The sequence below is a fragment of the Streptomyces sp. NPDC037301 genome, assembly GCF_055602785.1.
Window position 1 is genome coordinate 139,069 of record NZ_JBVJWD010000013.1, and the last position, 51,577, is coordinate 190,645.

General features: G+C 69.1%; 65 protein-coding genes (2 of these 65 running past the window's edge). 19 read left to right on the top strand and 46 right to left on the bottom strand.

Annotated features, from left to right (window positions below):
• A protein-coding gene (locus tag ACZ7IB_RS21895) for an NACHT domain-containing protein (protein WP_470914746.1) crosses the window boundary here: on the top strand, positions 1 to 256 show its 3' end. It extends 1,919 nt beyond the left edge of the window; 256 of the gene's 2,175 nt are visible here — the last part of the coding sequence; its start codon lies off the left edge, out of view; the stop codon is at positions 254 to 256.
• A 75-nt stretch (positions 257 to 331) separates the two neighbouring features.
• Here the strand turns inward: ACZ7IB_RS21895 and ACZ7IB_RS21900 are convergent, their stop codons facing one another.
• From ACZ7IB_RS21900 to ACZ7IB_RS21950, 11 genes are all read right to left on the bottom strand, one after another.
• Positions 332 to 706 (bottom strand): hypothetical protein, encoded by a 375-nt coding sequence (locus ACZ7IB_RS21900; protein ID WP_470914748.1) that lies wholly within the window; start codon positions 704 to 706, stop codon positions 332 to 334.
• A complete protein-coding gene (locus tag ACZ7IB_RS21905; protein WP_470914751.1) occupies positions 703 to 1,290 on the bottom strand; it encodes a hypothetical protein in 588 nt (195 codons plus the stop codon). Before ACZ7IB_RS21905 ends, ACZ7IB_RS21900 begins: the two co-directional genes overlap by 4 nt.
• Positions 1,281 to 2,024 carry a hypothetical protein gene (locus tag ACZ7IB_RS21910; RefSeq protein ID WP_470914753.1) on the bottom strand — a complete coding sequence of 248 codons (744 nt, stop codon included), beginning with the start codon at positions 2,022 to 2,024 and terminating at the stop codon, positions 1,281 to 1,283. Before ACZ7IB_RS21910 ends, ACZ7IB_RS21905 begins: the two co-directional genes overlap by 10 nt.
• 62 nt (positions 2,025 to 2,086) lie before the next feature.
• Positions 2,087 to 2,803: a hypothetical protein gene (locus ACZ7IB_RS21915; protein WP_470914755.1), complete on the bottom strand. Its 717-nt coding sequence runs from the start codon at positions 2,801 to 2,803 to the stop codon at positions 2,087 to 2,089.
• 2 nt (positions 2,804 to 2,805) lie between these two features.
• The gene (locus tag ACZ7IB_RS21920) at positions 2,806 to 3,390 is read right to left on the bottom strand and encodes a hypothetical protein (protein ID WP_470914758.1); all 585 of its coding nucleotides are present in this window, start codon (positions 3,388 to 3,390) and stop codon (positions 2,806 to 2,808) included.
• A gap of 1,076 nt (positions 3,391 to 4,466) precedes the next feature.
• A complete protein-coding gene (locus ACZ7IB_RS21925) occupies positions 4,467 to 5,459 on the bottom strand; it encodes a glycosyltransferase family 4 protein (protein ID WP_470914760.1) in 993 nt (330 codons plus the stop codon).
• Between the two features lie 14 nt (positions 5,460 to 5,473).
• Positions 5,474 to 5,917 carry a hypothetical protein gene (locus ACZ7IB_RS21930; RefSeq protein WP_470914761.1) on the bottom strand — a complete coding sequence of 148 codons (444 nt, stop codon included), beginning with the start codon at positions 5,915 to 5,917 and terminating at the stop codon, positions 5,474 to 5,476.
• The gene (locus tag ACZ7IB_RS21935) at positions 5,917 to 6,453 is read right to left on the bottom strand and encodes a hypothetical protein (protein WP_470914762.1); all 537 of its coding nucleotides are present in this window, start codon (positions 6,451 to 6,453) and stop codon (positions 5,917 to 5,919) included. The genes ACZ7IB_RS21930 and ACZ7IB_RS21935 overlap by 1 nt, the downstream gene beginning before the upstream one ends.
• A 122-nt stretch (positions 6,454 to 6,575) precedes the next feature.
• Entirely contained in the window at positions 6,576 to 12,194 is a 5,619-nt protein-coding gene (locus ACZ7IB_RS21940) for a hypothetical protein (protein ID WP_470914764.1), read from the bottom strand.
• Positions 12,195 to 12,224: 30 nt separating this feature from the next.
• Positions 12,225 to 12,692, bottom strand: coding sequence for a hypothetical protein (locus tag ACZ7IB_RS21945; RefSeq protein ID WP_470914990.1), 468 nt, complete (start codon positions 12,690 to 12,692; stop codon positions 12,225 to 12,227).
• Between the two features lie 5 nt (positions 12,693 to 12,697).
• Entirely contained in the window at positions 12,698 to 13,552 is an 855-nt protein-coding gene (locus ACZ7IB_RS21950; protein WP_470914768.1) for a cupin, read from the bottom strand.
• Positions 13,553 to 13,837: 285 nt separating this feature from the next.
• Between ACZ7IB_RS21950 and ACZ7IB_RS21955 the strand changes: the two genes are divergently transcribed.
• Complete coding sequence (locus ACZ7IB_RS21955) at positions 13,838 to 14,437, top strand: hypothetical protein (RefSeq protein ID WP_470914771.1); 600 nt, start codon at positions 13,838 to 13,840, stop codon at positions 14,435 to 14,437.
• Between the two features lie 84 nt (positions 14,438 to 14,521).
• Here ACZ7IB_RS21955 and ACZ7IB_RS21960 read toward each other — a convergent pair whose 3' ends face one another.
• The 25 genes from ACZ7IB_RS21960 to ACZ7IB_RS22080 all read right to left on the bottom strand — a co-directional run bounded on the left by ACZ7IB_RS21960 (position 14,522) and on the right by ACZ7IB_RS22080 (position 33,396).
• On the bottom strand, positions 14,522 to 16,156 hold the full coding sequence (locus ACZ7IB_RS21960) for a major capsid protein (RefSeq protein ID WP_470914774.1): 1,635 nt from the start codon (positions 16,154 to 16,156) through the stop codon (positions 14,522 to 14,524).
• A 337-nt stretch (positions 16,157 to 16,493) separates the two neighbouring features.
• On the bottom strand, positions 16,494 to 16,655 hold the full coding sequence (locus ACZ7IB_RS21965; RefSeq protein ID WP_470914776.1) for a hypothetical protein: 162 nt from the start codon (positions 16,653 to 16,655) through the stop codon (positions 16,494 to 16,496).
• Entirely contained in the window at positions 16,655 to 20,086 is a 3,432-nt protein-coding gene (locus ACZ7IB_RS21970) for a phage minor head protein (RefSeq protein WP_470914779.1), read from the bottom strand. Before ACZ7IB_RS21970 ends, ACZ7IB_RS21965 begins: the two co-directional genes overlap by 1 nt.
• A complete protein-coding gene (locus tag ACZ7IB_RS21975; protein ID WP_470914781.1) occupies positions 20,079 to 20,291 on the bottom strand; it encodes a hypothetical protein in 213 nt (70 codons plus the stop codon). Before ACZ7IB_RS21975 ends, ACZ7IB_RS21970 begins: the two co-directional genes overlap by 8 nt.
• Entirely contained in the window at positions 20,284 to 20,547 is a 264-nt protein-coding gene (locus tag ACZ7IB_RS21980) for a hypothetical protein (RefSeq protein WP_470914784.1), read from the bottom strand. Before ACZ7IB_RS21980 ends, ACZ7IB_RS21975 begins: the two co-directional genes overlap by 8 nt.
• Positions 20,540 to 20,785 (bottom strand): hypothetical protein, encoded by a 246-nt coding sequence (locus ACZ7IB_RS21985; RefSeq protein ID WP_470914786.1) that lies wholly within the window; start codon positions 20,783 to 20,785, stop codon positions 20,540 to 20,542. The genes ACZ7IB_RS21980 and ACZ7IB_RS21985 overlap by 8 nt, the downstream gene beginning before the upstream one ends.
• Positions 20,782 to 22,476, bottom strand: a complete 1,695-nt coding sequence (locus ACZ7IB_RS21990) for a hypothetical protein (RefSeq protein WP_470914790.1) — start codon at positions 22,474 to 22,476, stop codon at positions 20,782 to 20,784. The genes ACZ7IB_RS21985 and ACZ7IB_RS21990 overlap by 4 nt, the downstream gene beginning before the upstream one ends.
• A complete protein-coding gene (locus ACZ7IB_RS21995) occupies positions 22,473 to 22,811 on the bottom strand; it encodes a DUF1360 domain-containing protein (RefSeq protein WP_470914792.1) in 339 nt (112 codons plus the stop codon). The genes ACZ7IB_RS21990 and ACZ7IB_RS21995 overlap by 4 nt, the downstream gene beginning before the upstream one ends.
• A gap of 118 nt (positions 22,812 to 22,929) precedes the next feature.
• The gene (locus tag ACZ7IB_RS22000; protein ID WP_470914794.1) at positions 22,930 to 23,709 is read right to left on the bottom strand and encodes a hypothetical protein; all 780 of its coding nucleotides are present in this window, start codon (positions 23,707 to 23,709) and stop codon (positions 22,930 to 22,932) included.
• A 137-nt stretch (positions 23,710 to 23,846) separates the two neighbouring features.
• On the bottom strand, positions 23,847 to 25,406 hold the full coding sequence (locus ACZ7IB_RS22005; protein WP_470914796.1) for a hypothetical protein: 1,560 nt from the start codon (positions 25,404 to 25,406) through the stop codon (positions 23,847 to 23,849).
• The gene (locus ACZ7IB_RS22010) at positions 25,403 to 25,786 is read right to left on the bottom strand and encodes a hypothetical protein (protein ID WP_470914798.1); all 384 of its coding nucleotides are present in this window, start codon (positions 25,784 to 25,786) and stop codon (positions 25,403 to 25,405) included. The genes ACZ7IB_RS22005 and ACZ7IB_RS22010 overlap by 4 nt, the downstream gene beginning before the upstream one ends.
• Positions 25,787 to 26,197: 411 nt before the next feature.
• A complete protein-coding gene (locus ACZ7IB_RS22015) occupies positions 26,198 to 26,920 on the bottom strand; it encodes a DNA-methyltransferase (RefSeq protein WP_470914800.1) in 723 nt (240 codons plus the stop codon).
• A gap of 258 nt (positions 26,921 to 27,178) precedes the next feature.
• Complete coding sequence (locus ACZ7IB_RS22020) at positions 27,179 to 27,589, bottom strand: DUF6221 family protein (RefSeq protein ID WP_470914802.1); 411 nt, start codon at positions 27,587 to 27,589, stop codon at positions 27,179 to 27,181.
• Positions 27,590 to 27,796: 207 nt separating this feature from the next.
• Positions 27,797 to 27,958, bottom strand: a complete 162-nt coding sequence (locus ACZ7IB_RS22025) for a hypothetical protein (protein WP_470914804.1) — start codon at positions 27,956 to 27,958, stop codon at positions 27,797 to 27,799.
• Between the two features lie 14 nt (positions 27,959 to 27,972).
• Entirely contained in the window at positions 27,973 to 28,125 is a 153-nt protein-coding gene (locus ACZ7IB_RS22030; protein ID WP_470914805.1) for a hypothetical protein, read from the bottom strand.
• 77 nt (positions 28,126 to 28,202) lie between these two features.
• Positions 28,203 to 29,102: a hypothetical protein gene (locus tag ACZ7IB_RS22035; RefSeq protein WP_470914807.1), complete on the bottom strand. Its 900-nt coding sequence runs from the start codon at positions 29,100 to 29,102 to the stop codon at positions 28,203 to 28,205.
• Complete coding sequence (locus ACZ7IB_RS22040; RefSeq protein ID WP_470914810.1) at positions 29,099 to 29,608, bottom strand: hypothetical protein; 510 nt, start codon at positions 29,606 to 29,608, stop codon at positions 29,099 to 29,101. The genes ACZ7IB_RS22035 and ACZ7IB_RS22040 overlap by 4 nt, the downstream gene beginning before the upstream one ends.
• A complete protein-coding gene (locus ACZ7IB_RS22045; protein ID WP_470914811.1) occupies positions 29,605 to 30,204 on the bottom strand; it encodes a hypothetical protein in 600 nt (199 codons plus the stop codon). Before ACZ7IB_RS22045 ends, ACZ7IB_RS22040 begins: the two co-directional genes overlap by 4 nt.
• Positions 30,201 to 30,452, bottom strand: coding sequence for a hypothetical protein (locus ACZ7IB_RS22050; RefSeq protein WP_470914813.1), 252 nt, complete (start codon positions 30,450 to 30,452; stop codon positions 30,201 to 30,203). The genes ACZ7IB_RS22045 and ACZ7IB_RS22050 overlap by 4 nt, the downstream gene beginning before the upstream one ends.
• Positions 30,453 to 30,511: 59 nt before the next feature.
• Positions 30,512 to 31,708 carry a hypothetical protein gene (locus ACZ7IB_RS22055; RefSeq protein ID WP_470914814.1) on the bottom strand — a complete coding sequence of 399 codons (1,197 nt, stop codon included), beginning with the start codon at positions 31,706 to 31,708 and terminating at the stop codon, positions 30,512 to 30,514.
• 11 nt (positions 31,709 to 31,719) lie between these two features.
• Positions 31,720 to 31,857 (bottom strand): hypothetical protein, encoded by a 138-nt coding sequence (locus ACZ7IB_RS22060; protein WP_470914816.1) that lies wholly within the window; start codon positions 31,855 to 31,857, stop codon positions 31,720 to 31,722.
• A 55-nt stretch (positions 31,858 to 31,912) separates the two neighbouring features.
• Positions 31,913 to 32,137: a hypothetical protein gene (locus ACZ7IB_RS22065; RefSeq protein ID WP_470914818.1), complete on the bottom strand. Its 225-nt coding sequence runs from the start codon at positions 32,135 to 32,137 to the stop codon at positions 31,913 to 31,915.
• A 73-nt stretch (positions 32,138 to 32,210) separates the two neighbouring features.
• The gene (locus ACZ7IB_RS22070) at positions 32,211 to 32,363 is read right to left on the bottom strand and encodes a hypothetical protein (RefSeq protein WP_470914821.1); all 153 of its coding nucleotides are present in this window, start codon (positions 32,361 to 32,363) and stop codon (positions 32,211 to 32,213) included.
• Positions 32,363 to 32,998, bottom strand: a complete 636-nt coding sequence (locus ACZ7IB_RS22075) for a hypothetical protein (protein WP_470914823.1) — start codon at positions 32,996 to 32,998, stop codon at positions 32,363 to 32,365. The genes ACZ7IB_RS22070 and ACZ7IB_RS22075 overlap by 1 nt, the downstream gene beginning before the upstream one ends.
• Positions 32,998 to 33,396, bottom strand: coding sequence for a hypothetical protein (locus ACZ7IB_RS22080; RefSeq protein WP_470914826.1), 399 nt, complete (start codon positions 33,394 to 33,396; stop codon positions 32,998 to 33,000). The genes ACZ7IB_RS22075 and ACZ7IB_RS22080 overlap by 1 nt, the downstream gene beginning before the upstream one ends.
• 213 nt (positions 33,397 to 33,609) lie before the next feature.
• On the opposite strand from ACZ7IB_RS22080, the gene ACZ7IB_RS22085 reads away from it, so the two are divergent.
• The 4 genes from ACZ7IB_RS22085 (at position 33,610) to ACZ7IB_RS22100 (ending at position 36,279) form a co-directional block, all read left to right on the top strand.
• Entirely contained in the window at positions 33,610 to 33,858 is a 249-nt protein-coding gene (locus ACZ7IB_RS22085) for a helix-turn-helix transcriptional regulator (RefSeq protein WP_470914828.1), read from the top strand.
• Between the two features lie 98 nt (positions 33,859 to 33,956).
• Complete coding sequence (locus tag ACZ7IB_RS22090) at positions 33,957 to 34,307, top strand: hypothetical protein (protein ID WP_470914832.1); 351 nt, start codon at positions 33,957 to 33,959, stop codon at positions 34,305 to 34,307.
• A 314-nt stretch (positions 34,308 to 34,621) separates the two neighbouring features.
• On the top strand, positions 34,622 to 35,479 hold the full coding sequence (locus tag ACZ7IB_RS22095) for a hypothetical protein (RefSeq protein WP_470914835.1): 858 nt from the start codon (positions 34,622 to 34,624) through the stop codon (positions 35,477 to 35,479).
• 2 nt (positions 35,480 to 35,481) lie between these two features.
• Entirely contained in the window at positions 35,482 to 36,279 is a 798-nt protein-coding gene (locus ACZ7IB_RS22100) for an ATP-binding protein (RefSeq protein ID WP_470914837.1), read from the top strand.
• 27 nt (positions 36,280 to 36,306) lie between these two features.
• On the opposite strand, the gene ACZ7IB_RS22105 is transcribed toward ACZ7IB_RS22100, so the two are convergent.
• Both ACZ7IB_RS22105 and ACZ7IB_RS22110 read right to left on the bottom strand, forming a co-directional pair.
• Entirely contained in the window at positions 36,307 to 37,398 is a 1,092-nt protein-coding gene (locus ACZ7IB_RS22105) for a hypothetical protein (RefSeq protein ID WP_470914839.1), read from the bottom strand.
• Between the two features lie 456 nt (positions 37,399 to 37,854).
• On the bottom strand, positions 37,855 to 38,685 hold the full coding sequence (locus ACZ7IB_RS22110) for an IS5 family transposase (RefSeq protein ID WP_470914842.1): 831 nt from the start codon (positions 38,683 to 38,685) through the stop codon (positions 37,855 to 37,857).
• A 230-nt stretch (positions 38,686 to 38,915) separates the two neighbouring features.
• On the opposite strand from ACZ7IB_RS22110, the gene ACZ7IB_RS22115 reads away from it, so the two are divergent.
• Positions 38,916 to 39,053: a hypothetical protein gene (locus tag ACZ7IB_RS22115; protein ID WP_470914844.1), complete on the top strand. Its 138-nt coding sequence runs from the start codon at positions 38,916 to 38,918 to the stop codon at positions 39,051 to 39,053.
• 283 nt (positions 39,054 to 39,336) lie between these two features.
• Here ACZ7IB_RS22115 and ACZ7IB_RS22120 read toward each other — a convergent pair whose 3' ends face one another.
• Entirely contained in the window at positions 39,337 to 39,486 is a 150-nt protein-coding gene (locus ACZ7IB_RS22120) for a hypothetical protein (RefSeq protein WP_470914847.1), read from the bottom strand.
• Positions 39,487 to 39,627: 141 nt separating this feature from the next.
• Between ACZ7IB_RS22120 and ACZ7IB_RS22125 the strand changes: the two genes are divergently transcribed.
• From ACZ7IB_RS22125 to ACZ7IB_RS22140, 4 genes are all read left to right on the top strand, one after another.
• Positions 39,628 to 40,266, top strand: a complete 639-nt coding sequence (locus tag ACZ7IB_RS22125; RefSeq protein WP_470914992.1) for an HAD family hydrolase — start codon at positions 39,628 to 39,630, stop codon at positions 40,264 to 40,266.
• A gap of 53 nt (positions 40,267 to 40,319) precedes the next feature.
• The gene (locus tag ACZ7IB_RS22130; protein WP_470914848.1) at positions 40,320 to 41,504 is read left to right on the top strand and encodes a helix-turn-helix domain-containing protein; all 1,185 of its coding nucleotides are present in this window, start codon (positions 40,320 to 40,322) and stop codon (positions 41,502 to 41,504) included.
• Between the two features lie 489 nt (positions 41,505 to 41,993).
• A complete protein-coding gene (locus ACZ7IB_RS22135) occupies positions 41,994 to 42,134 on the top strand; it encodes a hypothetical protein (protein ID WP_470914851.1) in 141 nt (46 codons plus the stop codon).
• Entirely contained in the window at positions 42,134 to 42,292 is a 159-nt protein-coding gene (locus ACZ7IB_RS22140; RefSeq protein ID WP_470914854.1) for a hypothetical protein, read from the top strand. The genes ACZ7IB_RS22135 and ACZ7IB_RS22140 overlap by 1 nt, the downstream gene beginning before the upstream one ends.
• Before the next feature lie 127 nt (positions 42,293 to 42,419).
• Here ACZ7IB_RS22140 and ACZ7IB_RS22145 read toward each other — a convergent pair whose 3' ends face one another.
• A complete protein-coding gene (locus ACZ7IB_RS22145) occupies positions 42,420 to 42,749 on the bottom strand; it encodes a hypothetical protein (RefSeq protein ID WP_470914856.1) in 330 nt (109 codons plus the stop codon).
• Positions 42,750 to 43,083: 334 nt separating this feature from the next.
• Here ACZ7IB_RS22145 and ACZ7IB_RS22150 point away from each other — a divergent pair, with 334 nt between their 5' ends.
• The 3 genes from ACZ7IB_RS22150 to ACZ7IB_RS22160 all read left to right on the top strand — a co-directional run bounded on the left by ACZ7IB_RS22150 (position 43,084) and on the right by ACZ7IB_RS22160 (position 45,039).
• The gene (locus tag ACZ7IB_RS22150; RefSeq protein WP_470914860.1) at positions 43,084 to 43,413 is read left to right on the top strand and encodes a hypothetical protein; all 330 of its coding nucleotides are present in this window, start codon (positions 43,084 to 43,086) and stop codon (positions 43,411 to 43,413) included.
• A gap of 51 nt (positions 43,414 to 43,464) precedes the next feature.
• Positions 43,465 to 43,605 (top strand): hypothetical protein, encoded by a 141-nt coding sequence (locus ACZ7IB_RS22155; RefSeq protein ID WP_470914862.1) that lies wholly within the window; start codon positions 43,465 to 43,467, stop codon positions 43,603 to 43,605.
• Positions 43,606 to 43,917: 312 nt separating this feature from the next.
• Entirely contained in the window at positions 43,918 to 45,039 is a 1,122-nt protein-coding gene (locus ACZ7IB_RS22160; protein WP_470914866.1) for a PP2C family protein-serine/threonine phosphatase, read from the top strand.
• Between the two features lie 117 nt (positions 45,040 to 45,156).
• Here ACZ7IB_RS22160 and ACZ7IB_RS22165 read toward each other — a convergent pair whose 3' ends face one another.
• Positions 45,157 to 45,348, bottom strand: coding sequence for a hypothetical protein (locus ACZ7IB_RS22165; RefSeq protein WP_470914996.1), 192 nt, complete (start codon positions 45,346 to 45,348; stop codon positions 45,157 to 45,159).
• Between ACZ7IB_RS22165 and ACZ7IB_RS22170 the strand changes: the two genes are divergently transcribed.
• From ACZ7IB_RS22170 to ACZ7IB_RS22180, 3 genes are all read left to right on the top strand, one after another.
• Positions 45,343 to 45,480, top strand: a complete 138-nt coding sequence (locus ACZ7IB_RS22170; protein WP_470914994.1) for a DUF6233 domain-containing protein — start codon at positions 45,343 to 45,345, stop codon at positions 45,478 to 45,480. The genes ACZ7IB_RS22165 and ACZ7IB_RS22170 overlap by 6 nt on opposite strands.
• Positions 45,481 to 45,506: 26 nt before the next feature.
• Entirely contained in the window at positions 45,507 to 46,373 is an 867-nt protein-coding gene (locus ACZ7IB_RS22175; RefSeq protein WP_470914867.1) for an ATP-dependent DNA ligase, read from the top strand.
• Positions 46,374 to 46,455: 82 nt separating this feature from the next.
• On the top strand, positions 46,456 to 46,686 hold the full coding sequence (locus tag ACZ7IB_RS22180) for a hypothetical protein (protein WP_470914869.1): 231 nt from the start codon (positions 46,456 to 46,458) through the stop codon (positions 46,684 to 46,686).
• Positions 46,687 to 46,702: 16 nt separating this feature from the next.
• Here ACZ7IB_RS22180 and hemC read toward each other — a convergent pair whose 3' ends face one another.
• The 3 genes from hemC to ACZ7IB_RS22195 are packed head-to-tail and all read right to left on the bottom strand — an operon-like array spanning position 46,703 to position 49,205.
• The gene (hemC, locus tag ACZ7IB_RS22185; protein WP_470914872.1) at positions 46,703 to 47,635 is read right to left on the bottom strand and encodes a hydroxymethylbilane synthase; all 933 of its coding nucleotides are present in this window, start codon (positions 47,633 to 47,635) and stop codon (positions 46,703 to 46,705) included.
• Positions 47,636 to 47,653: 18 nt separating this feature from the next.
• Entirely contained in the window at positions 47,654 to 48,229 is a 576-nt protein-coding gene (locus ACZ7IB_RS22190; protein WP_470914875.1) for an O-methyltransferase, read from the bottom strand.
• Positions 48,222 to 49,205: a hypothetical protein gene (locus ACZ7IB_RS22195; RefSeq protein ID WP_470914877.1), complete on the bottom strand. Its 984-nt coding sequence runs from the start codon at positions 49,203 to 49,205 to the stop codon at positions 48,222 to 48,224. The genes ACZ7IB_RS22190 and ACZ7IB_RS22195 overlap by 8 nt, the downstream gene beginning before the upstream one ends.
• 223 nt (positions 49,206 to 49,428) lie before the next feature.
• Between ACZ7IB_RS22195 and ACZ7IB_RS22200 the strand changes: the two genes are divergently transcribed.
• A complete protein-coding gene (locus ACZ7IB_RS22200; RefSeq protein WP_470914878.1) occupies positions 49,429 to 49,641 on the top strand; it encodes a hypothetical protein in 213 nt (70 codons plus the stop codon).
• A gap of 225 nt (positions 49,642 to 49,866) precedes the next feature.
• Here the strand turns inward: ACZ7IB_RS22200 and ACZ7IB_RS22205 are convergent, their stop codons facing one another.
• Both ACZ7IB_RS22205 and ACZ7IB_RS22210 read right to left on the bottom strand, forming a co-directional pair.
• Complete coding sequence (locus tag ACZ7IB_RS22205) at positions 49,867 to 50,301, bottom strand: type II toxin-antitoxin system VapC family toxin (RefSeq protein WP_470914880.1); 435 nt, start codon at positions 50,299 to 50,301, stop codon at positions 49,867 to 49,869.
• Positions 50,298 to 51,107, bottom strand: coding sequence for a hypothetical protein (locus ACZ7IB_RS22210; RefSeq protein ID WP_470914883.1), 810 nt, complete (start codon positions 51,105 to 51,107; stop codon positions 50,298 to 50,300). Before ACZ7IB_RS22210 ends, ACZ7IB_RS22205 begins: the two co-directional genes overlap by 4 nt.
• A 207-nt stretch (positions 51,108 to 51,314) precedes the next feature.
• On the opposite strand from ACZ7IB_RS22210, the gene ACZ7IB_RS22215 reads away from it, so the two are divergent.
• Positions 51,315 to 51,577, top strand: the start of a protein-coding gene (locus ACZ7IB_RS22215) for a protein-L-isoaspartate O-methyltransferase family protein (protein WP_470914885.1). It continues 748 nt past the right edge of the window; 263 of the gene's 1,011 nt are visible here — the first part of the coding sequence; the start codon lies at positions 51,315 to 51,317; its stop codon lies off the right edge, out of view.

The window sequence follows — 51,577 nt, forward strand, 5'->3', positions numbered from 1 at the left end:
TTCGCAGCTGCCCCTCAGCGGCTTAATGTTCGGGCTCATGATATTTAGCATCCCTGTCGCAGGCGGCTCGGCAGCCCTGCGGTATTTCACGCTCCTCCTGCACACGCGCAGGAAGCTGCCGTGGCGGCTGGGACGCTTCCTGGACGCCTGCTACGAACTCGGCATCCTGCGCGTGTCTGGGACGGCATGGCAGTTCCGCCATCGTGAACTCCAGGACCATCTCGCCACCCGCCCCGCGCCACCACCACGCTCATGAAGGAGCGTTCCGACGCGGGACTGGCGTGGGTTCACCAGCAACCCAAAAACAGGCAAAGAATCACAAACCGCCCTCTCAGAGTGCCTCGCGGAGCGCCTTGCCCAAAAAGTCGTTCGCCTGTGTCCCCGGGTGCCGGACCACCTTCGCGAACACGGTCCGGCCGCCGACCTCGAACCGCAGGGCCTTGCCACGCGCCCGAATGAGGTGCGGGCGCGTTCCGTTGATCACCCAGGCGCTGGCGGGGTGCGTGCTCGTGATCACGGCGGCCATGCCGCGGCCGGTGCCCTGGACGCTGAGGGTGATCCCGCGTCCCATGCTTCCGGGTGCCAGCTGCTCGGCCCGTCGTACGACCGGTGCGGCCCGGCGACGCAGGATGCGTTCCCCGATCCCGCCCGGCCGGCGCAGCGCGCGTTCCAGCCGGGTCGCGTCGATACGGACTTCCACGCTCATGGTGAGACCTCCTCCGGGCACGGGGCGCACCCGGGCAGGGCGACGATGACGCGCTGCTCGATACCGACGCATCCGCCCTGCGGGCCGATGACCCGTTGCTGTCCCATCACGAAACGCCGGCCGCGGCGTCCGGCGGTATGCGGCAGGCAGCACATGAGGCTGTTGTAGACGGTGACAGCGTCGATGTGGGTCACCCGGGCCGCGGCCGACAGTTCCTCGCAGGTGGGCGGGCAGCCTTGTTCGTTGACCATCGGGGCGCACCGCAGGAGCGTGACGACGAGCTCCGCGGCCGTCGTAGGCGGCGGAGTGCATCCACGTACCCCACGCACCTCCTGGTCCTCGTCGGGGAACCGGGTCGAAGGGTAGATCCGGGCGACTGAAACGGACAACTGGCCCCCGGCCATGTTGCCGCTGCACGGGTCGACGCATTCGTCCCATGCCGGTGCCCCCGGCACGACGCAGGCCCGGCAATCGGGGCAGCCTGGCTGTTCGGGGATCGCGATGGCGGTCTCGTCGAGTGCGGCGCACACGCAGCCGAGGACGGCCTCAGTGAGGTCGTGGAGGGCGAAAGGGCTCAGGGCCATTGCTGCACCCTCGGGCGTCGGAAATCGACGCTGTAGACCCTTGAAGGCGACGCCTGGTGGTAGGGGTTGGTCATCGTGAGCCACAGATCGGCGAGCGGGAGGCCGGTTCGGCCTTCGGAGTAGATGAGCGTTGGGTCGGCTTTCTCCCACTGGACGCCCTGCCGCGTCATCTTGGTGATGTTCGGATTCGGCCGGCATCCGCACGAGCCGGTTCCGGTCCCGCAGCCCTTCATCAGGTGGCACGTCAGCTCGGAGACCGCTGCGATCGCCGCGGCGTCCAGAGGGAGGCCGGTCCTGTACGTGACGCAGAGAGTGCCGGGGGTGCCGCAGGGGGCGGCCATGTCCTGGCACGTCGGCCAGCACTCGCCGTCCGTACGGACCAGCATGTTCGGGGAGTCGACCCGGTACGCCTCCGGCACCAGGATGTTCTCGCCGTCCTGGACCGACACGATGTCGTACACCGGGCCGTCCAGGCGGATCTCGCACAGCTCACCGCATGAGCAGTCCGAGGTGCAGCCGCAGACGCTCGCGTTGCGCCACTGCCCATCCGCGCCAAGGTACGGAATCCACCCCCCGCTGCTCTGCACCCCGACCGGGAACGAGTAGGTGTCCAGGCACGCTTTGCGGCAGGGGCGGACGGTGACGGGGCAGGACGGCCCCCACCTGCGCCCGGACAGCGCCCACAGGATCTGGGAGGCGACGAGCGCCCAGCGCTGTACCTGGTCTTCGGGCATGTCCTCCGGGACGTCGCAGCACAGGTCGACCGGCCACGGCTCACAAACCGCTCCAATGGCCATCAGCGCCGCCCCCGCGCCTCGTACTGGCACGGCTCTGGGAACCGGCTACGGATGAACGCGCCGACCTGGCCGTGCGCGAAGGTCTCGGGCATGGTTGACAGGAACGACGCTTCCTTCGGGAAGCGGGGGCCGCGGGTGAGGATCTTCGGGTCGGTGATCTCCTCGCCGCCGAGCCCGTGCAGCGCCCCGTACAGGGTCCGCTTGTGCAGGACGTCCAGACGGGCACCAAGGTCCAGGGTCTCCAGCAAACCCGTCTTCGTCATCGTCATGGGTACGTGGAGCTCGTACGACAGCGGGTCCGGATGCCCGAGGCCGGCGAGGAGCGCCCGTGTCTCGCGCAGCCCGCGCAGGTACTTACCGTTGGCGCGCGAGGCGTAGTACGCCTCGACCCGGCCGACCAGGCCCCGGTGCAGGACCGGCATCCGGTCGACGGGCTGCATCGTGAAGAAGTCATCGTTCAGGTAAAGGACGTCCTCGGCGACTTCCGGGTGTTCGGCGGCGGCCCGCAGGTTCGCCGTCGAGTTCTGGTACTTCGTTCCGAACTGGGCGACGGGGATACGGCCGACATCGGGCCCGACCCATGTCGGGCAGTACCCGGCGATCCACACCCTGCGGTGCGGAAGGTTCGCCAGGGTGCGCAGCGAATACCGCAGCTGCTCGTTGTGGTTCCCCGGCCGCACCACGTAGACGATGTCCGGCTGCTCCCCGTCGCCCATGGTCAGGACACCTCGCAGAGTTCGCCCTCGACCGGCAGGTACCCGGTCGACGACTCCGGCGGCTCCACTGTCGTGATGAACGCACGACGGTGACAGGTCGGCCCGAGCGGGGTGAGCATCGGGCCCGGGGTGCCGGCCTTGTCCTGGCCCATCACGTCGTACGGGCCGGCGCCCCACCGTCCGCCGCTCCTGGTCGACCCGGTCAGGGTGAAGTTCACCGCCTCGTTGGCGAGTTCGAGGTCCCCGATGATCCCGTTGGAGACCCACGGCATCAGGAAGTACTGCCAGACCCCTTCACCGGTGTCCTCCTCCGGACATACGTCCTCGCCGAGGATGTCCGCCCACAGCTCCAGCGCGAACCCGGCACGGCAGGGGATCGAGCAGGAGTCGAACCCGATCGGCTTCCCGGCGTAGTCGTAGAAGACCGGCGACCCGGTCATGATCTCGATCAGCTCGGGCGACGCCTGGAAGAAGACGAGTTCGATGTCGTACCCGTTGAGGGTCGGGCAGCCCTTCTTGTAGCCGCACTGGCGGCCGTTCGCCGCCTTGAAAGTGATGTCCTCGCCATCCTCAATGTTCGCGTTCATCGCGAGGGAGGCGAAACAGTCGGTGACGTAGGCGTTGTCGGGGCCGCAGACAGGGCGTCCACAGCCGTCGACGCGGGTTACTCGGAAGGTACTCGCGTTAGCGAGAAGCGGGGCGGACACGGGGCCTCCAACAAGGGTTGGTCGGCCCGGCCCAGAACCAGCGGCTACACAGGAAGTCTAGCCGTGCAGGCAGGGCTGCGCGGGGGCACTCATGGCTGAGCGCCCCCGCCGATACAACGTCTGCGGCCTTTGCCGCTAACGGCTCGCTCGGGGCACTGCCGCCACCACGCCCATGAGCGACAGAGCTGCCGTCACCCACTCAGGGCTCACACCCGCGCAGGCGAGCACGACGACAACCACCAACACAATGATGACGATTTCGTACCCCCACTGAGCGCCGTGGGGAACAGGGATTGGCTGCGGTACGGTCACAGGGACCACCTTTCAGGTTCTGCCTGGGTGGATGCCCGCAGCGTGTTGGTTGGGAAGCCTCCGCTGCGGGCTTCTTGCTGCCTTCACCGTAGCTATCCGAAGCATGCGAAGCACGAACTCGATCGGGGCACAGCAGCACGGGGGGCGCAGCGCGCATCCCGGTGTCTGCCCGACAGGAAGCCGGTCCGCGCAGATCGCCGCGTACATGGCCGACTACCAGCGAATAGTCACCCCCCGCGACTCAGCGTCGCTCACAACCCCCGCGGCGGGCTGCGACGGCCATGGGATGACGATGGCCTCGCCCCCGGCTGGAGGCTCGCCCACTCATCAGCGGTGATCTCCTCGAAGCCGTACGGCACACCGCACACTTAGCGGGTGCGGGTTGCGCAAAAGTCCGTACCCGTTCTCCTCGCCCCCGCTGCGGGGGATCCAGCAGGCGCCCGCCTACGGGGGACAGTGCGCGATGCCGCCGGGACGAGCCGACGGCGCCGCGCAGTCCGGGTGGACTGGACCTACCGGGGAGCAGGCAAGGTGATCGTGCCCGCCGCTGTGTTGTACTCGTCCTCGGTGACCTGCGGTAACCATCCGGCACGCCTCCGAACGCGAGCGGGCACTGCGGCAGCAGTTCGTCATGTGACGGATCGTCAAGAAGGGATTGTTGGGGTGTGCACGGAGCGGCGCGCGCGCCGGGCGAGTGTCGGAGGCATACGGGACCGCAGGCTGATGCACGCAGCCTCGAACTCGGCGAGGTTCCCGGGGTAGTCGAGACGCCCGGCGTGGGCTGTAGTCCTGGCCGACGCTGCGGCGTAGGTCGCCGGATCAGACAGCCGGCGGATCTCGCTGACCCAGCGGGCGGTGTCCGGCCGTGGGATGTACGTGGCCGCTGTGCCGAGCGCTTCGCGTATGCCTGGCAGCGGGGCTGCGAGTACCGGGATGCCCGACAGCATCGCCTCGACCCCGGCTCGGCCGTACGACTCCGTGGTGGACGGCATCAGCAGGACCCGGGTTTGGGCGTAGACGGTCCGCGGGTCGGTGCGGTCGGCCACGGTGACGTTCGGCGCCTGCCCGTCGACGACGTGGCCAGCGGCCCGCACCATGAGGAACTGGACATCCGGCAACTCCCCGGCCACCGCGGCCAGGACATCGGCGCCCTTCGCGACCGTGCTGCCGTTCAGGGTGACCATGCTGCCGGGGGTGGTGCGGTACAGGCCGGGGTTGATCGGGGGCGGGAGGACCAGGGTTCGGCCCCGGTAGGTGGGGTAGTGGTCGCGGCACGCGGCCGAGGGAAACCAGGCCAGGGACGAGCGCCCGAGGTCGCGGTCCTCAGCCATTCCGTGCACCATCAGCAGGTGCGGCACCCGCCCCGACTGCGCCACGATCCGGGGTGCTTTCCGGTCTCCGTGGTGCGAGATCACCAGCTCCGGCCGTGAAGCCTGGACGGCACGCCGCCAGTACCGCAGCGGCCACACCCTCACCCCGGCCTCCAGGCGGACGTCACCGGGCTCCTTGATCGTCGTCACGACGTCCACCGCGTGCCCGGCCGCCACGAGCCCGCGCACGTACTCGTAACTGGTGACGAACGCCCCTGTGGGAAGGGCGCCTTGCCCGTACACCGGCAGGATCACGAGGACACGCATGGGTGGTGCCTTCCTCACGGCGCCTCCACGGCGTGGACGTGCACGGTGACGCCGGCAGCAGCGGCGCCGACGGCCAGGACGCCGATCCCGAGGAGCGTGACTCCGGCCGACACATCGACGTGAACGGTTGTGGACGCCCCGCTGTGCGCGGCAATACGGGTGGAGCGGAAGCCGGCCCCGGCCTCAACGGTCGCGGTAACGACCGGCGGGGCGGCGAACGGCGGCGACCAGGTGAAGACGGCGTCCCCGGCGGCGCTGGTGACGGCCGTGCGGCGCTCGATGCGGGGTCCGGCGGGTGCTGGGTCTCCTGCCGGCCCTTGGGGACCGGCAGGCCCGTCGGCACCCGTCTCGCCCTGCGGACCGGCCGGGCCGACCGGTCCGGTGGCACCGTCAGTGCCCTGCGGTCCCGGAGGGCCTGCCGGGCCGGTGATGCCCGCGCCGCCGCTCGTGCCGGTCATCAGTCAGCCAGCTTCTTGAAGCGGAAGTTCGTGACCGCGACGACTTCCCCCGTCGTGGTTCCGCTGTCGACGTGTTTCAGGCCCTCGACTCGAACCGTGGTCGGACCCGCCACCTGGTACAGCGCCGCTGCCGAGGCGTTGCCGTGGAGGGTGTGTGTGACGCCAACGGCGGGCGTAGCAGCGAAGAGCACGAGGGTCCGCGTACTGAGCGGAACCACAGCGTTGGCAGTGACGTCGAACAGCCGGGCTCGGACGATCGCATTGGAGACACTGCCCACCATGATCACGCCTCCCTGCACGTCAGCCACCAGCTCATAGACGCCTGCCTCCGGCAGTGTCAGCGTCCCGGGAACAGCGACCCACGTGTCGTAGGGGGAGCCTCCCAGGCCGACAGTGCCGGATATCTGCCCGCTTACCGGTGTGAGCCGGGCACCGACCTGCCACGCCGCCGGGCACGTCCCATCAGCCGGCACGGTCACGTCGATATCGACCGACCGCTCCGTCCCGACCGCCCCGCCCGGCGCGATGCCAGCCACCTCGGTGCGCGGTACGAGGAGCCCGGCCGCCGTGAGGGCGACGGCGTTGCACGGGGCCGGGTCGACGGTGGGGTCGCTCCGGTACACCCGCGTACTGCCTGCCTGGCAGCAGCATCCGGCCATCAGAGGGTCACCCCTGTCGTGAAGGACACGGCGATGGTGCCTGTGTCGGCGGTGATCGTGAGCGGACCGGTGAGCAGCGCGTCATCATCCCGGGCCACGGACCAGGTGACGGTCTCCCCCGTCATGAGGCTGGAGGTGCCGTCGGCGCTGGTGATCGTGCCGGTGCCTCGGGCGACGGCGGTGACGGACTGGAGCGTCGGCCAGGCCGCGGCGTTCCACGTCTCGCCTGCGGCGAGCTCGACGCGGCGCGCCTGTACACCCGTGGCCGTGGGGGCGCCCTCCGCCTCGCACGGCACGGGTGCGACCGGGGTGTAGGGCGCGGACAGGTCCGGCGTGTACGTGCCGATACTCGTGAGAGTGCCGTCGCAGTCGACGGCCAGGAGCTCGACGTAGTCGGTGTCCGATACGCCATCGCCGTCGGTGTCGTCGCACCGGCACGCCTCGATCACGTTGGTGGCCTGGCACGGGTCTGGCTGCGGTGTCCCGCCCCCGGCCGGGGTGCACTGGCCGACGTCGCCGGTCACCTCGTACGGCTCGCCGTCCAGCGTCGTGTCGACGACCGACACGGTGGCCCCGGTCGCGCAGTCCTTGACGAATGTGCGCAGGAACTGCGCCTCGCACTCAACCGGCGGGACCTCGGCCGACCACGAGAACTCGTCGACTGTCCACGCCTTGGGCCCGGCGCCGTGGTACGTCTCCAGGTCCAGGATTGCGACGATGTCACCCGTCGCGAGCGCCGCCGCCGGGACATCGGTGGTGAGCGTCAGCGTGTACGAGGATCCGACCGGTGCGCTCTGTGGGACGTCAACGTGCGTGAGCCGGGACGCGGCCGTCGCGTCCCACAGGGCAAACCGGCCGTCGCCCTGCCAACCGGAGTTGGGCCCGTTGTTCGTGGCCCTCAGCGACACCGTGACGCTGACGGTGCCCGTGAGGCTGGGGGAACCCGCGGCAAGGTGGACACCGATCGCCCTGTGTGTGTCGCCCGTGGAGCTGGCCGGGCAGACAGGGTCAGGGCCGATGACGGCGGCCCCACCGGTCCACACCGGGGCGCCCTGGCCGGTGGTGTCGAGGAGGCACCACCCCGTCACGGGCGAGCCCGGCCCCCAGTTGTTGAAGCTGGCCGGGTTCGGCTCGTCCGTCGCGGTCGGCTCGATCCCGGCCTGGCACTCAGGGTCCAGGTCGCACAGCAGCACGGTGCTGGTGTCGCGGCACGGCTCAGTCGGGCAGCACGTTCCACCGTCTGCCTGGCACTGCCCGACCTCGCCGACGACCGTGTAAGGGTCTCCATCGAGGGTGGTGTCCGTGACGGAGACGATCTCGCCGGCATCGCAGTCCGTGACGATGGTCCGAAAGAACTGCTGCGGCGGCTCGTTGATCGTGACTTCGATGAACGAGGTGCCGATGCCGGAGGCCTGGTTGACGGATGCCAGTTCCAGCGACGTGACCGGCTCGATCGTGGTGAAGACAGAGACGTCAGTCGCGGCGGTGCTGCCGCTGGCGCACAGCGTGCGCTGCAATGAGTCCCACACGTGATTGGGGTGGATGGACTCCGGTGCCACGTTCGCGGGGAGCCGCATGCATTCCGCGAGGGATGCGCTGTCGACGTTGGCAACGCCGAAACGCAGCGTCACCGGCTGGTCGAACGTCCATTTCTGAGGGCCCGCCGGGAAGGGGGTCCCGGTGCCGAAGACGTAGTGGCTGGCCGACGGGATCCACACGCCGCTGTTGACGGCCCAGGTCACGCCGTTCGGCAGGGTGCCGCGGGTTGGGCCGGTGGCCAGTGGCGCGGAGTCGAAGATGTCGTTGGTCAGGAGTCGGCCGGTGACGTCGCACAGCAGGACCGTGCTGGTGCCGCGGCACTTCTCCGCCGGGCAGCAGTCGCCGCCGCCGGTCGTGCACTCGCCGGCCTCTCCGGTGACCGTGTACGGGTCACCGTTGAGAGTGGTGTCCGTGACGGTGAGGACGGCACCCGTCTCACAGTCCACCGTGACGTTGCGGAGGAACTGCGTGGTGCAGTCGGTCTGTTCGTAGGCGACGGACGCGGTGAACTCGGACAGCTTCCATGACGTTTTACGCGGGGTGCCGGGGCATGCCTGCGGCGAGTCGTCGTAGGTGTCGAGCGCCACGAAGAAGACGATGTTCCCGGCGGCCAGGTCGGCGGCCGGGACATCCGCCTCCACCGTCAGGGTGCCCGCCCAGCCGACCGCGGCGTCCTTGGGCGGGAGGACGGTAGCGACCGGCGTCGTGCCGTTGAAGAGGCGCACCGCGCCGGTGATAGCGCATCCGGTGTCCGGTCCGAGCTGTTCGGCGTCGACCGACACGGTGACGTGAGCTGTCCCGGTGTCGCACGCCGGGCGCGGGGCCTGAACCTTTGCGGCAAGGGTGCGCACGGTGCCGGTCGTGCCGGGCTGCGGTCCAGTGCCCGGCGGGAGAGTGAGGGTGCCTCCATCCCACAGAGCCTGTGCACCCGCCATGGGCAGGCCGGTCGGATACGGGTAGAACGGGCCGGGCACGGTGTCCGTGACCGTGGGCTCGGGCTCGCCGTCTGCTGGCAGGTCGCACAGCAGGAGCGTGGAGGAGTTCCGGCAGTCGGGCTGCGGGCAGCACTCCCCGCCAGCCCCTCCACCGCAGGGAACAATGCGCTGCCCGTCCGGGATGGCGTCCTGCCGGGTACCGGTCTCGTCCAGGTAGTAGACCCGGCCGTCCTCAACGACCTGGGTCCACACGCGCGGCTCGTAGTCGTACGTCGCGAGGACGTGGAGCATCATCCCGGCTTGGTTCGGGCTGGGGCAGGTTGTGGGCGGTGCCGTCTCCAAGAGCTGCACGACGATCTCGTTCTGCCCCGCCCTGCCGCCGGGGACGGCACTCGGTGGGAACGCCCAGGCCGGCGGGGTGAATCCGCCGCCGCTCACGGGCTGCCAAGCTCCATCGTTGAGGCGCCACTGAATCACGCCGTTGTCCGCGTTGAGGACGGACGCCGCGATACGGATCGTGCCCGGGTCCACGTTCACGGGGAGTTGCCACGAGGCGCGGGTGTACCAGGTCGCGGAGACGTGCGGCGCGGTCGCCGGGTTGGGCGAGCAGACCGTCTTGTCCTGGTGCGGGGCCACCCAGTGCGCCGGGTTCGGTGCCGAGTCGGTCAGTGTCCACGCAGGGTTGGGCGCGACCTGGTACATCGGGTACCAGGAGCCGGACAGGTTCGGCGACCACTGCCAATCCGTATCCTGCCCAGCCGCGGCGCCCGCCGCGTTGGTCAGGAACTCGGCCTTCCCGGTCTCAACCACGCAGATCTGCCGGGTGATGCGGTCCGGGGACGGGCACCGGGCGAGGACGGCCCCGGCCGGGAGCTCCACCGGGTCGCCCGTGGTCGGGTCGGTGAGGCGCTGCTCCAGGCGGTCGCCGGACTGGTCGTCATAGACGCGCTCCACCAGGACCTGGCGGAGGACGTCCCCGCTGGCCTCGTCGCGGATACACAGCAGCTCCGTCTCGACGTCCACCCGCTGCTCCGGTGGGGGCTGCTCGCAGCACTCGGCTGCGGGCTCGCACTGCCCGACCTCCCCCTTCACCTCGTACGGCTCACCGTCGAGGGTGGTGTCATGCGTGGCGATGACGTCGCCGGTCTCGCAGTCGACGGTCTGCCGGCGCATGAACTGCACTGTGCGCGGCATGGCGATGTCGAGACGGCCGACGACGTTGTTGATGCCGTTGACGTCGCGGACTTCGATCTCGACCGTGTTCGGTCCAGCGGTGACCGGGATCTGCGCGGTGCCCGTGGTAGCGGGCTGGTTCCACTGCCCGTACATCCCGGCATCGACGCCGTTGATCCTCACGCGGGCGCCGCCATCGCCCCGGAACCCTGCGGACTGGGCCACCGCCACGCCGTCTTCCGGCGCGGTGAACGTCTTACGGAGGACCCACCGCACCGGAGCGGCGTCATAGCCGGACCACTGGGCCCCGCTCGAACCAGCACTCTGGTCGGCGCGCGCGCCGAGGGCCGGATAACCGAACGGGGTGCCGTACCGGGCCGGGTACGGCATGGCCGCCTCCGGGTCGGCACCCGGGTTGGCACCGGTGAAGGAGACGACTTCCCAACCATCCGCGGTCGACCGGTTCGCCGGGTCGAACACCGTGATCACGTCCGTGGCGGCCGTGTCGCACAGGAGCGTGCTGGACGTGTCCCGGCACGGCTCGGCCGCGTCACAGACGCCGACCTTGCCGAGCGGCTCGTACGGGGTGATGCCGTCGAGGCGCGTGTCCGCGACGACGCCGACCTGTCCGCTCTCCGAGTCGACCTGGTAGGCGCGGAGGAACTGCGTCACCGTGCCGTCCTCGGCAACGTCGCAGAGGACGGCGACCTCAGTATCCTTCCCGGGCTCCACTGTGACCGGGATCGGGTCTGTCGGGCAGATTTTGACGAGCTGGGCGAGCGGCGGCGGCGGAAGCTCCGGGCAGCCGGTCACGTCGTACTCGTACTCGGCCGACCACCCGGAGAAGCTCCAAGCCTTGCACTGCGCGGCGACGTTGAAGCTCTTCTGCCAGGTCTCGGCGGAGAGGGCGGCGTACACCTCCCCGGCGGCCAGACGGTCAGCGGGGATCGTCGCGACGACCTCCCGGATTCCGGTCGAGCCGACGGGGGTGTTCTGAGGGAATGCGTGGCCACCGGCTTGCACGGCGCTGCCGTCCGCCCGGTGATACATCAAGAAAAGGGCGCCGGTGGACGCCTGCCCGGAGCCGGGGCCCTCCTGGACGTAGGTGAGACGGATCGTGACCTTCACGGTGCCCGCGTCACAGATCGGACGCGGGACGGCCGGGAGCTTGAGGGCGCCCCAGCCGTAGTCCTCGCCGGACGTGTTCACACCGCACTTGGTCGCGGGCACGTGCCAGGTGCCGCCGGTGATGAGGGCGCCCATGCCGGGCACCTCGTGCTCGGTCGCTGGCTTGATCGGCCGGGCGAGGGCGACGGAGGACAGTGTCTCGTTGCCGCTGGTGATCGGGCCGGAGACCCCCGGCGTGCCCCCGGTGCCGGTGCCGCAGGGGACGAGGGAGCCCCCACAAGTGCCCACACGGCCGACCGGGGTGTACGCCGTGGTGCCGTCCGGCAGGGTGTCCCGTGTCGTGCTGGTGCCGTCCCCGTTCGGTGTGAGCTGCCGCAGGAACTCGGTCACGGTGCCGTCGGTGCCGGTGTCGCACAGGATCACGTACTCGACGTCATCGACCGGGCCGGGGCAGATACCCAGGGTGCCGGTCACCGTGTACGGGTCGCCGCCCGGGGTGAGGGTCCGGACGCCGACAAGCTGCCCGTTGTCGTCGTACTCGTACTCCACCAGGACGGGGGCGATTACCTCGCCCTGGGCGTCCAGGTCGCACCACTGCCCGACCTCGAACTGCTGGGGCTGCCCGGCACATGCCTCGGTGCCGGCCGGGGGCGGGCCAGCCGTGTAGGCGCCGGTCAGGAGGTTGAGCCAGCCAGTCATCTCCGGCGTAGCAGCCGCGGTGCCGCAGTCGGCGCAGGCGGTGACGGCCAGGACGGCAATGGGGGTGCTGTCCGCGAGGCATAGGCCCGTCGAGGCAACCCCCGGGCTGCAGCACGGCGGGGTCGGGGGCTCAGGCTCGGGCACGGTGCAGGGTACGGGCTCAACGGGCACGGCTCATGCCTCCGGGTGGACTTGGCGGCGGTGGGCGTCCCGGCCGCGCACGGTGGTGAAGTCGCGGGTACACAGCGGGCACGGGTACGGCCCGGGGCCCTCCTGGTCGGGGTGTTCCTCATCGCCGGGAGCTGCGTCGCTTCGGTCGTTCAACTCCGGCGGGGTGAGCGGCACGGCGTCCGGGGCGTACGCGGTCGACGGGACCTCTGGCAGCGCATCGCCGGGGGTGGCCACGCCCAGCAGTTCACCGGAGCCCGGCTCGGGCCGCCCCAACGCGGCGTCCTCGTCCGGGGATACGTACCGGTGGCCATCGACCAGGGCGCCGATAAGGATGTCCTCCGGCGCCTCGGCGAACAGTGCGGCCGGGACGGCGAAGGTATCCGGGGCGACCGTGCGGACCTTCAGGGGCTGGGCGACTGCCCAGCGGGCGAAGGCGACGCGCTGCGCTCCGGTCGGCCGGATGCGGATCATGTCGTTCACGGGCATACCTCGATCTGGACGGCGCATACGGTGCACGTCGTGCCGACCACGTAGGTCCGCTCGACGAGCACGCGGCGGTCGTTGGTGCGGATGTTGACGGACGGCCCAGGCCGGTCCGGAATGGTGTCGACAGGGCCGCGGCGGATGACGAGCGGCCCGGTGATGTACAGCCAGGCGGTACCGGGCTCGGCCGGGATGTTGCCCGGCCCCGTGTTCATCGAGCTGTATCCGGCGCCGATCACGGCACAGTTCCCGGCGAGGGTCCGCAGCGATCCGGTCGCCGGGTCCTCGCGGACGAGGTTGCAGCAGCCGAGGAGCGCCGCCGCTCCGGCCGGGACGTGGAGGGTGCCGACACCGCCGTACGACTCGGCGAGGCAGCCCTCGAGCACGGCCACGCCCTGGGCGATGGAGAGGGGGCCCGCTGCCGGCGTGAGGTCGACAGCCTCCATGGCGAGCTTCGTCCGCCAGAACGCCGCCTCAAGCGCCTGCTGTTCGCCAAGGGCCATCGACGCTTCGGCGTGCGCCCGCGCCTCCTCGTACGACCAGCCGAGCGTCGAGCACTCCGCACCGGCATACACGGTGATCGGCGAGGCGTGTTCTGTCGTGGGCCGACAGAACTCCTTCTGCAGGGGCGCGCCCGGGGACTCCTCCCCTGGCGACTCGTCGGCCTCGCAAGGGTCGGGCCAGTCCTGCACAGGGCAGCAGCCGAGGGCGAGCCACTCGACGCCGTTCAGCTCGTGGATCCGGTCCTCGGTCACGTCCGAGACGGTTGTGCATGAGGCGCCGAGGATGCCGTGCGGCAGTGGCGTGCCCGGAATCGCCTCTACGTATCTGCGCAGACCAGCAGGCATCTCTTAAATCTCCCCAACCAGGCGGAACCGCCCGATAGTTACTGGACGTTCCACCTGGTGAGGGGGCCGACGGCGCAGCGAACGCCGCCGACCCCGACCGAATCCTTGACGCGAAGGAGTCCGGCCATGGCCGACATTACGACACCCGTTGACAGACCCGGATGCTGCGTGAGCTGGTGCACCCGTCCGGTCGCGAAGTACACAGCTGCTCGCCTGTGCGACACCTGCTGGGCGTGGTCCAGCCGGAACGGCGGAGCCGACCCGGAGAGCCCGACCCGCCGCCGCTTGGCGCCTGCTCCAGCCGACGGTCTGTGCACGGTCGTCGAGGACGGCATCCGCTGCTCCGGCCCTCACCGAGCCGGAGGCAAGTGCCATCTCCACTGGCAGCGGGAGCGGAGAAACGGCGACACCCGGAAGCGCCGACGCGCGAATGGAGAGCTGCTCGCCCTCGTCGTCGCTGCTGCCCGCGCGACGGGAGATGACTGCGTACTGGCGCCCTGCGAGCACAGCCGCCCGACGGTCCGCTACCGGGACGAGCCGATGCCGGCAGCCCGGGCCGTGTGGTGGGAAGCAAACGGCGTTGACCCCGGCGACCGGCAGGTCCTGCACACGTGCCACCGCGGTGACGACGGATGCATCAGCATCCGGCACCTGTACCTCGGCGACCACGTCCGGAACATGCGGGACATGACGGACGCGGAGCGCCAGGCGCGCGGCGAGGGCAACGGGAACGCCGAACTCACGGAGCCCGACGTCCGGGAGATTCGCCGCATCTACGCAGCGCGCACGATGAGCCAGCGGGCCCTGGCGACCCGCTACGGGGTCAGCCAAGGAACGATCAATCAGGTCGTCACCCGCAAGACGTGGAAGCACGTGACGGACTAGCAACTGCCTCACCTCCTGGGGGTGGGGGCGGGCGGGCCCGGTGTCAGGTCATCGGGCCCGCCCGCGCATCGGGGGAGGTGTGGGTCAGGCGATGGGGCAGGCCAGCTCAGGCTGCGGGCCGGTCGCGCCGGTCGGGCAGACGGGCACGGTCACCAGGCGGGTGTCGACGCTGCGGTCCACCAATGCAACGCATTCTTCGGCAAAGAGCGCGGTGTAGTCGTTGGTGACGAACTTGGTCGAGTCGTGCACGACGCCGAGGTTGACCTCCTCGCCGCGCCCGATCTGGAGGCCACCGGCCGGGTACATCAGGAACCGGACCTCTGCCGGCCAGCCCAGGGCCGGGGTCGCACCGCCGATGTCCGTCGGGACCGCAGGGGACAGGCCGCGGGCCCACTGGATGCGGACCCCGAGGGGGCTGAAGAGGGCCTGGATGTCGGCGACGTTGACCTCGTTGATGCTGACGCCGTTCCTGCGCGCGAGGTCGGCGAGGAACAGATTCCGGCTCCACCAGGGGAACGTGACCTCGAGGGCCGTCGACTCACAGAGCGAGTGCCGCTCGATCATGTCTGCGGCCTGAAGCGCGACGGCTCCGAAGATGGCGGACAGTGCACCCATGGACTCCGGCATGGTCACCGGCGTTGCCGTGTTCAGGGCCTGCTGGAAAAGGACCTGCCGGATGCGGATCTCGTGGGCCACCATCGCGTTGCGGAGGTACCAGGCAACGAGCTCCGGGAAATGACGCTGGGTCAGGATGCCCGCCTCGAGGCAGACACCGACGGCGTCACAGCGGACCTCGACCGGGTCCGGGCACGGGATCTTGAAACACGGCTTCTCGGCCCCGCTGATGTCGTCGGCCTCCGTGTGGACCCACGACATCGCCGCGACGTCAAGCGACAGCGGCTTGTAGTAGCGCAGGCCGCCGCGGGCGAGCTGGATCTCCGGCGCGTCCCACAACATGTCCGGGCAGGACGTGTCTGTGAGTTCGTAGATCGTCTCCGACGGGGCGCACCAGCCGCCGGACGCCACAAGGTCCTGCTGCGGGAGCCGCCGCTGGCTCGACGCCTGGAGAGCGACAGTTGTGCCCTCCGGGGCCGACGAGGAGTCGGTGACGATGAGCTCCTGCGGGTACGGGTGCCGGTACGAAATGACCTGTCCCACGCCCCCGTTCGCGGTCTTCAGCGCGTTGGCGCGGCTGATGATGCCGGCAGTGATGTCGCCGAAGTCCAGCGGGCTGCCGGGGGCGTAGCCCGGGACGTCGACGGCCGCGGTGATCGTCGTCCCCGGGGCCGGCGGCGGCGGGAGCACGTTGGGCTGGCGGCGGCGAACACCGGACAGGTTGAGGGCGGGACGGCTCACGAGGGAGGCGGTCGCGGTCTGGGGCTCCGGCTCCGGCTCCGGTTCGGCGGCCACGGGCTCGGCCGTCTCGGCGGGCTCGATGGTGTCGGCGGCGGTCTCCGGCTCCGGGTCGCCTCCGCGTACCTGTGCTGCGAGGGCGTCGATCTCGGCCGCGGCCTGGGTGGCTGCCTCGTGGCGGGCGGCCTTCTCGGTACGAATGTTCTCGACACCGGTCGCGAGGGTGCGGAGCTGCTCCAAGTCCTTCGGGGTGACACTGCTGCTGGCGCTCTTGGCGGCGAAGGCCTTGACGGCCCCCTCCAGGAGATCAGACAGCTCATCGTCGGTGAGGGTGGTGATGTCGTCGGGAAGCTCGAACGGGTCCATGGCCGGATCTCCTTGAAGCGATCAGGAGACCCGGCCCAAAACCAGCAGTCGTCAATGTTGAGAATCTTAGCCCGCGTTGTGGTCGGCGGGCTGGTGTCAAGCGGTGAGGCTACGTGTCGCTGTACGGGGTGCTGTTGTCAACCGACCGGACGGTGCCGCCTGGCCAGCGTGCGGCAACCGTCTCGGCCTGGCCGAGGTCGGGGGACCGGAATACAACCCGCCCGTCGGACAACACCTCGTGGCGTGTCCCGGCCCGTACCAGTGGGGCGTCGCGGCTGTCCTGAGGGCAGTTGCAGGCCATGCGTCCGGCCTCCTTGTATTAGGTAGCGGCAGGCGACTATCCGACCTTAGCGGCCTTGGCCTTCTCCCGGACCTCGCTGCCCGGGTAGCGCTTGGACACGGTGTCGGCGGTCGGCTTCGAGGGCGAGGTGAACACCACCTTCCCTCCGGCCGCGACGACCTCCCACTGCTGGCGGTTCTTCTGGCATGAGCAAGCCATCAGGCCTCTCCCCTCATCACGGTGCCGGCCATGCTGGCGGCGATCTCTTGGCGGGCCGGGGCGACGGCTGCGACGAGCCGTTCCACCTCTTCCCGGGCTGCGGTGCGCTCGGCTTCCCTGGTCTCCAGGGCACCGGCGAATCGGTCGAGGAACATGGGGCTGGTGAGCAGCGCAGCCACTGCTTCCACGACGTCCGCCGAGGTGTCCGGGGTCTGTCCGGACACGGTGTCCGGGCGGTGTCCGGGAAGGTCAGCGGCGGCGGACGTGCGCTGTTCGGGCAGGGTGCCGGACGGGTTGTCCGCCCTGTCCGGGCGGTGTCCGGACAGGGTGTCCGGGCTGCTGGCGGCGGAGGCGGCGAGCGCGAGGTTCGAGCGCTCCGCGACGGAGGCGAGCAGCGGGCTGGAGTGGCCGGGGACGGGGACGGACAGCACCGCGCGCAGCTGCCACTTCCCGCCCGGGGCCTGCTTCATGTGGTAGCTGGGCTGGCAGGCCGCGAACACCGACCTGTCCCACTCGCTGAGCCACGGGGCCGCCGCGCCGGAGAACCACATGCCGCCGCTGCTCATGCCCACGGTGACGATGCTGGCGACCGTGCGGGTGTCGTCGAACTGGCAGCTCGCCGTCTCGCACTCGGCTCCGTCGCGGTGGTGGCCGACGTTCATCGTCATGGCTCCCGCCCGGACGAACTCGCCGTTGTCCAGCTTGAAGCGGGCGCGCAGGAAGTGTGTGGTGTCGATGTCGCCGAGGCTGTCGATGGTGAGGTTGCGGCCGGGCATCCCGGCGTGGGGCTCTCCGGCCTGGGCGACCCACCCGTATACCCGGCCGCCGGAGTAGTGGACGCCGCCGGAGCCGGGGGGCAGCTCCTCGGCGGTGGGCTCCCGGAACCAGGTGGCGGGCATGGGGGCGGTGTCCTGCATCGCGGTCCAGGCGGACGCGACCAGGTCCTGAAGGGCTGGGTCTTCGCTGTCCGTTGGAACGGCTGCAGCCGTGGCCTCAGTCCCTTCGGGGATGGTTGATGCGCCGACGTACAGGCCGCGGGCGAGTCGTACGATCCGCCCGGCTTCGGTGGCGCGGGCGAGGTGGCCCCGGGCGGACTCCATTGTGATGCCGAGCGCGGATGCGACGTCCCGGGCGCCGACTGCGATCGGGGATGCGGAGACGTAGTTGATGACGCGCCAGTGGTCGTCGCCGGGGGAAGCGGCGATGAGCGCGGCAATCTCGCTACGGGCGGTCTGCCGTGCTTCTTCCTGCTCCTCGATGGGGTCGAGGACGATGCGGGCCCGGTTGTAGGCGGGCATGGCGACGAGGGTGGCTCCGCGCAGTCGGGCCCGGGTGATGCGCAGCAGGAAGTCGCCGGTCTTCTCGGTGTGGACGACGACGCCGCCCTCGGGGTCGTCGGCGTCTCCGGCCGCTGCCGTGAGGAGCCCGGTGTCGGCGAACGCGGCGCGTACGGCATCGGCGGACACCACACCGCCGGGGCCGGTGATGAGCTGCACCGCGTGCTGGGTACGGGAGAGCGCGGTCCCGGACGCGGTCCACTCCGCGCCCGTGCTGGCGGTGATCATCCATGCCCCGTCCGCGAGGCGCATGAGGCTGGCGGACGGCAGCGACGCGGACAGGACCAGGTCTCCGTCATCGCCTTCCTCCAGTGCGCGGTTCACGAACTCCACGTCGACGTCGTCCAGGTCGACGCTGATGCCGAGGGGTGCGCCTTCGTCGAGCAGCATCACGGCGTCCGCTCCCGCGGGGCGGCTGGTGTAAATCACGCCGGATGCGGTGATGCGGTCGCCGTCCCGGCCCACCGTCTCGATGGCCCCGGCGAGTTCGGCGCCCTCGTGGCCCATCAGCATCTCGTCCGCGTACTGAAGGGGCAGGCTGTCGCTCTCCCAGTACAGGGAGCCGGCAGCGAAGATCCGGCCGTCGCCGGTCTCCTCGTTCTCGAAGGCGATGGCGGTGTCGTCGGGGGTGGACCAGGCCCGGGTGGGCATGCCGTCGGCGGTGGTTGCTTCGGGTTCCATGGGGGCCTCCGTGGGGCCGAGGGGGATGTCCGTGTAGTCGCCGGCGAACTCGAGGCGGATCCGGTCGAAGGTGACCGGGCCCAACCGCTCTTCCAGGGTGGCCAGGAGGGCCGGGTCGTCGCTGTACGCGGCACAGGTATGGGGCGACCAGGGGGAATGCTGGGCAGGCATGTCCGGCTGCTGGTGGGCGTCCTCCAGTGCCTCGGTGGCTATCCCGTGGACGGCGGCAAGGGTGGGGGTTTCCTCGTCCCGGTCGCTGTCGTCTCCGACGGACCACACCCATGAGGGGCTGTCGCTGCCGGCGTTCCAGTGGGCGGCGCCAAATGCGCGGGCGGTGAGGGGCGTCATGTCGGCCGCGCGTGCCTGGACGTTGCCGATCAGCTCGTTGCGCTGGTCCTGGGTCCAGTCGGCGCCTTCGCCGAGGAAGTACAGGGTGAGGTGCAGTTCCTCGGCGGGCTCTCCGCCCTCGATGGCCAGGCGCTCCGCGTCTTCGGGGGTGGGCATGAGGGCGATCATCGCCCCGGTTCGGTGGCTGCCGTCTGCTGCTGCCGTCACGGTGGGATCCACTGGCCTCTCCTGGGATTCGAAGACGCCAGCCCGCGCAGCGTCATTCGATGTGTAGGCCGCGGCCTGGTCTGCGCGGGCAACTGCAAGGGCGCAGCGGCAGTTGATCACCAGCTCGGGCGGGGCGGTCGGGTCGCAGGGGGTTGCCATGGATACGCCTGCGACGGTGAACGGCTCGTCGAGGAGGCGCAGCTGCCCGTCGACCTTGGCGTGGGCGTCCCGTACATCTACATCGATGTCGTGGCGGGTGACCCACTGCTTCACGAGGGGCCGTTCCGGGCTGGTGAGCGCGCGGGCAGCTGCGAGGGTGGCAGTGTTCCACGCGCGGGCGGACTCGGTGCGGGCGATGCGCTCCTCGCGGACGTCCCCAAGCTGTGCGCCCTCGCGGGCGAACACGGCCCGCAGCCTCGCCCGGAGCTGCTCGATGTCCTCGCCAGCGTCCACACCGGCGGCGAGGCCCCGTACTGCGACGTCGGCCAGGCGGTCGCCGACAGCGCGGAGGAGGCGCTCGGTGGTCTGGACGTACTGGCCCATGCCCGGGGGGAGTTCCCGGTCGTCGTCGTATCGGGTGGGGAGGTCGTCCCACCCTTCGGGGAGTTCGGCGTCGACCGCCGCGGCGGTGTTCTCTGCGGCGGTCTCGGCGACGCCGAGGAGGCGGCGGACGAGGCGCGGCACGCGCTGCCCCCACATACGGGCGATGCCAGCTATGGAGAACCGGGCGGCGACGATCTCCGTGGCGTCGGCCAGCTCGGCAGCGAACTCGTCGGCCACCTCCGAGAGGACGTCGGCCACCTCGGCGGCGATGTCGGCCTCTGCCGCATCCAAAGCGTCCTGCAGGGCGTCATCCACGGCCGGGCTCCTGGTCGGCGGTCATGTTGGGGCAGGGTCCGGGTACCGGGCCGATGTACACCGTGGCCGGGCCCCTGGCGGTGATGTTCCCGGGGCCGTCCGTGAAGTTGGCGTCGATGCTTGTGACGTTGATGCGGTCGAGCCGTGAGGTGCGCAGGCCGTCACAGTCGGGGCACAGATCGATCTGGTGGACGCAGTCAGCCACGGTGGGTCTCCTGCGGGGCGCCGCCTCCAGCCTCTTCGAAGGCCGTGCGCAGTACATCGCCGATCTCGATGAGTGCTTGGGCGACCGCAACGGTGGCGATGGCCTGCGCCTTGGCCACGTGAAACTGGGCTTCGAGCGCGTTCACTCGGCCTATCGGTAGCCCGTTCAGTTCTGCTGCCGCTTCTCCGAGCGCAGTATCAGCGAGCTTCTTGTAGGAAACCGGCGGGGCGTTGTGGGGGCCCTGTGTGTCAGCCACGGTCGATCCTCCTAGGTGGGGGTGAACTTTCGGGGTCGTTGCAGATCTCGCACCACTGCCAGGTCCCGACGGTGGACACGCCGCCGGAGGTGAGGAGCAGCGTCGTACCGGTAAGGACGGTGTATGCCTTGCAGAACGTGCACCATTCGGCGTGGACGTCGCCGGGGGCGAGCGGCACGTGGACGGCAGGCGGTGGCTGGACGGCCGGTACGTGCCGGGCCTGGTCGGGGCGGGTCATGCCGCGGCTGCCAGGCACGGGGCGTGCAGCACGCTGGTGGTCTGCTCGAAGGTGTGAGGGATACCGGCGGCGATGAGTTCGCGGGCGTACTCGTCAAGGACCGCGGCGAGGCACTCCGGGTCGCGGCTGTACCGGGTGGCGATCTCCGGGACGCGCGACCATGCCCCGTCGAGGAGCTTCCACTGGTCGACTTGCACGGCGTCGACCGCGACCAGCGTGTGGAGTTCGGCGGGTTCGATCTCGCGGGCCTGCGCGCGCTGCGAGCGGGGGCAGGCCGGGGTGCGTTCCAGTTTGCGGCCGGCGGCGGACAGGGCTGCCCAGATCAAGCCGTCGGCTGCGGCGGCGAGCATGCCGTCGGTGGCGGTTGTGACGGCGGAGGCGGGCAGGGTGTCGGGTTCGGTGGTGGTTTCGTCGGTGGGCAGGCTGGGCGCGGGCACGGGGGTGTTGGGCATGTCGGTCCTCCGTGGGGCGGTGGTGGTGGGTGCGTCTGCTTCGTCGAAGCCGGTTTCGCGGCGCAGCGCGACGTCGGAGATGCCGCCGCGGTCGTAGACCTCCAGGGCGGTCTGGGCGCGGTTCGTACGGACGCGGAGTGGGGAGGAGTCGGCGCAGACCATCCACTGGTCGGCGTCTTCGACGTGGTCGCCTTCCAGGAGGGGGCGCAGCCACTGTGTGGTGAGGGCGTGGGCGACGGTGGCGAGGCGCGGTTCGATCCCGAGGCGGATCGCCTCCGAGGTGAGTGACCAGGTGCCCCAGTGGTTGACGTCCGCCATGCCGAGGAGGATTTCGGCGGGGATGTCGCACCCGTTCGCGAACCTTGTGAGGACCTCTTGGCGGAGCTTGATGGCGAGCTCGTCGAAGTCCGACTCGAACGTGAGGCGTTGGATCTGGGCGAGGAGTTCGGGCGGGACTTCCAGCACGATCGGGACCGTCGCGGCGGCGGACTCCGGGTCGCGGTACGCGGTCTCGGCGACCGTCATGAAGACGTCGATCAGGTCGTCCTCGGCGTCCGACGTGCCAGGCGTGGACGGGAAGCGGGTGCCTTGCGGGACGAGGAGGACGCCGCGGCCTGTGAGCCGGGAGCGAGCGATCGCGCGGACGGCGGCACTCAGCAGTTTGAGTTCGTCGAGCTGTTCGAGGCTGCCCAGGACCGGGGAGTCTGCTTCGAGGTGCCGGACCGGGCTGGGATCCCATACCCGGATGGCGATCGGGTCCATGGATGCGGCAGGGGTGTCGGAGTTCCCTGCGGGGATCTTGACCGCCTGGCCGTCGATCTCCGCTTGCAGGGCCCCGGACTTCTGCGTGACCTCCATGACGGATAGGACGTGCCAGTCCTCGCCGTCCTTGTGGGGTTGGATGACGGCCCAGCCCTCTCCGGCGACGGCAAGGTGCCGGCCGAAGTTCCGCAGGAGCTGCGTTTGCCCGTCGGGGCCACCCGCGATGGTCGCGACGAGCTGGGCGGCGGCGTGGCTTTCGGGGGCGCGCTCGATGTTGCCGTCGGGGCGGCGGCGGCCCGCATACAGCCTTGCCGCACTCATGGCGTTGCCGATCCAGTTCGCGAAGAACCGGACCTCGGGCGTGGACTTGTAGAAGCTCCAGGCCGTGGCCTGCTGCGCACGGGACGGATTCTGCGCGGTCGTTTTCGCGGTGCGGGTGGTGTATCGGGTGGCTGCGCCGACGAGTTCGCGGGTCATGCGTTGGCCAGCCGGGTGTCGTCCCACCGGTTGAGGAGCGCCTGGCCACCCGCGACCGCGAACCACTCAAGGCCGTGCACGAGGGCGGGGGCGGTGCCCCAACTGCCGGTGGCGAGGAGGTAGGTCGCGAGGATCGCGCCAGACAACCACCAGCCCGCGCAGTACGTGCACGAGATAAGGGTGATCACGCCGGTGCGGAGGACGGAGGTGGGGCGGTTGGCGTGCCAGGCGTGGACGCGGTCGCGGGCGGGGTCCAGGAGCGTGTCATGGACGACGAGTTGGGTGGCCCGGTAGGCCGCGAAGGCGAGTACGGCGAGGGCGAGGAGCGTGATCACGGCGGTTACCCAATCAGGAAGATCTTGCGGGTACGCCCCTCATGGTAAGCCTAGACAGGAAATATTCCCGTTCAGTCTCACATTGACAAAAGAATTTCCTGTTCACGGGGCTCTGTCCTCATCCTGTCCGGTGTACGTCGTCGGCGCGCAGCACCGTGCGGGTCGCGGTCACCAGGTCCCGCAGGGCCGTGTCGAACGCTGTGACAGCCCCCAGCTTCAGGGGCCCTACCGCGGGCAGGGCCGCGTCTTGCAGCAGCAGTTCAGCCTGGTCACGGTTGATACCGGGTACGTCGTGAAGCGCGGTCTGTGCCGCCGAGTGGAAGGCCTGCCGTTCGTCTTCGTTGTCCTCGCCCTCGCACACGGTGCGCAGTGCTTCCATAGCGGACGATGCCCGGTGGGCCGCCTGGTATCCGGGCCCGCCGCCCGCGCGAATGCGCGTGACCAGCTTGAACGTTCGCGTGGCGGCGGCCCGCCGAAACGCCAGGCTCATGTGGTCCTTGACGGCATCCACGACGACGCCGGACAGTTCCACGACCGGTCGGGGAGCGATGAGTTCCAGCTCGGCCTGCTTCAACGTCAGGTCCGCGTACGCGGCCTGGGCCGGCTCTTCGCGCCCCTCCCGCACATACATCAGCTCCGCATTCTTGACGGCTCCCCGAGCTGCTTGGATGAACGCGGCTATTTCCTGCCGCCGGTCCGTGTGCAAGGTGGCCAGGCGCTGCGCCTCGGCCGCGATCCAGGCCGCATCCCGTGCGGCAGACGCCTGCGCCTTTCCGCTTGCGGCTTGCACCTTGGCGGAGATCCAGTTGCCGAGGACACCACCGAAGATGGCGAGGAACGCCACTATGCCGGCGAACGCCTCGGGGTTGTCCTTGATGAATTCGATGGCCGTGTTCACGCCGAACATCCTGCCGGGCCCAACCCGGTATGCCCGAAGGGATTACAGATCGGGGACGGGCTCGCCAAGGACAATCGGCCGATCTGCCATCAGCTGATGAAGGACCGCCAACACCCCGACGCACACCGTGCCATCGTTCAACGCGTCCCACCGCCTCCGATGCGGCGCCCGTAGCGTGATGCCGCTGTAGTGGACCCCGTGCGCCGCTCGACTACCGGGGACTGTACGGACGTGCCCGCAAGGTTCTCGGCCCACAGGGACATACAGACGGCGTCCCCCCGGTCCGGAGACCGGCCGAGGCGGGCCACCAGGTCCTCCTTCTTCTCCAGCTGGATCCGCGGCGGAACACCAGTGGTGATGGACCACGTAGGCGCGGTGAGGTCGGAGATCAGAAGGTCGTCCGGCGGCAGCATCAACTCCGGGTCGAACGCCGGGTCGAGGAGCTCTCGCACCCGCCAGTACGCGGCGGTCCGTACGTTCGTGAAGCCGAACTCCTTCTCCCGGGACCGGGCCTTCGTCTTCGCTGCGCCCGTGTACGCCAGCACTGGCACACGGAGCTCACGGAGCCGGTCGACGACTCCACTGCCGACGCCGATGGAGTCGACCACCGGGACCAGGCCGTCAGCACCATCCATGCCGAGGGCAGCCTGGACGCGGGCGGTTGTCTGCATCGTGTCCTCAAGGTCGTGCGTCTCCAGCTCACGGATGAGCGGCCCGTGGCGGTGAGCGAGGACGGTGGAGTCGCTGCCGGTACGGGCGACGTCGACACCGATGATCCGCCGGCCTTCGACCGGTGGGCGGCCCGCATCATTCCAGGCGTGCCAGCGGTCGACGGCGGCCTCCACCCAGGACAGCGGAATAGCGCTGTCCTCGTCGGACGCGTGGAATTCGCCGAGCACACGGTTATGGAATAGGGCTGAGTCGGCGCCCCACTGGCGGCGCCGCTGCTCCGCCCAGTCCGGTGAGATACGCCCCGCGGCCATCGCTTCGGTGAGGGTGACGTGGCGGGTGTGCCAGTCCTCCAGGCCCGGTGCGCGGCGGTGGATGTCGTAGAACCGGCCGGCAGGGGGGCCGGGGGTGGACACGGCCAGGGCGAATGCTTCGGGCAGGCCGTCGGGCCGACCGCCGGAGAACGCCCCTTCGATCGCATCCCACGTCGCGTTGGGCACGACCTTCGCTTCGTCGATCAGGTACAGCAGGCTGTCCGCGTGCGCGCCCTCAATGAGCTCCGCCCGGTTCGACGCAACGGCGGACGCGGCACCGTGGTACAGCTTCAAGTTCAAGGTGAGGAGCTCGGTCAGCTCGCTGAATGGCTCACGGCCCAGCACGTCCCACTGGATCCGCCGCGCCCACTTATGGATCTCCGGCCAGAGGTACGTCACCAGGGCGCGCCACGCCGACGCCGTCGTTACGACCTTCCAGTCGACTCCCGCAGCCTCCCGGGTCGTCGCGAACCACAACACAGTGATCGCGGACATGCAGGACTTACCCAGCCCATGTGGACCACGGACCGCGACCCGTCGCTTCGTCGGCAGCGCCCCCACCGCGTCCCGCTGGTACGCAGTCAGACCCTCCCCCTCCGGCCACGCGATCACGTCCCGCGCCCACGCCACCGGATCACGGTAGAACCGGTCAGCCTTCGCCTGCTGCTCCGTCAGCGCATCCAGCCGATCCGCGGCCCGACCGAACACGCTCACCCCGCGTGCTCCCGCAGATGCTGAGCTGCCGCCCGCTGCGCCGCCACCAGCTGGTCGCCGGTGACACCGGCCGCGGTGAGTCCGGCAACGACCGCCCCGGTCACCACCTCGGCCTGCCGTTCGGTGACCCGGGCGACTCGCTCCTCGATGTTCAGGCGGGCGATCGAGGACAGCACACTGGATGCCCGGTCCATCGCGCGCTCGTACAGGGCGATCTCCGCGCGCAGCTGCTCGGCCCCGTTCGACCCGGCGTAGCGGATGTTCTCGAGACGGTTGACGAGCTCCGCGGTCGCGGACTGCCAAGCGAGGGTCTGGCCGGCAAGTTCGAGGAGTGCCTGCAGCGGGTCAGCGACGGGGGCCACGTCAAGCTCAGCGAGCACGGTCCGGGTATCGGCCTCAAGACGGACACGATCAGCTCGGGTGGCTTGTGCGGAGGTGCTCCCACCGTGGAGCTTGCAATGCCCGATTCCGACGTGGTCGGTGCCCCAGCCGGCGGGGCGGGTACAGGTGCCGTCGCCCTGCCGCTTGCGTGCATCGCAGTAGCGACTGTCATGACCCTCTTCAGAAAGGGTGACTGTCATGACCCTCCTCTCTTGCGGCCGTTGGTTCGTGCGGGCTGTACCTGAGAGTACGGGCATCTTCGGATGGCTGGCGTGGGCGCCGGATCGCGTCCGGACAGTGCCGGTCTGTGTGTCCGGCGGTGCTGTCCGGGCGTGAGTGAGGCCCCACCGCGCAGGTTGCGTGGCGGGGCCTCACCGTAGCCGCCCTCACGAAGTCCCGGGCAGTCTCGGCTACGCAGCCTTGGCTCCGGTCAGGCGCTGGCGTGCTACCTCGGCGTATTGCGCGGACTGTTCGATACCGATGAAGTGCCGACCCTCTGCGAGCGCGGCAACTCCGGTGGTCCCGGAGCCTGTGAATGGGTCGAGCACAGTGCCGCCTGCGGGTGCGATACGAACGAGTTGCTGCATGACCGCGACGGGCTTTTGCGTGATGTGCTGCCTTTGCTTGCCGCGCGGCTGTGAGCCTTCAAGCATGCCTGGAAGGTAGATCGTCGGTGCGTGCCGGAGCGGTTCTCCGCGGGTTCCCCAGAGGACGTATTCGCACTCGCGGCGGAACCCGTTTTTCACGGGGCGGCTGATGGGTTTGCGCCAGGGGATGATGCCGCGCCATGTCCATCCGGCGGCTTGGAGGGCGTCGGTGGTGGCGGGGAGTTGTGCCCAGTCGGTGAAGGTGAGGAGGCTGCCGCCGGGGCGGGTGAGGCGGTAGGAGTCGGCGAGGATCAGGCCGAGCCAGTGGGTGTATCCGCGTTGGTCTCTCGTGTCGCCGTCGAAGTCGGCGAGGGCGTGTTGAGCGTCGCCGGAGACGTATTTGTCGCGGGCGCCCTGGCTTTTGCGTTCGGCGTTGGTGCGGCCTCCGGAGTTGTACGGGGGGTCGCATATGACGGCGTCGACGAGGGTGTTGAGGGTGGGGAGGAGTGTGAGGGCGTCGCCGTGGTGGATGGTCCAGGTTGGCATGGGTCTGCTTTCGTGCGGTCGCGTGCGCGGGTGCGAGCGAGTCGGTACACGGCCTACGAGGGGAGGCTTGACCCCGACATACCCATTCGTCCGGGTTTCAATTGGCATGCCCGGAACTTGGAATCGGAATAGTGGGGCGGGTACACGAGGAAACCCTGCCCTCAAGTCACTAGGGCAGGGCCTCGGTCCAGCAGCGCCGCAGCCATGAAGCGCAAATGGGGACGTGTTCCACGGTACGGGCCGGGACGGACAACTGGGTTACGGCCGCCACGCGTCGCGGTAGTCGGGGTGGTCGGCATACACGGTGGCAAGAGCTGCCAGGATGGGCGAGTCATCGGAGTTGGTGTCCCAGCCCCCCATTGCTCGGCGGCGCTCGGCGGCGTAACGCTCGTTCTGGTCGATGATCTGCCGCTTGGCTTCGACTTCGCGCAGGATGCGGGCTGGGTCATGGCGGGCGATGTGGCGGGCGACTGCTTCGTCGCTGGCCGCCGTAGCAGTCACCTCGGCTACGTCGTAGTCGAACTCATCGATGAGGGTCCATTGGCCGTTGTCCTGGTCGCTGCGGTGCTCGCTCCAGCTGAGGCCGTCGTCAAGAGCCCACTCGGTATCCCGGGCTGTCTGCTCATCTTCGTCGAGGCGTGCGCGGAGGAACTGCACCAGGTCATCCATGGGGTCATCATCTCGTCTGCGAGCGGGAGTCGGCGGCCTTTTCGTCCTCGCGGGCCTTCTTGCTCTCCTCGTTCCGGCGGGCGAGGTCCTTGATGCTGATCGTCTTCTCCAGTGCCATGATTCGGTGTCCTGTCTCGTGATCGGGATGGGTGGGACCGGGGCGGCCGATGTCTTGGCGGATGGCGGCCGTCCCGGGGCTTGGGCGGGTCAGAGGTCGCCGCGCTTCTTCAGCTCGTCGAGGCCGCGGTCGATCCCCCAGTGGGCGGCGTCCCGGGCGGTCTCGCCGAGTTCGGGGCGTTCGATTTCGGCCCTCAGTCGCGTGATCTCGGCCTTGATGTCGGCGCTGCTCATGTGCGCGTAGCGGTCCACGGTGGGCCTCTCGGTCAGTCGTTGTCGTCGGTCTCGTCGACGGTGAGGTTCGGGTGGTACTTCCGGATGCGGCCGATGCGTTCCTCCGCGAAGTCCGGGGCGTTGGTGGAGAACTCGTCGAGGAACGTGCCGTCGGCGTCCTCGACGCGGTAGCGGATGAAGTTCATGTCTGCTCGCTTTCGTGTGGTCCGGGCTGTCCCGGTTCCCCTCACCGCCCGGTCGAGCCAGGCGGATCGGGCAACCGTCAGGCGTCGGTTCGGACGTGCACGTGGGTGCGGATGGGGTTGGTCTCGTCGTCGGTGAGGGTGATGACAAGCCCCTCTCGAAGAACCGTGCTGGAGGTGTTGTTGTCGTTGTTGTTGGTGGCCTGACCTGCGGCAACAACACCGCCAAGAGGGGCTCCCGGGGCGGGGAAGCGGTCGGCACGGACGCCGGTGGAGGAGCCGCGCCCCCGCATCCTCACCGCCTCCACCGGGATGGAGAGCTGATCAAGAGCTGCACGGACACGCTCTGCGGTGGTGCTCAGGTCTGCGGCGATGGCCGCGATGTGGGCGTGCGGTGTGCCGACGGTGGAAAGGCTCTTGTGGAGGTCCTGGTGGGACGGCAGCGGCGCCTCCTCGACCGGCGGCACCACCGTCTCCACGGCCTCGGGCTTCTCGACGCTGGCCCCGTCCTCTGCTGCGGACGCCGCTTCCCCCTCCTCGTCTCCTGCCTCCTCCTCCGCTTCCGCGGGGGCCTTGGCGCAGAGAGAGACGATGACCCAGACTCCCGCGGCTGGGGCGAGCAGCCACGGAGCCGCCGTGACTCCTCGCCAGGCCCCGTAGGTACACCCCAGGAGGACGGCGCCCCTGGCCCACACCCCGTACTCGGCGGGTAGTCCCTCCAGGTCGTCGCGGCGGCCGGCACTGCACCAGGTCATGACCCCGCGTCCGCAACGCTGGCACAGCCAGAGGCTCCCCTGCCTGATGCGGATGACCAGCTCTTGGACCGCGGTTCGCAGTTCGCGGAACGCTGCCTGGCGCTCCGTCTCCTCGACGGCGGGTTCCTTTGCCTCCCCTGCCTCCTGGTCCTGGTTCAGCTCGACCAGGCTGGCCTCGTCGGTGGTCGGCTCGTCGCGGCGCTTCTTGAACAGATTGATGGTCACAGTTGCCCGCCCAGCGCGTTCTTGGCACTGAGGCCGAGGGAGTTGACCAAGTCCGGCAGACCGTTGAGGGCCCCGGCGACCCCGGCCGTGGCACACAGGATGAAACCGGCGATCATGGTGCCGATCAGGCGCCCCTTGTCCTCCTTGCTCGCGGCCTTGTACGAGGCGACCAGGGCGAGAAAGACCAAGAAGACGACGACGGCGCCCTCTTCCGTGAGATTGCCCATCGACCCGGACGCGATGGCGCTTCCCGCGCCCGTGCCGGTGGTGCCGGCAATGGCCTTGTCGCCGCCGATGTTGGCGGCCTGCCGGGTGCATCCGGCGAGCCATCCGCCAAGGCCTCCGACGCAGATGGTGCCGAGTGCTCCGGTAGTGAAGCCCTGGATGGTCGGGATGAGGTCCTTGAGGGCCCGTCCGCCGGTCCACCATTTCCGTAGGTTGAGGAAGAGGATCGCGAACGCGACGGTGCATCCGGCTAGGGTGGCGCCGGTCTGTGCGGTGTTCATGACGGGTGGACTCCGGTGATCCAGGTGACGGGGTCGTAGAGGTGGATGGCGCCGGTCAGGCCGACGACGGACACGGTGAGGACGAGGAGGCGGCGGATGGTGCCGCCGAGGTAGTAGATGCGGAGGAGGGACCAGGCGAGCGGGGTGAGCGCGAGGGCGTATCCGGCGCCCTGCCCCCATGCGTCGCGTGCCTCGGACACGGCGTAGGCCCAGGTGCTGGCGGCGCTGTACCGGGTGCCGGGGATGGGGATGGCGGCGAGGGTGAGTGCTCCGCAGATCTGCCACGGCCGCCCGATTCGGCCCAGCCAGGCAGTCAGCCGTTCCCATCGGGTCGGCTCCGCCACGGGCGGGTGGAGGGTGACGTGCACCTCAAGGGGGCCTTGCGGTACGGGAACGAAGATCGCCGGTGCCGGTGCCGGTGGTGGGGGCGGTGCGGGGGGAGCGGGCGCCGGTGGGGCCGTGCGCCACGGCGGCAGATTGGTTGTCCCAGGGGGCGCCTGAGGCATGGGCCGGGCGGTTGGGATTCCGTGACCGGATGGAATGATCCGGGTCGGCGTGACGACCTTGGGCTTCTTGGCGCTGTGATGGGTGCTCATGCCGTCCCCCATCGGGAGATTGCGCTGATCATCGTGGCTTGGGCCTGGAGCTCGTCGGGGCCGGGGGCGGTGGGGTCGCCACCGCTGATCACCATCAGGGCGGGGCGTCGGGGGGCCCAGTCGAAGCCGGCGGGCAGGTGGGTGCCGAGCGTCTGTCGGACGTCGCCGATGGGCGCCTGGTGGTCGCTGATGCGGATCGACCGCGGGTCGGCGGGGCGGGGCCGGGGCGCGTAGTACGTCGTGGTCATCGGACGGTCCTTCGGGTGTGGGCGGCTTGTTGTTTCGGATCGCCTGGAGAGGCTGGCTGCTACGGGGTGTTACCGGTGACCTTGGCGTGGACTTCCTTGTAGAGAGCGCGGATGTCATCGGTCTTCAGGCCGTAGCCCTTGTCCCGCCACGCCTTCTCGAAGGCGTTCTGCGAGGGGGCTGGCCCTGTTCCGCGAAGGTCGAAGTAGAGGTCGAACGCGAGGGTGCGTCGCCCCTCGTCGCCCCCGTCGGGCCCCTTGTTCGCCTGCGCCTCGCTCGGGTTCGCCTCGGGCGCGCCTTCACCGTGTCCCGAGGTGCGCCCTGGTGCGCCCTCACTGGTCAGAGTGCTGGCGCCGTCGGGTGCTGTCTCCGGTGCGTCCTGGGGTGCGGTGGAGGGGCGCAGGGAGCGAAGGTTGTATTGCTCGGCCCGGTCGGGGAGGTTCTTGAAGGCCCGCATGCGGTCGATGCGGGTCGTGATGCGGAGCTCGACTCCGTACTCGTCGAGGGTGTCGTTCAGGCCGTGGAAGGAGGCGTCGCCCGCACGCATCAGGGCCTTCTCATAGGCGCGCTTACCCATGAACCGGGGCCTACCGAGGGTGACGAGGCTGACGAGCTTGTCTTGGGCGGTGCGGCGGCTGATGGACTCGGCGTTGGCGCCGCGGGAGCCGATGCCGAGCTTGGACTCCAGGCGCTTGAGGCGGTCGTGCCAGGCGCGGGCGAGTAGCCCGTCGGGCTTGATCTCGACCGTGCCGAGCTTCGCCTCCAGGCCGAGCATCTTGTGAAGCCCGTACGCGAGCATCACGGGGCCGACGATCCGGACCGCCGCCGTGCCGATGTCCTCGCCTTCGGACCGGACGACCTCGACGGCGCCGATCGTCTGCGCGAAGACGAGCAGGTACGCCGCGCGGGCCGTTCCCTTGTCCTCGAATGCCCAGGAGTACACGGTCAGGCCGAGGACGATCGCCTCAAGTGCGAGGCCGATCGTCAGGGTCCACGGGTGCGCCATGTGAAGGCGCGTCTCGGCGAACCGCATCGACGTGTTCGCCGACAGGCCGAAGCCGAAGACGACGACGAGCGCCATCCCGGCGAATCCGATGGTGCTGCGGCGCTTCTTGGTGTCGCGGGGTTTCCGGTGGCCGGTTCGGGCTCGGAGGGTTGGGGCGATGCGGTAGCCGAAGACGAGGGTGGCGAGGGAGAGCAGGGCGGCCCATGCCTGCACGGGCACTTGTTCGGCCACGTTCTGCACTTGGGAAAGCATGGGCGGGCCTTTCATCGGTGGGTGTTCCAGGCGTAGGCGGCGAGGGCGCCGGTGATGAGGGCCGGGGTGTACTGGCCGGTGGTGGCGCCGAGGATGGTGAGGGCGGTGAAGCCCCAGCGGGCGAGGGGGGTGTGGAAGTGGCGGCGCATGCGGGCCCCCGGCCGGGCCGGGCCCGCACTCCGCGGGCCCGGCAATGGGTGGTGGTCAGGAGGGGCGCGGGAGGGCGCGGCACGTCTCCGCGTGTCCCTGGGCCAGCTCGCGGGCCCGCCGCTCGCTCCACCAGGTGCCGCTGCCTGTGGTGCATCCCGTGCAGCGATAGGTGGTTTCGTCGCCGCCGCCGGTGAGGTCGACGGTGGCACCGGCGACGGTGAGGTAGCGGGCGATGACGCCCTTCGGCCACGGCTCGGAGAAGACATGGGTGTTCTGCATGGGGTGCTCCTGAAGGGTTTGGGTGGCCGGGCCGCGGGGGGAGGTTCGCGGCCCGGCCGGCCTGGTGGGCGGGTCAGCTGCTGGCGGCTTCGTTGCCGTGCATGCGGGCGAAGGCCAGGGCGTTACGGGCTTCGGCCTCCCGCGCCTGCGCGGCCTCGTAGTCGGCGGTGGCCTGGCGCTGGAGTTCGGCGACCCGCTCGGCCTCGGTGGTGGTCTCGTCGCTCATCAGCACGCCTCCGTCAGGCCGGTACCGAGCGGGCTGCTGTTGGCGGTGTCCAGCAGGAGCTGGGCGTACGCGCGGCAGGTGATGTACGGGGGAACGGTCGGGGCGGCGGCGAGGACCAGGTCGACCTCGTTCTGCCGGTGCCGGGTGATCTCTCCGGCAAGCCGGATCCGGGCCGCCTCGGTCATCTGGTTACAGCTGAGGGTCAGCGCCTCCGCCATGGCGGTCAGGTGCTGGCGGATGGTGGCGTCCATAGCCCTGGCGCGCTTGAGGATGCGGAGCGCGTACTTGCCGCGGGTCTCCTCGCGGTGAGGGAACGGCAGTTCCGTAAGAAGAGGCCGGGATGCGGGGGCGGTTCGCGCGATAGCGAGCGCGGCCGTCATTCGGCCGGCTTCCGTCATCACGTGCGTGGGCCGGTGACCGGCCACGAACTTGGCCACCGCGGTGAGCTGCGCGCCGACGGGCATCAGGTGAGTCGGGGAGGTGTTCACCGAAGCACCCCCTGCCGGGGTGATCCGGCCGGAGACATCGGCAGGCGTGGCGGTCGTGGTGATGGTGCGGGCACCGTCGCGGGTGCGGCGGATGGTCCCGGCCGCGACGAGCTGCTTCTCGGGCTTCGGCTTGGGGGTGGTCGACATCAGGCGGCCACTCCCATCGAGAACTGGGTGAGCTGTGCGACGGCGGCCTTGAACTCCGCCTTGCGTGGGCGATACACACCGACCAGCACGGCTACCTGCGCCCGGGTGTAGCGGAACACCGGGTGCGTGCGACGGGCCCGGCCACCGGCCGCGGTACGGCGGGTCGTCGTGACCTTCGCGGGCTGGACGCCGATCCGCTTCGCAACGGAGTGGAGGGACGACGAGCACCCGGCGGCGGTGGCCGGGGCAACCCCGGCGGCGATCAGGTGGGTGGTGATGGAGCGGGGCCGGCGGCGGCACGAAGCGGCGAGCCGGTTCGCCGTAGCCCTGGTACGGATCACAGCGCGGCGGGCACGCCCGGCTGCGCGGCGGGACCGGCGGGTGGGAGGATGCTGCATGGTCAGTCTCCTGTCACTAGCAGGTGTCTGGCTGGCCCGGTCTCGTGTGCAACCACGAGTCGGGGTTGAGGCGGTGCCCGGTGTGCAACCACTGGGCACCGCCGCTGTCAGCAGCCCCGGTTCGCGTGCAACCACGAGCCGGGGCTTTGTGCTGACACGAACACAATACGCAACCTCTTGACGTTGTCAAGAGGTTGGGGAAGGATGGCACCCGTGCCCGAGGAACTCCCTACGGAGAGGAGGGATGAACTGTTGACGATCACCGAGATCTCGCAGCGCTTCGAGATCAGTCGTCAGGCCCTGCACGCGCTGAGGGTAAAGGGCGTCTTCCCTGAGCCGGTGCCCACGCGTGGGAGCACCCGCTTGAAGTGGCGAGAGTCCGAGGTCAGGGCGTACTTCCAGGCCAACCCAAAAAGGCCTGGGGCGCGAACTGACCTACACGGGGACGACCCGGAGAGCTGACAACGGCCGAGCGGTGTAGAGACCGCCCGGCCGTCAGAACCAGCGAGGTCGCACTCGCTGATCAATGAACCAACCCTGTTCAGAGAGAAGGATTCGCCATGCATCGTACGGCTGCGCCGTTCATGGTCGCCACTCGCGAGCCGGTCACTGAGGCGCGTGTCACGTTCCGTGGGCGCACTGATCCGCTTGCGGGGCTGGATGAGTTGATTCGCGAGAGGACTGCCGACCTGGTCAGGCTGATCGCTGATCGGCGGAGTTTGGCTGATGTGCTTTTCCCGGCGAGGACGCCGTTGGATGAGCCGGAGGAGGAGCAGTTGTCCCATGCTGCGTTCTCCCTGGCCGCGTCGGCGATGGAGATCGCGATGGGCAAGTCTCCGGACCCGGCGTCGACGCTGCGTGCGCTTCGGTCGGCTGTTGCTCTGCATGCCGCTGAGGCGGGTGTCCGTTGATGCGTACGGTCAGGTGGGGGTCCTGCGTGCTGGATGTGGCTGGCGTTGACCAGCTGCTTGCCGCGCTCCCGGTCTTCGAGGAGCGGTTTCGGTCGTTGCGTGCGCAGCTGACTGGGGCTTCCCAGTCCTGATCGTCTTGCTGTAGCCCTCGGCGGGTGCCGGCCGATTGTTCCGGGGCCCGCCCTTTCCTTCACCGACTCACGATGCGTCGACTATCGGCGCGGTTTCGTGCTGCCTCGCTGATTCCCCCGTGGCCCGGGGCCGTCGCGCCCCGGGCCCATCACCCGTACCACCACGACCGAGAGAAGCCGTACATGCCGAGCCGGTTCGAGTTCGAGCGCGCGATCCGCAGCAGCAATCTTCCGCCGCTGTCTCGTGGTCTGGCGCTCACGATCGCCACATGGGCGGACGTACGTACCGGCATCATCCCGGACCGCCTTATGCCGTCGCTGACGACGCTCGAAGAAGCGACGGGCATGGCCCGTGCATCCGTTCGCACCCACCTGAACAACCTCGAAGGCGGCGGCTGGCTGTCCCGGGACCGCCCGAGCGTGGCCGCGGCCCGGTCGGAGAAGGCCCGGACGAAGTACAAGATCCGCATTCCGGAGGGCGCCGCCGTGCCCGATTCGGACGGGATTGAGCTAGGGCAGGAGATGACCAACTCTGGGGCAGGAGATGCCCTAGACGCCCAAGGACTAGGGCAGGAGATGCCCCAGGCTGGGGCAGGAGATGCCCTAGAGCTAGGGCAGGAGCTGACCCCCGCTAGGGCAGGAGCTGCCCTCAGTAGTTCCAGTAGTTCCACTACGTCCGCTGAGTACCAGCAAGCAGGGACGCCCGCCGACCACGACTACGGCATCCCCATCGAAGCCCGCCCCCTCGTCGATGCCCTGTCGCTCGCAGGCGTCCGCGTCCGCTGGCCGTTCAAGGGCAATGAATGGTCCCCCGTCCTGGCCCTCATCAAGAAGGCCGGCGTTCCCGCACTTGCCGAGCACGCCGCCAAGGTCGCCGCGCGCACGCCCGTTGAGTCCGCGAAGTACTTCATCAAGGGATGGGCCGAACTGCCGCCCCTGCCGCATCCGACCGCCGAACGCCCGCCGCTCCGTGCGGTGTCCGGCGGCTGGCAGCCCTACACCAACCCCGTCGACCCGTCCGTGTACGAGAACGGATTCTGACCATGGAACCCATCAGCATCGGCGCTCTCGGCCCGTCCGCACTCGCCAACGTCATGGCCGGCATTGTTGAGCGTCAACGCACCATCGGCCCCGGCCCCGTCGATAACACCCCGTCGCCTGACGAGCCCGGCCACCCGGAGTACCACCGTCGTCGACGCGCCGAGTGGGCGCTGAAGCGGTGGGAGACCGCGGCCCCGCCCCGCTACCGGCGCTCCGACGCCACTCACCCCGGTGTTCAGCAGTGGGCCGACGCGGTGGCCGCCGACCCTGAGACGGCTGGGTCGCTGCTCCTCACCGGAACGACCGGCACCGGGAAGACCTTTCAGGCGTACGGGGCGCTCCGCCGTATTGCGGCCGCCGGGCCGCGGACGTACGAGATCGTTGCCACCACGGCCGCCGACATGTACGGCCTCCTCCGGCCCAGCGGGTCCGCCCGTGGCACTGAGGAAGAGTTGCGCCGCCTGGCCCGCGTCCCGCTCCTCGTCCTCGACGACCTCGGCTCGGCCAAGGCCACTGAGTGGACGGAGGAGGTCACCTACCGGCTGGTCAACGAGCGGTACAACTCGTGCCGGCCGACTTTGTACACCAGCAATCTGCCTGCCAGGTCTGGTGACGGCCGTGACCTTGCTGCCGCGCTCGGTGAGCGCATCGTGTCCCGCCTCTCTGAGAGGGCAGTACGTGACGTGATGCCCGTTTCGGGCTTTCGGGTGGGGCTGTCGGGCTGGTTGCGGCCTGACCGGGCGGCTGGCCTGCGGGGAAGACGGCTTCCGAAGGCCGCACCACCCGCGCAGGCCGGATGACCTGCGTGCGTTGCAGCAAGCGGCAACTTAGCCGGCGTCCCGTTCATTCCAGAGGAAGTCCGAATAGATGGGGGAGGTACGGCGACTCATGAATTCGCCCCCAGGCCCGCCGCACAAGGTCAACCCGTAGGCACGCATTCTTGCGACGACGGTGCTCCGAACGTTCCCCATGAGGCAATAGTGGGGGTCTACCTCCGCCACCCCCATGTCGGCCTCCCGCAACGCGGCCGCGTAGTCGATGTTGTGCGCCCATGGGTACGTCGTCATGCTGGTGACCGAGACCTCGTCCCCCTCCCTGACGCCCACACTCTGCAATGTTCCAGACCTGTACTCCGTCCCGTTGTGCGTGAGGGAGAAATTAGTGTCGGTGATATAGAGGGCACGGCGCGGGGCGGGCAGTTCACGGAGGAATATCTCACCGACGATGTGTTTTGCCGCGCTCTCGATTTCCATGTCGGCGGGGAGGCTGACCAATACCCGTTCGCCGGTGCTCTTGAAGACCACCACGATGGAAATCGCCTCCGGACGGTCCAGGGCCGCCTGCATGCGGTCCGCCTGAAACTGCCAGGATCGCGCCCATCCACCGCCTTCCGAGCACCCGTCGATCAGCCTGATGAACTGGCCGACCGAACGAACGCTCTGAATGACCAGGCGGGCGTTCACCTCGCCGTCCGGCACGGGTATGTCGATGCCGGACTCGCGAGCCACCCGCGTCAGATCTTCGACCGGCAGCGTTTCCAGGACGTCCGTCAGGTCGGCCATGAATCTGCCGCGTTCAGGGTCGCCCAGGTCATCGGCGGCGGCACGGACCACGACCAGATGCTCGCGCATCATCGTCAGGTACTTCTGGTGCCAGGACTTGAGGTCCGGCTCTTCAGACGAGCCACCGCACTCGTGACATGCCTGAACAAAAGCAGCCACGAACGGCCAGTCCGGCTTATGCACGCCCGCCAGTTTCGCTTGGATGGTGGACCTTGGATACGGGGCCCCGAGCTCTTTGGTCTTCCGTTCGATGTCCCTGACAGAAGCGCCGAAAGACAACCTCAGCTCTTGAAGGCGCTGACAGAACGACGCCACGGGTTCCGATGTACTGGACGAACTGGCGCTATTGGTCGGCATTCCAGGAACGGTACCCAAGGCCCGGTCCCCGGACCCGTGAAACGGCCGATCGTCCCGAACCCGTCCAGGGTTCGTCCAGGGGGGCTGCTGGACAGTCCGTGCGGGCTGCATCGTCAGGAGGCAACGCCACGGGGTGTATCGACTGGATCGCCCCGGCCCACAAAGGAGTTCGCTATGCCGAAGCGGCACCCCAGCTACTTCCACCGCCCTCGGAGGACGCATCCCGCACCAGCTCCGCGCCACGAAGTGCTCCGTCGCGCCGCCCTCAGCGTGGCGGCGTCCTTGGGACCTGCCGGACTGCTGGTCATCCAATGGTGGATCCACGGTCACTGACCTGGACGGCGCATCGGCTGGCGCTCAGTGTCTGCTGAGAGGGCATCACGTCACGTACTGCCCTCTCACGCTCTTGCTCATCCAGGCGCGCGAGGACCGCCCCCAGGGTGAGGTCGTCGTTGTTCATGCGCCGCGCCAGGTGGGAGTGGAGGTCGCAGTGAGCATCCTGGACATGCGGTCGCTTATGGCCCAGTACACCCTCGACTCGGCCGAGGCGGGCCGGTGTTCGTAGTCGCGGACCAGCCTGCGGTGCAGCATCATGATCCCGTTCACCTGCTCCACTCGCCACCGGATCGGTTGCGGGACGAACCCGCTGGTCGTCGGGTTGCGCTCGACGACTTCGACGTCGATGCCGACCTTCTTGCCGTGGTCGACGACAGCAGTCTTGAACCCCTGGTCGACCAGGGCCTTCTGCACCGTGTCGGTGTCGGCTGCGACCTTGTCCAGCAAGGCAATGCCGGCGGCGTTGTCGTGCGCGGACGCGGCCAGCACCACCACCGCGATCACCAGCCCGAGAACATCAACTGCCAGGCCGCGCTTGCGGCCCGGGACTTTTTTTGCCGCGTCCTTGCCGGTGGTGTCGGCGGGCACCCCGGTGGCCGCGCGCAGGCTCTGGGTGTCGAGCACCACCAGGCTGGGATCGACCTTGCGCCCCCGGCTCTCGCGAACCTGCCAGCGCAGCAGGTCGTGGATGGTCTGGTCGGTGCCGTCATCGCGCCACGTGTAGAAGTAGTACTTCACCGCACCGGCCGGAGGCAGGTCGTGGGGGAGGTAGTCCCACTGGCAGCCGGTACGGGACTGGTAGAGCAGGGCGTTGACGATCTCCCGCATCTCGTAGGCGCCCTGGTGGCCGCTGACCGAGGGATGCCGGGCCTTCCACGAGCCGATAACGGGCTCGATCAGAGCCCACCGCTCATCGGACAAGTCACTCTTGTAGGGCTGGCGGTCACTCACGAGGAACACTCCAGCACACCACGACTCCCCGATCAGCCCCGATACGCCTGGGCCACACGTTCCAGCGACAACAAACGCGGCATCACGTCACATACCGCCCTCTGAGGACACCCGTGTCATCGCCATGACCGGCACGGACCGACGGCGGAGTGCTGCGTGATCCCGACCGCGTCGCAGGCGGTTGTTGCGCGACGCTGAACATTCCGACGGGTGCGGCGTTCGGGATGCCGATGAGTGAGAAGCGGACCGCCCCGCTGGAGTGGTTCCAGCGGGGCGGTGGTGGGCGAGGTGTCGTGTTGGTCGGCAAGGTGCCGGTGTTCAACGACTGTTACGCAGCTGTCGCCGTCGTTGAGGTGATGAACGTGTGATCGTTTCACCTAAGGTGTTGGTCGTCATGAGCAGTGCCGTTCGTGTGGTGGGGGATCATGAGGGTGCAGTTCGGTCCGGGAGCGCGGTTGTGGGGCAACGTCTTTGGGTGTGTCTTGTTTGGGTCGTGTCTTGTATGGACTCTGATGGATCCGTCGATTGACGGGGCCTTGCGATGGTTCATCGTCTTCGGTCTCAGTTCCGCGTTCCTCAGCTCGTGCCGGGGGGTTTATGTGGCAAGGCAGGAGCAACTCCGCTCTGGACGAGTGGGCGCAAGTTAGTCCGTCAGTCGAGGATTTCTATGACGGCGGACTGGGCGGCTTTGTCGTCGACGATGGATTTGCCGGCGGCGAAGGTGGCGACCAGGGCTTGCAGGCAGAGGTTGTTGACCGCGCGGGGAAAGCCGCGGGCGGTGGTGTGGATGAGGGTTCTCAAGCACCACCTCGGACTCTCCGGCCGGGCCGACCAACTGGGTCGCCGGACCGCCGCCGCTCATGAACCACCACGTCCCCTGCCACCTTCGGGCGGGAGGGGCGGTTTCGTCGTATCCGACACCGCCCGTAGGCTCGCCGCGTGATTGAGACGATCGTGTTCGACATCGGTGAAACCCTCGTCCGGGATGACCGCTACTGGGCTTCCTGGGCCGACTGGCTGGGCGTCTCCAGACACACCCTGTCCGCGCTCGTCGGCGCCGTCACCGCCCAGGGCCTCGACAATGCAGAAGCTCTCCGCCTCCTCCGTCCGGGCATCGACGTGCCAGCCGAATACGCCGCCAGGGAAGCTGCCGGTCGCGGCGAGTACCTTGACGAGACCGACCTGTACGAGGACGTGCGACCTGCGCTCGTTGCACTGCAGGAGCTCGGTGTCCGGGTTGTCATTGCGGGCAACCAAAACGTGAAGGCGGGGCAGCTGCTCCGGGCTCTGGATCTGCCGGCTGACTTCATCGCCACCTCTGGGGAGTGGGGGTGCGCCAAGCCGTCGCCCGACTTCTTCGCACGGGTCCTCGACGCTTCCCAGGCCATGGCGTGGGACACCGTCTACGTCGGTGACCACCCCATGAACGACACCTTTCCGGCCCGCGCGGCTGGGCTTCGGACGGTGCACCTCCGTCGCGGGCCGTGGGGGCACTTGTGGGCCGCCGACCCACAGGTATGGGAAACAGCAGACTGGGTGGTCGACTCCCTCATGGAGTTGCCCGCGATTGTCAACGAGTAGCCGACGATTCCGAATCCGTACCCGCACCGTCACTGTGTGGGTACGGTCAGATCATGTCCGCCGACTCCCCGCACGAGGTCGGTGAGCGTATCGCCGCCCGCCGCCGCGCGCGCCGCCTCACCCAGACCGGCCTGGCCGCAGCAGCCCACGTCTCCTACGCCACCATTCGCTCCGTCGAGCGTGGGGCGCGGCGGCCGAGCGACGAGGTGCTCGAAGCGATCGCCGCTGCCCTTGAGGTGGACGCCACGCAGCTACGCACGGGGTATGTCGGCACCGAGCGACGCGTCCACTGTGCTCTGCCCGCCCTGTCGGAAGCGATCGCCGGATACGACATTCCCCAGGGTCTACCGTCCCGTACGTCAGGCGAGTTGACGGACGGGGTCAACGCGGCGGTGGGCTGGCGGCTCGGCGCCCAGTACGGCCGGATCGCGGTGGAGATCCCCGGCCTTCTCAATGACGCCATTCGGCAGGTCCACACTGCACGCAGCACCGACCACCAGGACGCTGCCCGGATGCTGGCCGCTGCCGCCCGCACCGCCGACGCGATCGCGTTCAAGTACGGCGCCCACGACCTGTCCGCCCGGCTCATCGACCTGATGCGCTGGGCAGCCGACCGCTCCGCTGATCCTCTCGTCCAGGCGGCGGCATCGTATGTTCGTGCGGAGACATTCTTTGCCGCCCGCACCCACACGATCGGTCTCTCTGCGCTTGAGCAGGCCGCTGACATTGCCCCGCCACCCACCGGGCGCACTGAGGCAGCGGCGCGCGGCGCCTTGCACATGCGGGCCGCTGTCATCGCTGGCCGCGCCGGAAACGCGGATGCGGCGGACATTCATCTGAGGCATGCTCGCGAGCTCGGCGACCAGGTGGCGGACGAACGCGTCTACCTTGGCACGACGTTCGGCCCGGATTCCGTCCGCATCCACGAGGTGTCCGTCGCGGTCAGCCTCGGCCCCGGACACGTCGACCGCGCGCTGAGAGTTGCCACCGAGTGGAAGCCGCCCGCCACTCTGCCGGCCGAGCGCCGCAGCGGCTTCTACATCGAGCTCGCCCGCGCGCAGAGCTGGGCAGGTCTCCCCGCAGATGCCTTCGAGAGCCTCAAGGTAGCCCGAGCAGTGGCTCCCCAGCACACCCGCGAGCATCCGTGGGCGCGGGATGTCGCTGGCAGCCTGCGACGTTTTCACCGCGCCGACGCTGAGTCCCTGTCGCATTTCGCTCACTGGATCGGCGCCGTCTGACGGACTGCTACACCTTGTAGCAGTTGTGCCTCTTCCCAGGCCCCACGATCTACCTGTCCGCATCACACAGGTAGAGAGGAGGGGCCCCATGACCACCCCTGTGCTCGTCGAAGGGCCGGTGAGCATTGCTCGCCTCCACGGCGCGGCTTGCTGGCACTGCGGCGCCGTCATTCGCGGCCTTGTTCCGGCCGGGGCCGTCGTCCTGTCGGAACAGTCTCAAGTGTGGCCGATCGTCTCCTGCGGGTGCACGTTTGCCACCGATGTGGAGCCGACCATGCCCCCACCTGCCGCTACTGCGTTACCTCTGCCTGATCTTCCTGACCCGGCGTCGCTGTCCGACGCGCAGCAGCGCGGCGCGAACTGCTGCTTCTGTGCCGCGCCCTTGTCCAACTCGGCGGCTCATGACCTCGGGCCGCGCCCGGTAAACGCGCACGGCACCTCTTGCCGCTGGTTTCCCCGTTGCTGCCCCACCTGCTGGAAAGGCCGCCAGTGACCACCTTGAAGAAACCCTCGCCCGATGCCGCGTACAAGACGCTCCTCGACCACACCCTGATCTGCGCGGCCTGCCGAGCCGGGAAGACCTGCCCCACGAGGGTCCAGCTCGGCCGCGCCTGGCGGGAGGCCCGCTGATGAAGACGGAATCGACGGACCGCATCACGCACTGCTGCTGGGACATGAATCCGAAGACCGCCGCGCGGTGCACCCTCCCGCCCGGGCACAAGGGCGACCACTACACGCCCTACACCCGCCCATCGTGGGACCGGCCGGGGACGACGTGGCGCAACTGACTCCCGCCCGCGGCTGCCATCACGCCGATCGGCCGCGGGCGGGCCCACGCCCCGGTCGGCCGCCCCCGTCGGCCGGCCGGGGCTCCGTCACTCCCGCACGAGGCCAGCGAGCGGTACACCGCCCGGGTCAGCGGGTGATCCAGTTGACGACCATCACGATCAGGACCCCGCTGCCAAGGAGTATCCCCGCCTGCCGAAACCACTCGGTCTGCTGCATCTCCTTGAACGCCTTCGAGGTGAGCCCACGGTAGATCCCCCGGACGGTGACTTCCAGGCCGGCCCAGGCGGCTTCGCTCAGGTGGTTGAGGGGGCCGGGGGTTTCGATGATCTGGTCGTCCGGCCTGGCGCCCTCGTGGGTCCGGCGTCGGTGCTTCTTCCGGTCAGCCTCGGCCAGGTAGAAGTCGGATTGCTCGTCCCAGGTGAGGCGGCAGGCGTCGCAGCGGTAGGTGTATCGCACGGTGTTGGACCGTATCGCCCGCGGCGGGGCTCCCGTTGAGGAATCCGGCAGGTTGTCCGGGAAGTGGCCGCAGGCTGTCGATATGCAGGTAGGTTTCGACTTTTCGGGTCGGACGACGAGGGGGCGCAATGAGTAGTGGGTGTCGGGACTGTGGGACGTGTACGAAGCCGGGGCTGGCCCGGATGGTCCAAAGCTTGGCCGTGGGCTTCATGCACCTGTGCACGGTGGGGATCTCGTTGGCGGTGAAGCGGGGCACGATGCGGCACTGCCCGCAGTGCAAGCACCTGCTGGGTGGTCATCAGCGGCGCATGGACGGCTCTTTCACCGACTGACGGTGTTATCCACAGGTCGGGCGGGGCTGGTCGTCGTCGCGCGTACGGTGCTCGCCTGCCGACTTGAGGAGGCGCTGATGCGTGTCGTGCTGGAGTGGCTGGCCGCCGAGGCCGTCGCCGAACTGCCCACCATCCAGGCCAGGGACGAGGTCCAGGCCGTGATCGATGAAGTGCTGCAGGACCCGACCAGGTGGCCGGCCCCCGGCAGCGAGGAGGTGGCCGACGTGTTCGGTTCCCGCTGCTGGGTGTCCGTCGTTGCCTACGCGGACGGGCTTGAGGTCCGCGATGTCGGGTGGTGCGGTCCGGGAGCTGGGGCAACCGCCGTAGCCTGAGCATCGCCGCTGGTTCTGGGCCGGGCCACCGAAGAGTGGAAGGACCGAACCGTGAGCGGAACTGCTGGGCTGGTCATCGCGATCGGAAGCGTGTGTGTCGTCGCGCTCACCGCGGTGCTCGCGAAGGCCAGGGTGGAGATCGCCCGGATTGATACCCAGTCGGGGCGGCGTGGCGCGGACGTGCGGCGCTGATCGCCCTTGGGGTGCTGTGTCCTGGCCCTCTGCCGTTCCGACGGCAGGGGGCTTCCTGCTGTCCAGAGGGTTGTTCAGGGATGTTCAGATTTATTCAGCGGGGGGGCGCTGAACCCTGTCTGGATAGTGTCCGGGCGACGAGGCGCGGCCATATGGCGCCCCGAGAAGGGGCATCGCGCTGTGCACCTGGGGCAAGGCGATTTTGCGTGATCAGGCGGGTGGGGGTTATCCCGGGCCGGGGCGGCGGTGGGTTCGTGGTGCGGGCGTTGCGCCTGACCGGTTCGCCCGCAATCACCTATATAGGCTGTTTGTGTGAACCGTTCCGGTCGATTCCGGCGTCGTGCGGGCAGTCTCCAGGAGGAGCTGACGTTCCTGGTGCCTCTGGCGCTGACCGCCATTATCGCCGTGCTGTCCTTCGCAACTCCGAGTCATCTCTACTTCAGCCGCTTTCTCCCACTCGCCCCCGCCTTCGCCGCCGCGGTGTGGCCAGTGGCCGGAACGGTGGCCATCGGCGTGCTCGCTGCGGCCATCGACGCAGTGGTCGCCGTGACCTTCGCCCATGTGGGCGAGAACTCGTACACACACCTGTTCACCCTCGTGGTCATCGTGGGCGCCACCGCCGCGGCTGCCTGCGCCAGCCATGTGCGCCAGAAGCGGGAGCAGGCCCTCGCCGAGGTCAGCTCCGTAGCCGAGACGACCCAGAGAGTCCTGCTGCGCCCCATGCCGCACCGCCTCGGCCGGCTGGACCTCGAGGCCCTGTACCTGGCCGCCGCGGCCCGGGCCCGCGTCGGCGGCGACTTCTACGAAGCACTGGAGACAGTCCGCGGCGTCCGCCTGGTCATCGGAGACGTGCGCGGCAAGGGTCTCTCCGCGGTCGGCATGGCCTCAGCGATCGTCAGCTCCTTCCGGGAATTCGCGTACGACGAGCCGGACCTGGCACGGCTGGCACACCGGCTGGACGTCAGCATGGGCCGCTACACCGCGTTGCTTCCCGGCGACCACACGGAGTCCTTCGCGACGGCCGTGCTCGCTGAGATTCCCGACGACGGATCGGCCGTCGGAATCGTCAACTGCGGACACCCCCCTCCGTTGCTGTTCCACGCGGGAGCGGTCCGCGAGGTCACCCCCACGGCTTCCTCGCCGCCCATCAACATGGGCGCGTTGCTCGGGGAGGACTACCGCATCGACACCGTCTCCTTTGCCGCCGGGGATCAGCTGCTGCTCTACACCGACGGCGTCACCGAGACCCGCGACCGCACCGGCGCGTTCTTCCCGCTGGTGAAGCACGCGGGACAGTGGGACACGGACTCCCCGTCCCGGTTGCTCAAGCAGTTGCACAACGACCTGGTCCACTACAGCCAAGACCATCTGGACGACGACATCGCGGCCATCGCCGTCCGCGCGGTGGCCTCCACGGCGTCGGACAGGGCGTGAAACGGGCCGGGCGGTCGTCCACGCAGTTCGGCTGCCACTACCTCCCAGCCCCTCATGAGCGGGGGCATCGCGCTATGCGGACATCCCGCTCGTAGACTCGAACATGTGTCCGAAGAGTCAGTGTCGCGATTGGAGAAGCTCCGCTTCCTCCGCCGTGTCCAGCAGCGCCAGCTTGACCAGACTGACCGCTGGATCGAGCAGGAGGAGCAGCGCCAGGCCGCGCTCGCTGAGCGTCGGCCTCCGCCCCCGCCTCCGGACTGGGTGGTCGAGCAGGGCATTGGCGAGGGTCGGCGTGCGATCGGTGTGCATCAGGGCTTTTGTCGTCCGTCCGGTACCCGGGTCAAGGCCATTTCGCGTGATCAGGCCGTGGGTCTGCTTGCTGAGGACAGCGCTTTGGCCTGCCAGCTCTGTCGTCCGGATACCGCGCTTGGGCTGCTGTAGCGGGTGCGTCGTCGCACGCTGGTCGTATGGATCCGCCGATCGCGGTCGCGCTCGCGAAGGCCGTCGACACCCTGCCCACATTGCCGGGCCTGGCGTACGAGCCGAAGTACGACGGCCACCGGGCAACGGTGGAGCGCACCGAGTCGACGGCTGTTCTGCGGTCGAAGACGGGCCGGGTGATCACATCAGCGTGGATGGACCTGGCGGTCGGTTCCATGCGGCTCCGTCCCGGGGTGATCTTGGACGGCGAGATCGTCATCTACCGGAACGGGCGGCTGGACTTCAGTGCAGTGCAGCAGCGGGCGGCCAGCGGCCACGCAAGGGCGTATGTGCTCGCCAAGCACCTGCCGGCCACGTTCGTGGCGTTCGACCTTCTACAGCATCCCGAGGAGGGCGACGTGCGGTCGCGCCCGTATCTTGTGCGCCGTGCCTTGCTGCTGGCTGAGGTGTCCGGTGAGCCGCCGATCCAGCCGACGCCGATGACGACCGATCCCGACGAGGCGCGCGTCTGGTGGGAGGCCCTTCGGGAGCAGGGCATCGAAGGCTTGGTGATCAAGTCGCTGGATGGGCCTTATCCCAGCGGTCGGTACGGGTGGCGGAAATTGCGGCATGCCGACACCGTTGACTGCCCGGTCGTCGGGTACGTGGGCCATCCGGCCCGACCGACGCATCTCGCGGTCGAGCTCCCCGACGGGCGGGTGGCGCTGTCGCGGCGGCTGAGCGCCCCGGTGCGCTTCCATGCTGCTGCCGCCCTGGTCGCCTCCGAGCCGGGCGCCGCGGCCTGGACCGGTGGGGGTGAGGCGTACACGACGTGCGACCGGGGGCTGCTGGTGGAGGTGCTGGCAGGAACGACCAGACATGCGACCGTCACGGTTACCCGCGTACGCGAGTAGCGCCACGGAGTTATCCACAGGCCCCGGCAGGAACGGCTGCCCAGCCATAGCGTGCTGTCCCTGTCGATCACGGGGGTGCGGGATGCGGAACGTACGGCTGGAGTGGCTGGCCGCGGAGGTCATGACCGAGCTGCCGTCCGACAAGGCGCGGGCGGCGGTGCAGGACCTGTGCGTCGAGGTCGCTGCGTGTCCGGAGCGGTGGCCGGCACCGAGCGGCGAGGAGGTCGCCGATGCCTTCGGGGCCTGGTGCTGGGTCTCCTTCGTGTCCTACCTCGATGGCGTTGAGGTACGCGATGTCGGGTGGGCGGGGTGAGTCCCGTATCGGTGGCTCAGTGGGCGATCCCGTCGATCAGTTCGCGCGCGCCCTGGCGCAGGAGGGCAACGGCGACAGAGGTGCCGAGGGTCGCCGGGTCGAGGCGCTCAGCCCACTCGTGTGCGTTGAGGACCGTCTTCCCGTCGGGCGTGAAGACCTTGGCCCGCAGCGAGAGTTCGCCGTTGCCTTCAACCTGGGCGTATCCGGCGATCGGGCTGTTGCAATGGCCCTGCAGGACGTGGAGGAACATGCGCTCGGCCGTCGTCTCGCGGTGGGTGGCGGGGTCACCGAGGCCGCTCACGAGGTCGATGAGCTCCGTGTCGCCCTCGCGGCACTGGAGGGCCAGGACTCCGGCGCCGATCGGCGGGCACATCACCTCGGGCGACAGGACCTCTGTGATCACGTCGGTGCGGCCGATGCGCTCCAGGCCGGAGACGGCCAAGAGCAGCGCGTCGGCCTCCCCTGCGGCGAGCTTCTCCAGACGCCGGTTCGCGTTGCCGCGCATCGGTACGCAGTCCAGGTGCGGGTGCGAGGCGGCCAGCTGCGCGATACGCCGTACGGACGAGGTGCCGATCCGGGTGCCGGCCGGAAGCTGGTCGAGGTGCAGTCCGGCCGGGTGGACGAGGGCGTCGCGGATGTCGTCGCGCTTGAGGAATGCCGCGAACGTCGTCCCGGCGGGCAGGGGCCGGTCGGCGGGGACGTCTTTGACGCAGTGCACGGCGAGGTCCGCCTCGCTGGCGAGCAGCGCCTGGTCGACCTCTTTGGTGAACGCGCCCTTGCCCTCGACCGCGCTGAGGTCGCCCATCCACTTGTCGCCGGTCGTCTTGACCGGGACGACGTCGGTACGGATGCCGGGGTGGAGCGCGGCCAGCTCGGCGCGGACGCGCTCAACCTGGGCGAGCGCCATGGGCGAGTCGCGGGACACGATACGAATGAGATCAGTGGCCATGCCGCCCACGATAGACCGTCAGATACGGGCCCCGACGAGAAGCCCTGATGCCCATGTCGCCGAGGTGCCAAGCAAGTTGGTGTGACCGGGCAGTTGTGCGAGGAAGTCGTCGACGCGCGGCTGGTGATCGTTGGGCCAAGTGGGTTGCGGCAGCAGGTCGTCGACGACGTAGAGGCCGCCCGGCTCCAGCAGGTCGAGGAGGTCGTCCAGGCGGTGGAACTTCCCGGGTCGGCAGTCGACGTAGGCGAGGGCGAGCGGCGGTCCGTTGTAGGCGTCGAGCCACTTGTCGGCGTCTGCGGTCTCGAAGGTGACGCGCGGGTCGTGACCGAGGTGCTTGGTGGCGACGGCCTGGCGGGCGGCGCCCATCTCGACGCTGGTCAGGTGTGTGCCGGGGCGCATGCCGTGGAGCAGCCACGCGGCGCCCGCGCCGACGCCTGTGCCGAGCTCGACCATGCAACCGCCGGGCTTGGATGCGGCGAGTGTGGCGAGGAGCGAGCCGGTCCGGTCCTCACAGGACATGGCGAACCCGAGCTCGGCGGCGTCGATCAGGATGCTGTCGAGGGCGGCCGGGCGGAAGTACGGGCGGTCATCCACGGGTGTCCTCCAGGTAGGTGGCCACCTGCTCGGCGGCGAACGTGAGGATGTTGTCGGCGCCGGCCCGCTTGAGCATCGCGGTGTACTCCGTCATCCCGTCGGTGCCGAGGGCGCGCAGGGCCGGCCATTCCCCCGAGGTCGAGTAGGCGACCAGCGGCACCTGCTGGCTGTCACGGAGCCGGGTAAGGACATCGACGGCGCTCATCACGGGCTGGAGCGTCAATGAGTCGGCGCCCTCGTTGATCCAGTGGTGGGCCTGGACGAGGGTGTCCCGGTCGGCGCGGCCCGGTTCGAGCTGGAGGCCGCGGCGGTTCCCGGCGATGGGGTTCGTCTTCATCAGCTCTTTGAAGGGGCCGTACAGGGTGGTGTGGATGGCGAGGTTGGGGTTCACGCCGATGTCCCACCGTCCGGCGTTGTCCAGGGCGTTGCGTACGGCGCGGACCGATCCGTCGAGCATCGCGGTGGGTGAGACGACGTCGGCTCCGGCCTCGGCGTGCAGCACGGCCATCTGCTCCATCAGGTGGAACGTCGCGGTGAGGTCGATGTCGCCGCCGGTGGTCCGCAGGATGCATTGACCGTGGTTGGTCCAGGAGCAGCCGCATACCTCGGTCGTCACGGCCATGCCCGGGTCGGTGTCCTTGACCGCGGCGATGGCGCGGACCATGCGGTTGCCGGGGGCGAAAGCCGCGGTGCCCTGGGCGTCTCGGTCGTGGCCAAAGGCGAACAGCTTCACGCCCCGGATCCCAAGCCGGGCCCAGCGCTCCACAGTCTGCGGGACTTCCTCCAGCGGCACAGCGCCGGGCAGCCCGTCCGGGCCGGGATCCTGCGAGCGGGGCAGGACGAGGAGCGGGGCGCTGAGGTCCGCGGGGACGAGTGTGGGCCTGGCGTACAGGTCGCGTACGGCCTGTCGCGCTCGGCTCGGGTTGACCCCCTGGGGGGCGGTTGCCGGTACTCGTGGTCTCGTGGGTGCGGTCATGCCGAGAGTAGATACCGACATCTTGTCGGCAAGGCAGGGCGCACCGGGTGCACGCTCCGGTGCGCACGCCCTCCTCGTGGACACCGCGCGGGGCGGAACGCGACGGCAGTTGCCCGTGGCGCAGGCGTAGCGAAGGCGCCGTCATGGGCCTGCCCTGCCGGGTGCTGCCCTGTCCGGACGGTGTCCGGGTGCGTCCGGGCAGGGGGCGGTGGAGGGTGGGGGTATGGCCGTCCTCCGCGTGATCGTGTCCCCGCCGAGTCCCACGGGTGGGCGCCGGGTGCGGGTGGACGGGGAGGTCCTCGGGCTGGCGTACGGCCTGGGTGACCTGGTGGAGTTCTTGCGCCGGGCCGGGCTGGACGAGGTGGACGTCGAGCGATCCGGACTGATCGAGTGGCGCGGCGGCGGGCCGGACGTGTGGACTCCGCCGGCACTGTAGGGCGCCGGGTATGGGCGCGCCCCGCCCCCGGGGCTCAAGGCTCGGTCGCGTTCGCCAGCCGCTCGTGGTGTCGGCCGGTGAGTTGGTTCTGGAGGTCGACGGGCCTCCCCGGGGCGCCGTCCCGGACAACGTCATTCCCCTCCACCGCACCACTTGACCAAACGATCACCTTGCTGCTGACCTCGGCCCGATCGGCGCCTCGGGCCGAGGTCCTGGACTACCTGGTCAGGAGGGTGAGATCGCTTGGAGCCCGCGGTTCTCCGCATGACCACGAAGCCTGTCGTCATAGGTGACGAAGCTGGTCAGCGAAGGACCGAGGACCAGCGCACTGGCGAGGTGAATCGCGTCCAGAGACCGGATGTTGAATTCCTCAAGAGCCCCAGCCGCCTTGAGGACAGTGGTGTCGACAGTCAGCTGATCAGTCGCGTTGAGACGCTTCTCGGCGGCTGCCAGGAGTCGGCTGAACGTCGGCTCGTCCAGAAGGGCCTGTCCTTGAGGGCCACAACGGGCTCGCCGGATTACTCGCATGACCTCAGTCACGGCGAGTTCCGAGGTGACATGCCTTTGCTGGGGGCGCGCTTCGAGGAAGGTGACCAAGGCGTTGGTCTCTTTCTCCAGGACGATGAGCTTGACCAGCGCGCAGGAGTCCAGATAGATCAACTGCGCTCCCTGTCGCGCGCCTCAGTTAGGGCCTCGCTCAGCGGCCGCTCCAGCCCGTCGATGTCAATCGGCTCGATCGGAGCAGGCGTTCCACGCCGCAGACGCCCATGCATCAACAAGTCGTCGAGGTGTTGCTCGGCCTCTGTCGCCGGCATGAGCCAGCCCACGATCTTGCCGTGATTAGTGACGCGGGCGACTTCACCCTTTTCCGCCAGCTCACCCAAGACCTTCCCGGGATTTCTCAAAGCCCTGATGGGAACCTCGGTGGCGGACATGAACTCGGCAATGCGGTCGCGCAGATGGCTGAGTCTCTCGGGACGGACCCCTTCGAGAATCGCTGCACTCACCAGGAGGGCTCGGTCCCGAGCCTCGACGCCAGGAGCCTCAAGATCATCAAGACCAGGCAAAGTCGGCTGGCGTGCATGCGCGACAGCGAAGGCAGTACGGAGGCTGCTTTGAAACTCCGAGCTTCGGCCCAGCTCACGAACATGCTTCAGCTGAAGCAGTAGCCGTGCTTCCAAGGGGGTGGCATCACCATGGTCGTCTTGAGTACGAACAGCAAGCGCAAGATCCCATCGATGCCCGCCAAGCAAGACGCCATCAGACAACTCGTGATCAAAGCGAAGGGCGTCCACCGTCTCGGGATGGAGGCTGAGGGTGAGGGTGTCCACGCTACCTGCGGGAAGTTCGTCGATCACCTTTTGCAGTCTTGAAAGAAAAGCGTGCCGAACATACGCGGCTGCCAAATCTTCCGCCGTGCCTTCAAGGCTTGCGGCCGATCCCGGGACACATTCGCCCTCACCCATACATCCACACTAGCCCCTGTCAGACGCTTTCAGCGACCGTCAGACAACGCCCGTTCATCCGTCGAAGATCGGAACACACAAACTTGACAGACAACACCACCACACCGCGCTCACCATCTGACCGCCGCCCCGCGCGGGGGTGCGTGTCCTCACCCATCCGGCGCGGTTAAGAACACCGTGCCCGTCCATACTCCCAAGGAGTGAACCGTGAGCCCCGTCGCCCTGGCCGCCGAGACCGTCCCCGAGCGCCACTACACCCACCACGAAGGCCGCGGCGCCACCCCGCACCGCTCGAACCCGGTCGTCATCCATCGCGAATTGTCCACGCTGGGCGTCGAGACGGGCATGAACGTTGTGGAGTTCGGCACCGGCTCCGGCTACTCCGGCGCCCTGCTCGCCGAGCTCGTCGGCCCCTTGGGCACGGTGACCAGCCTCGACATCGACACCTACCTGACCCGCTGGGCGGCCCT

Bases quoted from the DNA above. Each gene is read 5' to 3' on its own strand.
- ACZ7IB_RS22130 (WP_470914848.1), top strand. From the start codon at position 40,320: ATGTCCGCCGACTCCCCGCACGAGGTCGGTGAGCGTATCGCCGCCCGC.
- ACZ7IB_RS22030 (WP_470914805.1), bottom strand. From the start codon at position 28,125: ATGAACTTCATCCGCTACCGCGTCGAGGACGCCGACGGCACGTTCCTC.
- ACZ7IB_RS22040 (WP_470914810.1), bottom strand. From the start codon at position 29,608: ATGAACACCGCACAGACCGGCGCCACCCTAGCCGGATGCACCGTCGCG.
- ACZ7IB_RS21985 (WP_470914786.1), bottom strand. From the start codon at position 20,785: ATGACCCGCCCCGACCAGGCCCGGCACGTACCGGCCGTCCAGCCACCG.
- ACZ7IB_RS21900 (WP_470914748.1), bottom strand. From the start codon at position 706: ATGAGCGTGGAAGTCCGTATCGACGCGACCCGGCTGGAACGCGCGCTG.
- ACZ7IB_RS21905 (WP_470914751.1), bottom strand. From the start codon at position 1,290: ATGGCCCTGAGCCCTTTCGCCCTCCACGACCTCACTGAGGCCGTCCTC.
- ACZ7IB_RS22195 (WP_470914877.1), bottom strand. From the start codon at position 49,205: ATGACCGCACCCACGAGACCACGAGTACCGGCAACCGCCCCCCAGGGG.
- ACZ7IB_RS22115 (WP_470914844.1), top strand. From the start codon at position 38,916: ATGAGTGAGAAGCGGACCGCCCCGCTGGAGTGGTTCCAGCGGGGCGGT.
- ACZ7IB_RS22075 (WP_470914823.1), bottom strand. From the start codon at position 32,998: ATGTCGACCACCCCCAAGCCGAAGCCCGAGAAGCAGCTCGTCGCGGCC.
- ACZ7IB_RS21990 (WP_470914790.1), bottom strand. From the start codon at position 22,476: ATGACCCGCGAACTCGTCGGCGCAGCCACCCGATACACCACCCGCACC.
- ACZ7IB_RS22140 (WP_470914854.1), top strand. From the start codon at position 42,134: ATGAAGACGGAATCGACGGACCGCATCACGCACTGCTGCTGGGACATG.
- ACZ7IB_RS22200 (WP_470914878.1), top strand. From the start codon at position 49,429: ATGGCCGTCCTCCGCGTGATCGTGTCCCCGCCGAGTCCCACGGGTGGG.
- ACZ7IB_RS22080 (WP_470914826.1), bottom strand. From the start codon at position 33,396: ATGCAGCATCCTCCCACCCGCCGGTCCCGCCGCGCAGCCGGGCGTGCC.
- hemC (WP_470914872.1), bottom strand. From the start codon at position 47,635: ATGGCCACTGATCTCATTCGTATCGTGTCCCGCGACTCGCCCATGGCG.
- ACZ7IB_RS21910 (WP_470914753.1), bottom strand. From the start codon at position 2,024: ATGCCCGAAGACCAGGTACAGCGCTGGGCGCTCGTCGCCTCCCAGATC.
- ACZ7IB_RS22095 (WP_470914835.1), top strand. From the start codon at position 34,622: ATGCCGAGCCGGTTCGAGTTCGAGCGCGCGATCCGCAGCAGCAATCTT.
- ACZ7IB_RS21945 (WP_470914990.1), bottom strand. From the start codon at position 12,692: ATGATCCGCATCCGGCCGACCGGAGCGCAGCGCGTCGCCTTCGCCCGC.
- ACZ7IB_RS22055 (WP_470914814.1), bottom strand. From the start codon at position 31,708: ATGCTTTCCCAAGTGCAGAACGTGGCCGAACAAGTGCCCGTGCAGGCA.
- ACZ7IB_RS21960 (WP_470914774.1), bottom strand. From the start codon at position 16,156: ATGGACCCGTTCGAGCTTCCCGACGACATCACCACCCTCACCGACGAT.
- ACZ7IB_RS22180 (WP_470914869.1), top strand. From the start codon at position 46,456: ATGCGGAACGTACGGCTGGAGTGGCTGGCCGCGGAGGTCATGACCGAG.
- ACZ7IB_RS21925 (WP_470914760.1), bottom strand. From the start codon at position 5,459: ATGCGTGTCCTCGTGATCCTGCCGGTGTACGGGCAAGGCGCCCTTCCC.
- ACZ7IB_RS21915 (WP_470914755.1), bottom strand. From the start codon at position 2,803: ATGGGCGACGGGGAGCAGCCGGACATCGTCTACGTGGTGCGGCCGGGG.
- ACZ7IB_RS21930 (WP_470914761.1), bottom strand. From the start codon at position 5,917: ATGACCGGCACGAGCGGCGGCGCGGGCATCACCGGCCCGGCAGGCCCT.
- ACZ7IB_RS22060 (WP_470914816.1), bottom strand. From the start codon at position 31,857: ATGCGCCGCCACTTCCACACCCCCCTCGCCCGCTGGGGCTTCACCGCC.
- ACZ7IB_RS21965 (WP_470914776.1), bottom strand. From the start codon at position 16,655: ATGGCTTGCTCATGCCAGAAGAACCGCCAGCAGTGGGAGGTCGTCGCG.
- ACZ7IB_RS22045 (WP_470914811.1), bottom strand. From the start codon at position 30,204: ATGAGCACCCATCACAGCGCCAAGAAGCCCAAGGTCGTCACGCCGACC.
- ACZ7IB_RS22105 (WP_470914839.1), bottom strand. From the start codon at position 37,398: ATGCCGACCAATAGCGCCAGTTCGTCCAGTACATCGGAACCCGTGGCG.
- ACZ7IB_RS21950 (WP_470914768.1), bottom strand. From the start codon at position 13,552: ATGCCTGCTGGTCTGCGCAGATACGTAGAGGCGATTCCGGGCACGCCA.
- ACZ7IB_RS22065 (WP_470914818.1), bottom strand. From the start codon at position 32,137: ATGCAGAACACCCATGTCTTCTCCGAGCCGTGGCCGAAGGGCGTCATC.
- ACZ7IB_RS22210 (WP_470914883.1), bottom strand. From the start codon at position 51,107: ATGGGTGAGGGCGAATGTGTCCCGGGATCGGCCGCAAGCCTTGAAGGC.
- ACZ7IB_RS22050 (WP_470914813.1), bottom strand. From the start codon at position 30,452: ATGACCACGACGTACTACGCGCCCCGGCCCCGCCCCGCCGACCCGCGG.
- ACZ7IB_RS22020 (WP_470914802.1), bottom strand. From the start codon at position 27,589: ATGGATGACCTGGTGCAGTTCCTCCGCGCACGCCTCGACGAAGATGAG.
- ACZ7IB_RS22100 (WP_470914837.1), top strand. From the start codon at position 35,482: ATGGAACCCATCAGCATCGGCGCTCTCGGCCCGTCCGCACTCGCCAAC.
- ACZ7IB_RS21920 (WP_470914758.1), bottom strand. From the start codon at position 3,390: ATGAACGCGAACATTGAGGATGGCGAGGACATCACTTTCAAGGCGGCG.
- ACZ7IB_RS22175 (WP_470914867.1), top strand. From the start codon at position 45,507: ATGGATCCGCCGATCGCGGTCGCGCTCGCGAAGGCCGTCGACACCCTG.
- ACZ7IB_RS22090 (WP_470914832.1), top strand. From the start codon at position 33,957: ATGCATCGTACGGCTGCGCCGTTCATGGTCGCCACTCGCGAGCCGGTC.
- ACZ7IB_RS22165 (WP_470914996.1), bottom strand. From the start codon at position 45,348: ATGCACACCGATCGCACGCCGACCCTCGCCAATGCCCTGCTCGACCAC.
- ACZ7IB_RS22070 (WP_470914821.1), bottom strand. From the start codon at position 32,363: ATGAGCGACGAGACCACCACCGAGGCCGAGCGGGTCGCCGAACTCCAG.
- ACZ7IB_RS22015 (WP_470914800.1), bottom strand. From the start codon at position 26,920: ATGCCAACCTGGACCATCCACCACGGCGACGCCCTCACACTCCTCCCC.